Origin of the sequence: Corynebacterium sp. MSK047 (assembly GCF_030232285.1) — a bacterium.
Lineage (GTDB): Bacteria > Actinomycetota > Actinomycetes > Mycobacteriales > Mycobacteriaceae > Corynebacterium > Corynebacterium jeikeium_D.
On record NZ_JASPJI010000021.1, the window covers coordinates 1 to 50,664 of the forward strand.

General features: G+C 59.2%; 39 protein-coding genes and 1 tRNA gene. 29 read left to right on the top strand and 11 right to left on the bottom strand.

What is annotated here, in order from left to right:
• Positions 1 to 153: 153 nt before the first annotated feature.
• From QP981_RS09035 to QP981_RS09045, 3 genes are all read right to left on the bottom strand, one after another.
• Positions 154 to 227: transfer RNA gene (locus tag QP981_RS09035), tRNA-Leu, on the bottom strand.
• Positions 228 to 277: 50 nt separating this feature from the next.
• Entirely contained in the window at positions 278 to 1,255 is a 978-nt protein-coding gene (locus tag QP981_RS09040) for a DUF368 domain-containing protein (protein ID WP_284857880.1), read from the bottom strand.
• Between the two features lie 211 nt (positions 1,256 to 1,466).
• Complete coding sequence (locus tag QP981_RS09045) at positions 1,467 to 2,057, bottom strand: TetR/AcrR family transcriptional regulator (protein ID WP_284857881.1); 591 nt, start codon at positions 2,055 to 2,057, stop codon at positions 1,467 to 1,469.
• Between the two features lie 459 nt (positions 2,058 to 2,516).
• On the opposite strand from QP981_RS09045, the gene polA reads away from it, so the two are divergent.
• The 4 genes from polA to coaE all read left to right on the top strand — a co-directional run bounded on the left by polA (position 2,517) and on the right by coaE (position 9,056).
• Positions 2,517 to 5,147 (top strand): DNA polymerase I, encoded by a 2,631-nt coding sequence (gene polA, locus QP981_RS09050; RefSeq protein ID WP_284857900.1) that lies wholly within the window; start codon positions 2,517 to 2,519, stop codon positions 5,145 to 5,147.
• Positions 5,148 to 5,429: 282 nt separating this feature from the next.
• Entirely contained in the window at positions 5,430 to 6,893 is a 1,464-nt protein-coding gene (rpsA, locus tag QP981_RS09055; RefSeq protein ID WP_005510285.1) for a 30S ribosomal protein S1, read from the top strand.
• Positions 6,894 to 7,271: 378 nt separating this feature from the next.
• Complete coding sequence (locus QP981_RS09060) at positions 7,272 to 8,381, top strand: glutathione S-transferase family protein (protein WP_502869567.1); 1,110 nt, start codon at positions 7,272 to 7,274, stop codon at positions 8,379 to 8,381.
• Between the two features lie 33 nt (positions 8,382 to 8,414).
• The gene (gene coaE / locus QP981_RS09065; RefSeq protein ID WP_284857882.1) at positions 8,415 to 9,056 is read left to right on the top strand and encodes a dephospho-CoA kinase; all 642 of its coding nucleotides are present in this window, start codon (positions 8,415 to 8,417) and stop codon (positions 9,054 to 9,056) included.
• Here coaE and QP981_RS09070 read toward each other — a convergent pair.
• From QP981_RS09070 to QP981_RS09080, 3 genes are all read right to left on the bottom strand, one after another.
• Positions 8,989 to 10,203 carry an aminotransferase class I/II-fold pyridoxal phosphate-dependent enzyme gene (locus QP981_RS09070; RefSeq protein ID WP_284857883.1) on the bottom strand — a complete coding sequence of 405 codons (1,215 nt, stop codon included), beginning with the start codon at positions 10,201 to 10,203 and terminating at the stop codon, positions 8,989 to 8,991. The two genes, coaE and QP981_RS09070, sit on opposite strands and share 68 nt — an antisense overlap.
• Positions 10,204 to 10,308: 105 nt before the next feature.
• The gene (locus tag QP981_RS09075) at positions 10,309 to 10,998 is read right to left on the bottom strand and encodes a hypothetical protein (RefSeq protein ID WP_284857884.1); all 690 of its coding nucleotides are present in this window, start codon (positions 10,996 to 10,998) and stop codon (positions 10,309 to 10,311) included.
• A gap of 94 nt (positions 10,999 to 11,092) precedes the next feature.
• Positions 11,093 to 11,977 (bottom strand): type IV toxin-antitoxin system AbiEi family antitoxin domain-containing protein, encoded by an 885-nt coding sequence (locus QP981_RS09080; protein WP_284857885.1) that lies wholly within the window; start codon positions 11,975 to 11,977, stop codon positions 11,093 to 11,095.
• A 384-nt stretch (positions 11,978 to 12,361) separates the two neighbouring features.
• Between QP981_RS09080 and uvrB the strand changes: the two genes are divergently transcribed.
• Positions 12,362 to 14,494: an excinuclease ABC subunit UvrB gene (gene uvrB / locus QP981_RS09085; RefSeq protein ID WP_016422912.1), complete on the top strand. Its 2,133-nt coding sequence runs from the start codon at positions 12,362 to 12,364 to the stop codon at positions 14,492 to 14,494.
• 133 nt (positions 14,495 to 14,627) lie between these two features.
• Positions 14,628 to 15,068, top strand: coding sequence for a universal stress protein (locus QP981_RS09090; protein WP_005511992.1), 441 nt, complete (start codon positions 14,628 to 14,630; stop codon positions 15,066 to 15,068).
• 421 nt (positions 15,069 to 15,489) lie between these two features.
• Here QP981_RS09090 and QP981_RS09095 read toward each other — a convergent pair whose 3' ends face one another.
• The 4 genes from QP981_RS09095 to QP981_RS09110 form a co-directional block, all read right to left on the bottom strand.
• Positions 15,490 to 16,698 (bottom strand): Rv1352/Rv1906c domain-containing protein, encoded by a 1,209-nt coding sequence (locus tag QP981_RS09095; RefSeq protein ID WP_187401592.1) that lies wholly within the window; start codon positions 16,696 to 16,698, stop codon positions 15,490 to 15,492.
• 908 nt (positions 16,699 to 17,606) lie between these two features.
• Positions 17,607 to 20,174 (bottom strand): HelD family protein, encoded by a 2,568-nt coding sequence (locus QP981_RS09100; RefSeq protein ID WP_284857886.1) that lies wholly within the window; start codon positions 20,172 to 20,174, stop codon positions 17,607 to 17,609.
• Between the two features lie 133 nt (positions 20,175 to 20,307).
• Positions 20,308 to 21,177 (bottom strand): DoxX family protein, encoded by an 870-nt coding sequence (locus QP981_RS09105; protein ID WP_284857887.1) that lies wholly within the window; start codon positions 21,175 to 21,177, stop codon positions 20,308 to 20,310.
• A gap of 189 nt (positions 21,178 to 21,366) precedes the next feature.
• Positions 21,367 to 22,074 (bottom strand): MBL fold metallo-hydrolase, encoded by a 708-nt coding sequence (locus tag QP981_RS09110; RefSeq protein ID WP_284857888.1) that lies wholly within the window; start codon positions 22,072 to 22,074, stop codon positions 21,367 to 21,369.
• A 139-nt stretch (positions 22,075 to 22,213) separates the two neighbouring features.
• Between QP981_RS09110 and uvrA the strand changes: the two genes are divergently transcribed.
• The gene (gene uvrA, locus QP981_RS09115) at positions 22,214 to 25,066 is read left to right on the top strand and encodes an excinuclease ABC subunit UvrA (protein ID WP_284857889.1); all 2,853 of its coding nucleotides are present in this window, start codon (positions 22,214 to 22,216) and stop codon (positions 25,064 to 25,066) included.
• Position 25,067: 1 nt separating this feature from the next.
• On the opposite strand, the gene QP981_RS09120 is transcribed toward uvrA, so the two are convergent.
• A complete protein-coding gene (locus tag QP981_RS09120) occupies positions 25,068 to 27,488 on the bottom strand; it encodes a DUF2339 domain-containing protein (protein WP_284857890.1) in 2,421 nt (806 codons plus the stop codon).
• Between the two features lie 411 nt (positions 27,489 to 27,899).
• Between QP981_RS09120 and infC the strand changes: the two genes are divergently transcribed.
• From infC to QP981_RS09230, 22 genes are all read left to right on the top strand, one after another.
• Positions 27,900 to 28,451 (top strand): translation initiation factor IF-3, encoded by a 552-nt coding sequence (gene infC / locus QP981_RS09125; protein ID WP_172954614.1) that lies wholly within the window; start codon positions 27,900 to 27,902, stop codon positions 28,449 to 28,451.
• 76 nt (positions 28,452 to 28,527) lie between these two features.
• A complete protein-coding gene (gene rpmI / locus QP981_RS09130; RefSeq protein WP_005511726.1) occupies positions 28,528 to 28,722 on the top strand; it encodes a 50S ribosomal protein L35 in 195 nt (64 codons plus the stop codon).
• 77 nt (positions 28,723 to 28,799) lie between these two features.
• Complete coding sequence (rplT, locus tag QP981_RS09135; protein ID WP_016422904.1) at positions 28,800 to 29,183, top strand: 50S ribosomal protein L20; 384 nt, start codon at positions 28,800 to 28,802, stop codon at positions 29,181 to 29,183.
• A gap of 184 nt (positions 29,184 to 29,367) precedes the next feature.
• On the top strand, positions 29,368 to 30,198 hold the full coding sequence (locus tag QP981_RS09140; protein ID WP_070858864.1) for a TrmH family RNA methyltransferase: 831 nt from the start codon (positions 29,368 to 29,370) through the stop codon (positions 30,196 to 30,198).
• Between the two features lie 98 nt (positions 30,199 to 30,296).
• Entirely contained in the window at positions 30,297 to 31,346 is a 1,050-nt protein-coding gene (gene pheS, locus QP981_RS09145) for a phenylalanine--tRNA ligase subunit alpha (protein WP_256886835.1), read from the top strand.
• 32 nt (positions 31,347 to 31,378) lie between these two features.
• A complete protein-coding gene (gene pheT / locus QP981_RS09150) occupies positions 31,379 to 33,871 on the top strand; it encodes a phenylalanine--tRNA ligase subunit beta (RefSeq protein ID WP_284857891.1) in 2,493 nt (830 codons plus the stop codon).
• A 27-nt stretch (positions 33,872 to 33,898) separates the two neighbouring features.
• Positions 33,899 to 34,738 carry a trypsin-like serine protease gene (locus QP981_RS09155; RefSeq protein ID WP_284857892.1) on the top strand — a complete coding sequence of 280 codons (840 nt, stop codon included), beginning with the start codon at positions 33,899 to 33,901 and terminating at the stop codon, positions 34,736 to 34,738.
• Between the two features lie 165 nt (positions 34,739 to 34,903).
• Positions 34,904 to 35,944 (top strand): N-acetyl-gamma-glutamyl-phosphate reductase, encoded by a 1,041-nt coding sequence (gene argC / locus QP981_RS09160; protein ID WP_284857893.1) that lies wholly within the window; start codon positions 34,904 to 34,906, stop codon positions 35,942 to 35,944.
• Positions 35,941 to 37,149 carry a bifunctional glutamate N-acetyltransferase/amino-acid acetyltransferase ArgJ gene (gene argJ / locus QP981_RS09165; RefSeq protein WP_284857894.1) on the top strand — a complete coding sequence of 403 codons (1,209 nt, stop codon included), beginning with the start codon at positions 35,941 to 35,943 and terminating at the stop codon, positions 37,147 to 37,149. The genes argC and argJ overlap by 4 nt, the downstream gene beginning before the upstream one ends.
• 21 nt (positions 37,150 to 37,170) lie before the next feature.
• On the top strand, positions 37,171 to 38,064 hold the full coding sequence (argB, locus tag QP981_RS09170; RefSeq protein ID WP_016422897.1) for an acetylglutamate kinase: 894 nt from the start codon (positions 37,171 to 37,173) through the stop codon (positions 38,062 to 38,064).
• A gap of 56 nt (positions 38,065 to 38,120) precedes the next feature.
• Entirely contained in the window at positions 38,121 to 39,326 is a 1,206-nt protein-coding gene (locus QP981_RS09175) for an acetylornithine transaminase (RefSeq protein WP_187404676.1), read from the top strand.
• 6 nt (positions 39,327 to 39,332) lie between these two features.
• Positions 39,333 to 40,274 carry an ornithine carbamoyltransferase gene (gene argF, locus QP981_RS09180; RefSeq protein WP_016422895.1) on the top strand — a complete coding sequence of 314 codons (942 nt, stop codon included), beginning with the start codon at positions 39,333 to 39,335 and terminating at the stop codon, positions 40,272 to 40,274.
• A gap of 4 nt (positions 40,275 to 40,278) precedes the next feature.
• Positions 40,279 to 40,761, top strand: coding sequence for an arginine repressor (locus QP981_RS09185; RefSeq protein ID WP_005511719.1), 483 nt, complete (start codon positions 40,279 to 40,281; stop codon positions 40,759 to 40,761).
• Positions 40,762 to 40,810: 49 nt separating this feature from the next.
• Positions 40,811 to 42,010 (top strand): argininosuccinate synthase, encoded by a 1,200-nt coding sequence (locus QP981_RS09190; protein ID WP_016422894.1) that lies wholly within the window; start codon positions 40,811 to 40,813, stop codon positions 42,008 to 42,010.
• Positions 42,011 to 42,055: 45 nt separating this feature from the next.
• A complete protein-coding gene (gene argH, locus QP981_RS09195; protein ID WP_016422893.1) occupies positions 42,056 to 43,495 on the top strand; it encodes an argininosuccinate lyase in 1,440 nt (479 codons plus the stop codon).
• Between the two features lie 508 nt (positions 43,496 to 44,003).
• Positions 44,004 to 45,155 carry a hypothetical protein gene (locus tag QP981_RS09200; RefSeq protein ID WP_284857895.1) on the top strand — a complete coding sequence of 384 codons (1,152 nt, stop codon included), beginning with the start codon at positions 44,004 to 44,006 and terminating at the stop codon, positions 45,153 to 45,155.
• Positions 45,156 to 45,161: 6 nt separating this feature from the next.
• A complete protein-coding gene (locus tag QP981_RS09205) occupies positions 45,162 to 46,808 on the top strand; it encodes a VWA domain-containing protein (protein ID WP_284857896.1) in 1,647 nt (548 codons plus the stop codon).
• Entirely contained in the window at positions 46,795 to 47,442 is a 648-nt protein-coding gene (locus QP981_RS09210; protein WP_284857897.1) for a hypothetical protein, read from the top strand. Before QP981_RS09205 ends, QP981_RS09210 begins: the two co-directional genes overlap by 14 nt.
• Positions 47,432 to 47,605, top strand: a complete 174-nt coding sequence (locus QP981_RS09215; protein ID WP_005511714.1) for a Trm112 family protein — start codon at positions 47,432 to 47,434, stop codon at positions 47,603 to 47,605. Before QP981_RS09210 ends, QP981_RS09215 begins: the two co-directional genes overlap by 11 nt.
• A complete protein-coding gene (locus QP981_RS09220) occupies positions 47,606 to 48,256 on the top strand; it encodes a DNA-3-methyladenine glycosylase (protein ID WP_284857898.1) in 651 nt (216 codons plus the stop codon).
• 48 nt (positions 48,257 to 48,304) lie between these two features.
• Positions 48,305 to 49,573, top strand: a complete 1,269-nt coding sequence (gene tyrS, locus QP981_RS09225) for a tyrosine--tRNA ligase (protein WP_284857899.1) — start codon at positions 48,305 to 48,307, stop codon at positions 49,571 to 49,573.
• A 244-nt stretch (positions 49,574 to 49,817) separates the two neighbouring features.
• Positions 49,818 to 50,192, top strand: coding sequence for a hypothetical protein (locus QP981_RS09230; RefSeq protein WP_126108062.1), 375 nt, complete (start codon positions 49,818 to 49,820; stop codon positions 50,190 to 50,192).
• The last annotated feature ends 472 nt before the right edge of the window (positions 50,193 to 50,664 follow it).

The following is a 50,664-nucleotide window of genomic DNA, read 5'->3' on the forward strand; positions in this document are numbered from 1 at the left end:
CTCAATCGGCATTCAAAAAGGCCAAATCTAACCCCCGCGACACGCCGAGCCAGACACACATTTTGACCCTTAACCCAAGATAGTGAATACTCAGACAACCAAAAACCCGCCCCCACCAGGCTAAAAGCCAGGTGAAAGCGGGTTTTCAAATCGTGCCCCCGGTGAGACTCGAACTCACACTGGACGGGTTTTGAATCCGTTGCCTCTGCCAATTGGGCTACAGGGGCGCAAAGCCGTCGATAAGCGAAAACGCTCTATCGAAGCGACTTTGACTAGTTTAGTCCATCGACCCCGAATTAGAAAAACGGCGCTGCGCATAAGCGACGATGCCGACAATTGCGGCGCCGAGAATGAACAGTCCGAGGGCGAGTCCCCAGTCGGAGCCAATGCCCTGGAGCTCGTTGTTTTCGGTCTGCCACGGCCAGAGAGCGCGCAGCGAACCGAGCATCAGGCCGGACATGGCGACCAGCGTGAGCGCCTGGTGCGTACTCAGCAGCCATTCGAGGAGGCGGATGAACAGGACGATGCCGATCAACGCGCCGACGAAGAAGGTGCCGATGTAGGCGAAGTCGCGGTCGTGAATTGCGCCCATGGTCGGTGCGTAGAGGCCAATGACCAGCAGAAAGAAGGAACCGGAAACGCCCGGCAGAACCAGCGCGCACACCGCAATCGAAGCGGCGATGAGTACGAGCCACAGAGGCGGCTGCGTCGGCGCGGCCTGTGGCAGGGAAGTCAGCGCGAACAGGGCGATGCTGAAGAACAGGAAGACGGCGATGGCCTTGCCGCGCATGCCCGGCTGACGCAGAGCGCCTGGCGGTAGCTCGTTCAGCGGCATGGTAATCGAGGCGGCGATCATGCCCATAAACAGTGCTCGGGAAGCGACTGGCTGGTTGGTGACGAAGCTCTCCATGACGCCTGCCATGGAGAAGACCACGGCCACCATGCCGATAGCCGCCGAAATGAGCAGCCACCAGTCAATCCTGCGTAGGTCCTCCTTGAAGGTGCCCTTCGAGATCGCCCGCGGCAGATCGGTGATGCGCTTGGCCGATTCAATCAGGCGTCCGTAGATGCCCGTGATCAGCGCAAGAGTGCCGCCGGAGACCCCCGGAATCGTCTCGGCGAGACCAATGAGTCCACCGCGAACTGCGTTGGCGATGACGCCCAACGGGGTCGGCTTCGGGATTTCAGAGTAGGGGCTCGTGGTCGGCAGCGTGGTCGACTCTGCGCCAGGAGCGCTCGTATTTTCAGTAGACATCGCAGGCCATTGTATGTCTTCTACCTGAGAAGAAGCGTATTTCCGTGTGTGTATTAGTAGCTCCGGGGTGCGATTAAGGACACAAAATAAAAAAGCAGCGCCTGGGGCGGCGCTGCTGATTCAGTGAGTTACGCAGGAGTAGTCGGTGGCAGTGGGGGGGGGGGCAGTAGGCGGTGGGCAGTGGAGCTGCTTTCTTAGCCGTGCTCGGTTCTTAGCCGTGTTCGATGATTTGCTGCAGGCAGCTGCCCAGGGCCTCAACCGAAATCCTCGGCGCGTTGGCCTCATCGATCAGACCAGTATCAGAAAGAACTAGGTATCCGACGCAGAGGGAAATAGCCATCTGGCTGCGGTGCACAGCAGTGTCGTGGCTAACGTCTTCCGGTCCGTCCGCTTCGACGCGGCGAATTAGGTCATCTGCAACAGCTTCATTGAACCGCTCGGCAATGACTTTTGCGGTTTCCTCGGAGTCGAGGGATCCGACAATCAGTGGAATCATGGACTGTCCGGCCATTCCTTGACCAGTCAAAATAGCGCTGGCCATCCGCTGGCCAAGTTCATTGAAGGGAGCTCGGCTGAGTGTGCCTTTGAACTGGCTGAAGTCAATCAGTTCGGCCATGAGACCTTCTTTGGAGCCGAAGTACTTGATGATGAGCGGCGCGCTAACGCCCGCATCGCTGGCAATTTCCTTCAGCGGCACGCTTCGCAAAGGCTTGCGCGCGAAGTGCCGAGCTGCAGCCGCGATGATGCGCTCGCGGGTGGACTGGGCGCTCCGTTGGAAATCGGTCGAATCGAACTCACTCATGCTGAAGAGTCTAAAGCCATGAAAGCGTAACTACGCCAATTGATTTCAGAGGCATGCGCAGGACGTGGTGATATGTTTTCGCGGCCACCTCAAAGAGGGGGTAATTTCTAGGTGCCTCATTTGGGGCAGGTTCCGTGCATGCTGTTGAACAATCGCTGGAAAATATAGAAAAACTCCAGGAAAATAAGGCGAATATTAAAGTTGGATTACAGCATTTCGGAAACTGAAACCAGGTGCCAAGCGACGCTCGAGAGGCTCACTCTTGCGAATCACTGTTCAGGTGGACTAAAGGGCTGCTGAATCCGTTTCAAAATGCAGCCTGATTACCGTAATTATTGTTCACTGAAGCTGACCGGCCAACAGCTCATCCTCCGCAGCTCGCGATTCCTCAGCGCGCATCTCAGTTTTCCTACGCTGTTCAATATTTTCCTACACTGGGATGTCATGAAGAAGACCCTCATGCTTATCGACGGTCATTCCATGGCCTTCCGCGCGTTCTTTGCCCTTCCGGTGGATAATTTCTCAACCACCGGTGGTCAGACAACGAACGCGGTGTACGGCTTCCTTTCTATGCTGTCCAATATCCTCAGCGAGGAAAAGCCCACGCACGTGGCGGTCGCCTTCGATGTCGCCCGCGAGACCTTCCGCAACGAGATCTTCCCGGAGTATAAGGCTCAGCGTGAGAAGACTCCTGAGGAATTCCGTGGTCAGGTGCCGCTTATTCAGCAGGTGCTGAAAGAGATGGGCATCGTCACGCTGGAAAAGGACAACTACGAGGCCGACGACATTATCGCGACGTTGGCTACCCAAGCCAAGCCTGAGGGCTTCGAAACGCTCATCGTCACTGGTGACCGTGACTCGTTCCAGTTGGTCAACGACACCACGACGGTGCTTTATCCAATGCGCGGCGTCACCACGCTGCATCGCTTCACGCCTGCTGCTATCGAGAAGAAGTACGGTCTGACGCCGACTCAGTACCCGGATTTCGCGGCTCTCCGCGGCGACCCCTCCGACAATCTCCCGGGCATTCCGGGGGTCGGCGAGAAGACCGCGACGAAGTGGATCGTTCAGTTCGGCACGCTGGCAAACCTCATCGACCACGCTGACGAAATCCGCGGTAAAGTCGGCGATAACTTCCGCGAGCGCGTCGCAAACGTCCAGCTGAACCGCGACATCACCGAAATGGTCAAGGATCTGCCCTTGCCGTACGGTCCGAACGAGCTCGAGCTCCGTCCCGCCGACGCCCAGGGCATCATCGACTTCTTCGACCGCCTTGAATTCGGCGACAACCTTCGCGAACGCGTCTTCCGCACCCTTTCCATCGAAGGCGCGGGCGTCACCGCCTCCACCAGCGACAGTGCGACAAAGCTCGAGGCTGTTTCGCTTGACGACGGCGCCCTGGCTGCCTGGCTCGATAATCTGCACGAGCCGGCCGCGTTGCAGGTCGGGGAGCACACCCTGATGATTGGCTCCGCAGATGAGAAGGGCAAGACCTCCGGCCAGGCTGTTTCTCTCGACTTGGGTGATCTTTCCGCCGAAGATGCCGACGCACTGCGCGAGTGGCTCGCTGGCGACCATCCGAAGCTGGTGCATGACTCCAAATCGGCCATGCATGCACTCTGGAACTACGACTTCGAGCTGGCAGGGGTCATCCACGACACCTTCTTGGCCGCGTATCTGCTGCGCCCAAGCCAGCGCAGCTACAGCTTGGACAATGTCGTCCAGCGTCACCTGGGCCAGACTCTTTCGCAAGCCGATGGCCAGATGACCCTGCTCGATGGCCCGGCCGAAGACGCTTCCCATGTCGCCGCCGTCATCGACCTGGCTGAGCGATTGGCTGTCGAACTCGACGAGGCCGGGCTCTACAGCGTGTACGCCGACCTGGAAGTCCCGCTCGCCCCAGTGCTGGGTCGGATGGAACGTGCCGGTATCGCTGTCGATGTTGATGCGCTCGAGGAGCTCCGCAAGCAGGCGCAGGCGGCTACCGATGAGGCGGAGAGTGAGGCCCGCAACCTCGTCGATAAGCCTGAGCTGAATCTCGGATCGCCGAAGCAGTTGCAAGAGGTTCTGTTTGACCAGCTGGGAATGCCCAAGACAAAGAAGACGAAGACGGGCTATTCCACGGCGGCGAAGGAAATTGAGGGGCTGGCGAAGGTCAACCCGCATCCGTTCCTGGATTACCTGCTGAAGTTTCGCGAGTCGCAGAAGATGAAGTCGACCGTGGAGGGGCTGATCAAGGCTGTTGCTGATGATGGCCGTATTCATACGACTTTTAATCAGACGGTCGCGGCGACGGGGCGTCTGTCGTCGACGGAGCCGAATCTGCAGAACATCCCGGTGCGCACGGAGTTCGGGCGACGGATTCGTGAGGCGTTCGTGGTCGGCGATGGCTATGAGCAGCTGATCACCGCGGACTACTCGCAGATTGAGATGCGCGTGATGGCGCACCTGTCGCAGGATCCGGGGTTGATTGAGGCCTACCGCCAGGGCGAGGACCTGCACAATTACGTCGGCTCGAAGGTCTTCGGCGTCGGCATTGATGAGGTCACGCCCGAGCTGCGTCGTCGTGTGAAGGCGATGAGCTACGGACTGGCTTATGGTCTGAGTGCTTTTGGTCTGGCGCAGCAGCTCGACATTCCGCAGCGCGAGGCGAAGAAGCTCATGGAGGACTACTTCGAGCGCTTCGGCGGCGTGCGCGATTATCTGCACAAGGTTGTTGAGCAGGCGCGTAAGGACGGCTTTACGGCCACGATGTTCGATCGTCGTCGCTACCTGCCGGAACTCAACGCCGACAACCGCATCGCTCGCGATAACGCGGAACGTGCGGCTTTGAACTCGCCGATCCAGGGCTCGGCGGCAGACATTATTAAGATTGCAATGCTCCGGGTCGACGATGCTTTACGACGGGGCGGGTTGCGCTCGCGTGTCCTCCTGCAGGTTCATGACGAACTGGTTGTGGAAGTTGCAGATGGGGAAGAGGGAGCCATCAAGGAGCTGTTGCATCGCGAGATGGACTCGGCGGCTGAATTGCTGGTGCCGTTGGATGTTTCCATCGGTGCTGGTGTGAACTGGGATACTGCTGCGCATTAGTGGTGCGAAGGTCGGGCCGTAGTGCTGGTAGGTGGACTTGTCGCGGGCTTGCCGTGGATGTGTTGCGGACTTGAATGTCGCAGCTCAAATCGGTATTGTTCGCTAGGTATGCATTAGCGTGCCGACTTTGCAGCCTCGAGCTTCATGGACATCGGGTTAACTAATTGCCAATGGTGAGATTCGCCGAAAGCGGATTTGGCCCGGTTGTCCAGGGGTTTCTTTGAGGGGCAAGGCCGAAATTGTCCGTTTTTCGATTTCTATCCGCTTCGGAGCACATCTTATATGTCCACTTCTAACGTCCCTCAGGTTGCCATCAACGACATTGGCACCGCTGAGGATTTCCTGGCCGCTGTCGACTCGACGATGAAGTACTTCAACGATGGTGACATCGTTGAAGGCACCGTCGTTAAGGTTGACCGCGACGAGGTTCTTCTCGACATCGGCTACAAGACTGAAGGTGTCATTCCTTCCCGCGAACTGTCCATCAAGCACGATGTCGACCCTGACGAAGTGGTCGAAGTTGGCGATGAGATCGACGCGCTGGTCCTGACCAAGGAAGACAAGGAAGGCCGCCTCATCCTGTCCAAGAAGCGCGCTCAGTACGAGCGTGCTTGGGGCACCATCGAGCAGCTCAAGGAGAACGACGAGCCGGTTACCGGTACCGTCATCGAGGTCGTCAAGGGCGGCCTGATCCTCGACATCGGCCTGCGCGGCTTCCTGCCGGCTTCCCTCGTCGAGATGCGTCGTGTCCGCGATCTCCAGCCGTACATCGGCCAGGAGATCGAGGCCAAGATCATCGAGCTCGACAAGAACCGCAACAACGTCGTTCTGTCCCGCCGTGCATGGCTCGAGCAGACCCAGTCTGAGGTCCGCTCTGAGTTCCTGCACCAGCTGCAGAAGGGCCAGGTCCGCAAGGGTGTCGTTTCCTCCATCGTCAACTTCGGCGCATTCGTCGATCTCGGCGGTGTTGACGGCCTGGTTCACGTTTCCGAGCTGTCCTGGAAGCACATCGACCACCCGTCCGAGGTTGTCCAGGTTGGCGATGAGGTCACCGTCGAGGTTCTCGAGGTCGACCTGAACCGCGAGCGCGTTTCCCTGTCCCTGAAGGCTACTCAGGAAGATCCGTGGCGCGTCTTCGCCCGCACTCACGCAATCGGCCAGATTGTTCCGGGCAAGGTCACCAAGCTGGTTCCGTTCGGCGCGTTCGTCCGCGTCGAGGAGGGCATCGAGGGCCTGGTTCACATCTCCGAGCTGGCTTCCCGCCACATCGATGTTCCAGACCAGATCGTCTCCGTCGACGAGCAGGTCATGGTCAAGGTCATCGACATCGACCTCGAGCGTCGTCGTATCTCCCTGTCCCTCAAGCAGGCTGACGAGGACTTCACCGAAGAGTTCGACCCGACCAAGTACGGCATGGGCGACTCCTACGACGAGCAGGGCAACTACATCTTCCCGGAGGGCTTCGACCCGGAGACCAACGAGTGGATGGAGGGCTTCGAGACCCAGCGCGCAGAGTGGGAGGCTCGCTACGCAGAGGCAGAGCGTCACCACCAGCTGCACGCTGCCCAGATCGAGCGTCACCGCGCTGCAGCTGCCGAGGCTGCAGAGACCGCTTCGAACTACTCCTCCGAGTCCGGCGAGGCAGCCCCGGCTGCTCCGGCCGCACCGGCTGCAGACAACGCAGGCGGCACCCTGGCTTCCGACGAGCAGCTCGCTGCTCTGCGCGAGAAGCTGGCTGGCAACTAAGCTAGGCCGCTAAGGGCTTACACGTCCCTTTGAGAAATCGCCCCGGCGAGGTTTTCCTCGCTGGGGCTTTTTCGTGCCTTCTTTGCTTTACGACGGGCACCTGCTCGGCCTTGTTCTTATAGCGGCGGCTTGGGGGCTTGCTGCATCTTTGGTCCTGGTGTTGGGGCTTTGGGCCATAAAGGTGGCGCCGCTGTTGCCTAAAGCGGGCTTGCGCTTCACCAGAAGTGGCTTGCTGCACAGTAACGGGCTGCTGGCGAAGCGCAAGCCGTCCTATTGGCCCTAAGGGCCCTAATGTCCTGGTGGCCTTGTCGATTTTGGTGGCTCTGGCTGCCCTTACTGCCGTTGACAGCCCGTCTCTCTACCCATATGATTGGTGACATGACAACAAAGGACGAAGCCAAACAGGTAGATAACGCTAATCACGTAGAGGATTCCGCACACTCCGCCGGTGGGGTGTACTCCCAGAAGGGCAAGGACTTTAACCGCGACACCCGCTATATCAATGACCGGGTTGTTAAGGACGGTCGCGAAGTAGGCGAGGGGATTAAGACGTGGCCCGTTGAAGCCGGTCGCTACCGCCTTGTTGCAGCTCGCGCCTGCCCGTGGGCGCATCGCACGCTTATCGTTCGCAGGCTGCTCGGCCTGGAAGATGCAATTTCAGTCGGAATTCCAGGGCCAGTTCACGATGCCCGCTCCTGGGCATTCGACAAAGGCCCAGGTGGCCGCGATGAAGTACTCGGCTACGAGCGCCTCCAGGAGGCATTCCTCAAGCGTGTCCCGGACTATCAGCGCGGCATTACTGTTCCGGCCATCGTCGAGATCGAGTCGGGCGAGGTTGTGACCAATGACTTCCCCTGGATTACCTTGGACTTCATTACCGAGTGGACCGAGTTCCACCGCGAAGGCGCCCCGGATCTTTACCCGGTGGAGATGCGCGAGGAAATGGATGAGCTTATGCAGTTCATCTACACCGAGATCAACAACGGCGTCTACCGCTGTGGTTTCGCAGGCTCGCAGGAGTCCTACGACAAGGCTTACGACCGGCTGTTCAATGCCCTAGACCAGGTTTCTGAGCGCTTAGAGACCCGCCGTTACCTCATGGGCGACCACATCACTGAGGCCGATATTCGCCTTTATACAACCCTCATCCGCTTCGATGCCGTCTACCACGGCCACTTCAAGTGCAACCGGAGTAAGATTTCCGAGATGCCGGTTCTATACAACTACCTGCGTGATCTCTTTCAGACTCCGGGCTTCGGCGACACCACTGACTTCGTCGATATCAAGCGCCACTACTACGAAGTCCATCGCGACCTCAATCCTTTAGGGATTGTCCCGAAGGGGCCGGAGCTCTCTGACCTGCTCCAGCCGCACGGCCGTGAAGCCCTTGGTGGCAGCCCATTCGGTAACGGCACCGCCCCGGCCCCAGTCAACCCAGATCCCGTTGAAGAGGGCCACCGCATCGAGGATCTCGTCGTAAAGCACTAACGTGCGGGGGCGTGTCCACGTACCCTTAGAGACATGCTCAAAGTAGGACTAACCGGTGGCATGGGCAGTGGAAAATCTACGGTCGCCCGTAGGTTTGCCGATCTCGGTGCCGTCATTATCGACGCTGATCAGATTGCTCGCGATGTCGTCGAACCCGGCGAGCCGGCGCTCACCGAACTCGCCGAAGCTTTCGGCGAGGGTATTTTGCTTGACGACGGCTCCCTCAATCGCGGCGAACTTGCGAAGCGGGCCTTCGTATCCGCGGAGAAGACGGAGCTGCTGAACTCCATCACCCATCCGCGTATTGAGCAGCGCACCGAAGAGCAGTTCAACGCGGCAGGTGGCGCCATCATTGTTTTTGACTCTCCGCTGTTGATTGAAATGGGGCAGTCAGAAGCACAGGACCTCGTCGTAGTTGTGCATACCCCGGTGGAGGTCCGTCTCGACCGTCTGGTGGAAAGTCGCGGTGTAGGCCGAGAGGATGCGAAGCGGCGCATCGCTAAGCAAATCAGCGATGATAAGCGCCTGCAGTTCGCCGACGTGGTTCTGGAAAACTCAGGCACCGAGGAGGACCTCGTGCGCCAGGTCGACCGGATTTGGGAGCGGATTATTCAGCCGCTGAATCAGATCCGCCAGCTGCAGGCCGGGCAGCAAGATAATCCCGCAGCCGGATGATAGCCTCCTCAATCACCTCGGCGCGCTTGCAGAAAGCGAACCGCACCAGGTAGCGGTACTTTTCTGACTCCGGGTCGTCCACAAAAGCGGTGACGGGGATGGCTGCGACGCGGCATTCCTTGACCAGCCGGGTGCAGGTCTCCAGGGCGTCGCCAAGCCCCCAGCTCGAGACATCGGCGACGACAAAATACCCTGCCTGCGGCGTGAAGACGTCAGCGCCCAGGCCCTCCAACCCATCGGCGAGGAGCCGCATGTTGCCCTCGAGCTGACCTGCCAGCTCGTCCACCCATGGGGCACATTCCTGCAGGCCACGGGCGACTGCGGGCTGAAGGGGAGTGGCGCCGACATAGCTCAAGAACTGCTTGGCCTTGACGACGCCATCGAGTAGCTCAGTCGGGGCGAGCGCCCAGCCAATCTTCCAGCCAGTGACGTTGAAGGTTTTTGCGGCGCTGGACACGACAATGGTTCGCTCGCGCATGCCGGGCAGAGCGCTGATGGAAGAGTGTGACAATCCGTTGAAGTACAGGCGTTCGTAGACTTCGTCGGCAAGCACGAGCAGATCGTTTGTGATGGCGACATCGGCGATGGCCTGCAATTCCTCGTCCGTGAGGACGGTGCCGGTGGGGTTGTGCGGCGAATTGATGATGATCATGGCCGTTTTAGCGGTGACGGCATCGGCAAGTGCGCTGCGGTCGAGCGACCAGGAGCGCGCCGTACTGGAAGCTGCGGGGATGAGCGGCACCGCGGTATATGTGCAGTTAGCCAGTGCGATGGCGGCTTTGTACGAGTCGTAGTACGGCTCGATGACGATGACGTGGCTGCCGGGTTCGAGATGCCCCAAGGCGGTGGCGGCAATCGACTCCGTGGCGCCGACCGTGACGAGGCATTCGGCGTCGGCGTCGTAGACCTGCCCCGTGCGGCGGGCGCGATCGGCGACGATAGCCTCGCGGAGCACCTTCATGCCGCGGCCGGGGCCGTACTGGTTGTTTCCTCCAGCTATCTGATGTCGCGCCTCCGCGAGCACCTCCGCCGGCCCATCCCAGTCGGGGAAGCCCTGTCCAAGATTGATTGCCTCGTGCTCGGTAGCGAGGCGGGACATGGTGGCGAAGATGGTCTCGCCGAAGGGGCGCAAGCGGGAAACGGTCATGGTTTCACTGTAGGCGGGAGTTTTGCGGGCTTGTTGCGATTCCCCATCGGCGAATCGCGGCTGGCGGCCAGCAGTTGCACCGACTGCCGACCGCCACCTGGTGCGCTAGTACATGTAAATCTTCGCGTTGTTGCCGCCGGTGCACACGACAACGTCGTCTTGTGTGCTGCAGCTGAGGTCGTAGGTCTTCCCGGTCGCGGGACTCTTGGCCTTGATGTTTGGCTGCAGGTGGTCGCGGATATTGTCCTCCGAGGCGTTAAGCCCCTCGGTCTGCTGGTTGAAAACGGCCTTCGCAAAGTCGCAGCTGGTATTCGGGCCCGCCGCGATGAGGTTGAGGCCGTACCCATCGCCGTAGATGCAGGTGGTTGCCTGTTCGCCGGCCGCCATGAAGGTAGATCCCGGCGAGGGGTTGTTGTAGATTTCAGCGGTCATGTCCTGACGAAGCCGGCTCCCGTCGCCGTTGTCGCCTCTTTCGCTTGACGACGTCGACGCGCCACCAGTCTCCGCCGTCGATGTATCGCCTCCCTGGTCCGGTGCAGAACCGGTTGGGTTTGGTGTGTTGCCCGAACTCTTGTCAGACACGCCATCCTCGGTCTGAGTAACGGTAGTGGTTTCAACAGGAGGAGCAGATTCGGGCGCTGCATCAGTTTCCTGCGTTGAGCAGGCGGTGAAGGCCAATGCGGTGGTAGCGAGGATGCCGGCCACAAGGGCTCGGTGTGAGGTTGCCTTCCGAGTGGTGGAACCGGGGCGAGTCGTAGCGGGCGTGTGGACTGGTGTGCGGCGCGAGGTGTTCATAGGCGCCAGGCTAGTTGCTGTTCGGTCAGTTTTCATTACAAAATAAATAACAATTTGGCAAGTGGATGGCTGTTTATCTCGCGATATCGGCTGTTTATCTCTGCTTATTGGCGTAGCCAACCGTTGGATTCCATTCCCAAACTTTCTGACAGGCAGGCCATCCTGGTTTATAGTCCACGCGGGGACGGCGCTTTTGCACCCATCGAATTGCCTGCTCGATTTCGTCGAGGACACTGTCGAGATTCCAATTGATGCATGAGTCCGTGAACCGCAGGACTATCCAGCCGTGCAGCGTGCCGGAGTTGGTCTTCCAGCGATCTGTGATGAACGAGTCCTCGTTGGCGTGGTACTTCTCGGAGTCGACTTCGATGGCTATTTTCCACTGGTCAAGTAGGATATCGAAGCAGTAGGGGCCGATGAAGTGGTTCATTCGGATCCGGTACCCGCGCTTAATCAATGGGCGAGCCAGCTTGCGCTCGAGTTCGCTGCATGCGCCGATCGGCGTGGTGGCGATGGTTTCACGCAGCCAGGCGGGGACTTTCCGCATCCGGCTGAGGTCGTGGTTGAGTCGCTTCTCGCCGTCCCGGCCGGCGTAGTGTGTTTCCAGGATTCTGCGTGCATAGTCTTTTGAAGCTCGTGCTGCCCAGAGTGCTTCGACAACTGGTATGCCATCGATTCTGGTGCAGGCCGGCAGGCGGCTGTGCCTAATGGAGAAGGTCTCGGCCTGAACTGATCCCGCGCCTTCCGTCTGGATAGGAAATGTCAGGGGAAGTCTCAAGTGGATTTGAGCTGCGCTTTTACCGCTTAGAGCAATCTTTTTGTAATGCCCTGTGATTGCTCGGGCGACTGAGGCGGGAGAGTGGTCGTCAATGTAGAGGCCACGTACTAATCTAGTTAGTCTGCCTTGTTGTAGGAGGGCTCTGGTCTTTTTCTCTCCGATGCCGAGTGCACGTAACTCGGCCGTGGTGAAACTTCCCATGGTCGGGACTCTAAGCTTTTGCGGCCCAGGGGATTTTCTGTGAGAGAGGCTCCGCGTCCAATCTGTGGACAACTTTCAGGGTGTGGATAACCCAGGCCTCCCGCAGCCTCGCAGCCTCGCAGCCGCGGACCATCGATAAGACGGCTTGCGCTTCACCAGGAGTCAGTCCATGCGCACTAAGGGCCAGCTGGTGAAGCGGAACCCGCCTTTGCTGGCCTGGCAGCGACTTTATGCCAGCCTTGTCCAAATCTGTGCCGATTTTAATGTTGGTCCGGAACTCGACAGCCGCTCCTAAGCCCCTGGGCCCCAGCCCTGGACAGCCCAAAGCCCCAGGAAGTAACGTAACCAGCCGCTTTCAAGACAGCCTTCGCTACGCTGGGAACTATGGCATTTGCAGCAGAGCAACCCGTCCTCGCGCACTCGGAGTTCCGGCCCGTCGGTGAAGTCGAGCGCGCTGAGGGAAACTTCGAGGTCATCAGCGAGTTCGAGCCCTCGGGCGACCAGCCGCAGGCAATCGCGGAACTGTCGGAGCGCCTAGATAGAGGCGAGCGCGAGGTAGTCCTGATGGGTGCCACGGGTACCGGCAAGTCAGCCACCGCAGCGTGGCTGATCGAAAAGGTGCAGCGGCCAACCCTCGTCATGGCACCGAACAAGACGCTGGCGGCCCAGCTGGCCAATGAGCTCCGCAGCCTGCTGCCAAACAACGCGGTCGAGTACTTCGTTTCGTACTACGACTACTACCAACCCGAGGCCTACATCGCGCAGACCGATACATATATTGAAAAGGATTCCTCCATCAACGAGGACGTGGAGCGCCTGCGCCACTCGGCTACTTCAGCGCTGCTGTCGCGTCGCGACGTAGTCGTCGTCAGCTCTGTTTCTTGCATCTATGGCCTGGGTACCCCGCAGTCATACCTCGACCGTTCGGTGTGGCTGAAGGAGGGCGAGGAAGTCGACCGCGACCAGTTCCTGCGCCTTTTGGTGGACATTCAGTACGCCCGCAATGACATCGCCTTTACCCGCGGCACCTTCCGAGTAAAAGGTGACGTGGTCGACATCATCCCGGCCTACGAAGAAAAGGCCGTGCGGGTGGAGTTCTTCGGCGACGAGATTGATTCGCTGTACTACCTCAATCCAGTCACGGGCGACGTCATCGACCAAGTCCCTGAGCTGCGCATCTTCCCAGCTACGCACTATGTCGCAGGCCCGGAGCGGATGGAACGGGCCGTCGCGGACATCAAGGCCGAACTCGCCGAACGCCTGGCGGATCTGGAAAACCGGGGCAAGTTGCTGGAAGCACAGCGTCTGCGCATGCGCACGGAGTACGACCTCGAAATGATTGAACAGGTCGGCTTCTGCTCCGGCATTGAGAACTACTCGCGCCACATCGATGGTCGCGCGCCGGGCTCGGCCCCCGCGACGCTCATCGACTATTTCCCGGAGGACTTCCTCACCATCATCGATGAGTCGCACGTCACCGTGCCACAGATTGGCGGCATGTTCGAGGGCGATGCCTCCCGTAAGCGCAACCTCGTCGACTTCGGTTTCCGCCTGCCATCGGCGTTGGATAACCGCCCGCTGACGTTCGACGAATTCGATGCCCGAGTGGGCCAGGTCGTGTTCATGTCCGCAACGCCGGGTGACTATGAGCTCGAAAAGACCGGTGGCGAGTATGTGGAGCAGGTTATTCGTCCGACTGGGCTGGTGGACCCCAAGATCGTCGTTAAGCCTACTGAGGGGCAGATTGATGATTTGATCGGCGAGATCCGAAAGCGCACCGAGCGTGACGAACGCGTTCTCGTCACCACCCTGACGAAGAAGATGGCGGAGGATCTGACCGACTACCTGCTCGAAAATGGTGTGCAGGTGCGGTACATGCACTCGGATGTTGATACGCTCAAGCGCGTTGAGTTGCTGCGGCAGTTGCGTCTCGGCGAGTACGACGTGCTGGTCGGTATTAACCTGCTGCGCGAGGGGCTGGACTTGCCCGAGGTTTCGCTGGTGGCAATCCTCGACGCCGACAAGGAGGGGTTCCTGCGTTCGGAGCGCTCGTTGATTCAGACGATTGGTCGTGCCGCGCGAAACGTCTCCGGCGAGGTGCACATGTACGCCGACAAGATCACCGATTCCATGCGGTTCGCCATCGACGAGACGGAGCGCCGCCGCGAAAAGCAGATTGCTTACAACACTGAGCATGGCATCGATCCGCAGCCGCTGCGCAAAAAGATCGCGGACATCTTGGATCAGGTCTACGACAACGCTGACACCGATTACGAAGGCAAGACCGGTGCGGCCGCTGATGCGCTGCTCTCGCGTGCCGACGGCTCGGGCGCGGCCGATGGCGCTAGCGGTAAGCAGATGCCGAGGGCGGAGCTCGAGGCGCTTATCGCGGATTTGTCGGAGCAGATGGCCGCGGCTGCGCGAGAGTTGAAGTTCGAGCTCGCGGGGCGCTTGCGCGATGAGATTTTCGACCTCAAGAAGGAACTTAAGGGGATGATTGAGGCCGGTGTCGAGTAGTTTTTTGCTACTGTTGTGGGAAGTAAAACAGTGTATTCGCGAAAGTGGCTCTGGCCAGTGGGTTCGGGGGCAACGACGGCGTTACGCACGATGAACTGTTTTAATGCAACTTCCACAGTGAGGGATAGTTTTCATGAGTGATTACAAGACCATTGTTGTCGGCACGGATGGTTCTAAGTCGTCGCTGCTCGCAGTAGAGCGCGCTGCCTCGATTGCTGCTGCTTTCGATGCCACCCTGGTTATCGGCTGCGCTTACTACGAGACTGCAGAGGATGCGTCCAAGACCCTGCGCCAGGATTCAGTTCAGGTCCTCGGTGATGATCCGGCTCAGAAGAACCTGGCTGCTGCTAAGGAGGCCGCAGAGGCCGTCGGCGCTACCAAGGTTGAGACCGAGGTTCGTTCCGGCTCCCCGGTTGAGGCTCTGATGTCTCTGGTCACTGACCGTCGCGCTGACCTGCTGGTGGTCGGTAACCGCGGCATTAACTCGCTGACTGGTCGTCTGCTGGGCTCCGTGCCGGCTGATGTTGCTCGTCAGTCGGACTGTGACGTCATGATCGTTCACACTGTGAGCTAATAAAACGGTGAGCTAGTAAGACCGTCAGCTAACAATTTAGCCTTCGCTTTAAACCGGCACATCTGGGTTGGGGTGCCGGTTTTCCTATTGTCGGCCAGGACGCGGGTGGAGTCTCGGGGCGGTGAGGAGCTGAGAGGCTAGGCCCAATCCAGCTCGGGCAGATACTTCATAGGGGGGGGGAAAGCAGAGTGGGCGAAGGTCGGGAGCCCAGGGGATTACGTTGAGACTCACTTGGGCAAGAAGATGAGCGCGAAATGGAAACACGCGGCACCGATGTTTGTCGTGAAAACCTGTCGATTACTATCCATGCGCGGAGCTGACCTGTCGCCTCGCACGTGAGGGGATTTCTGTATGCAGGAACACGCCACATATTTGGTCGGTGCCGCGCCAACTACGGCGTCTCAGCATGCCCCGCGCCGGGCTAATTCACTCGCTGCCAGCCGCCACACGACTTACTAATGAAAGCCCCGTCGGACGGTAGTATCTCAACGGTAATCGTTTGACCAAAGTTGACGAAATTGTTGTCGATGATGTTGCCGGCTCCATCGTTACGCTCGTAGTAGCAATCAGAAACAGTCGCTCCCTTTGTTTCCCATAGACCCGGCTGAACGACACGGATTCCCTTTTCAGGCTGCTGCTTAACGATGTAGTTTCCGTCAATTAAATCTGTTTGTTTTGCGTCACCCGACAAAGCTTCATCGACGAGGTGTTGCTGATCCGGGCAAAGAATTGGAACCATCAGCTGAACACGTCGAGCGTTTTCATCATCTGGAGTCGAAAGTCTTTCAAGGTCGGCTAAATCCCAAGCCGTTTTCTCTCCACTGCGCATTGCCTCGCACATCTTGACATCAACGTCGTACGTGTCTGTGCTTCCGCTGCGTACTTCGATACCAGCATTAGTCATGGTCTTCAGATACTTGTCCTGCTTCGGATTCCCCGTTGAGGTGGGAGCAGCTGGACTTGCTTCCTTCTCCTCTCTCGCGACCGGGTAAACCGTTTTTCCCTCGGCTGGCTCACAGCGAGCCAGGAGCTGGTCGTTGATAGTCAGCTCGACTGATTTCAGGGAGTCACTCTCGGTGATAATCCCCTTCGGAAGGGGCAACGACAATAGCCCGCGAGAGCCACCAATACGGTAAGGAATCGAGTCGGTTACGTCTTCCTTCGTTCCTCCTTTAGAGAGCGTAACTTTTACGTCCTGTTCATCGTCGCCCGAATCCTCATGCTCATAGTCCAATACAACTCCGTTTTGAGTCTCGACGGTCATCACAGCATGAGGATCGAAGGAATCCACACCATGCGAATCATTGGGGGCCATATGGAATTCGAACTCATCGCCATCCTGGCCAGAATCCAGGAGTTCAGCGCCGATGAGAGCCATATCGAACTCCTTAGTCGAGACAATGGTGTTGTTGCTGAAATCGTGTTGAACACCGGTGATGATATTTGTCCTGCACGAAAGTCCAGTTACTTCCGGAGCATACGATTGCTGGCTCTCATTCCAGTCCTCAGGCTGGGTTGGAAGATTCGGGTCAGTTGAGTCGTACTCGAATTTATCGAAAGGAGAACAGCCTGCCAAAAAGGCTAGCGCAAGGAGAGAAGCAGCCAACGCAGCATGGGGTTTAGGTGTCATAAGGTTAATGCTATCAAGCGCTTCACTTAGTAGTGTTTCAGCCAAAACAAATTAGGAGGAATCAGTTCTTAAGGCGCGACGAGTTTTGAGCGATAAACTCTGAAGTGTTACGTAATCCACTCACAGGCATTGCAGTTGTGCCCCCCGTAAGCTCTAGTAATCAGCGGCGCGGTGAGCACGAGCTTTATTCCTTTGTGAATTCCTTGTTATCACGGAAGCGATTCTTTCTGTTCAGGGTTCGCGGATGATTGATTGCCCGCTCGAACTTCAAAAAGCTTCCGAGAATGCTCAGGAGCTGATTCGTGTTCGAATTATTGCTGACACTGGATGCCATTCTTTTTCCGCTACGACGAGAGCAATACTAGCGCACAACTAGGTCAGCAAATATCCAGGTCTGAGGGCTCAAACGGGGCAGTTCCTCCATAGGAAGCCAATTGATTACTGGGAAAGCAAGATCCTTCACCGATAGATAGCAGGACTCTCGTGCTGCGGTCTTGACGCAAATCCAAGATCGTGGAGACGGGGAAATCTTCCACTAAATTATCGTCCTGGTAAGCGATAGCATTGCGTTGGGATTTCAGTGCTTCGATGTTGGTTGCCAGTTCTTTTTAGATGGCGATAGCCGATGTGGCAACCATGCTGGCTAGCTACGGCATCGGGTGGTGCACCGATGGAGGTAGTGGGCTGCTGGTAAACGACGTGAATATGCCAGTTGCAGATGTTTCTGCATTTGTGGCGCACGCCCACGATACAAGAACACCTGGAGATTCTTACGGTGTTTCTATTAGCTGTAATCGAATGGTCTGGTGCCGGACGCCACTCCTGATTACTGAAATATACAGGGCGATTAAGTTCTACCTCGCCCGGTGGTCATCCCCCATAACTGGAGTTAACCGCAACTTGATGGCCTAGGCCCAATCCAGCTCGGGTAGATGCTCAGGACGCTGCTTATCGACGACCACGAGTCCCTGGGTCGCACGAGTCAGTGCAACATACAGGTCCTGTAGCCCCTGCGGAGATTGCGCCACAATCTGGTCGGGTGCGACGACGATGACCTCGTCGAATTCCAGACCTTTTGAGGTCGTAATGTCGTAGACCGCGCAGCTGGTGAGCTTGCTGGCGCGAGTGGCAGGTGTGGCATCGGCGCTAGTCGCGTCGCCAGCACCAGTGGCATCATTTTCGACATCTCCACCAGCGCCGCCGTCTCCGCGAGCGTCGCCAGAGTCGCCAGCATCACCAGCTCCGCCAGCATCACCAGCTCCGCCACCAAGAAACTCCTGCACCTCCGCGCGAGTGTCGTCGAGGAGCTCTGCGGGAGCAATCACAGCGACCAGGCGGTCCGGCTGCGCAACCTGCTCCACATGCGTCAGAGCTTCCGTCACAGTGTGGGCCTGAACAGGCTTGCGGCCGGTGGCGCGGATCGACTGCGGCGCCTCCAGCTCCGGATCAATCTCAGCCAGGACGCTGGCGGCAACCTCCATCACCTCAGCTGGGGTGCGGTAGTTGACGGTCAGCTCGTGGAGATGCCACCTCGAGCCGATGATTGGTTCCAGCACATCGTCCCAGGTCGCGGCACCTGCGGGGGAGCCCGTCTGGGCCACGTCGCCGACGAGGGTCATCCAGCCGTTGGGGCTGCGGCGGCGCAGCATTCGCCAGGCCATCGCGGAGAGTTCCTGAGCCTCGTCGACGATGACATGGCCGTAGGCCCACAGGCGATCCGCCGCCGCCCGCTCGGCGGTGGATCGCAGGTCGCGCTCACGGTGGCGTTCGGCCAGTGCCTCGGCATCGATGACGTCATACGCTGACAAGATCTCGGCCTCGAAGCCGTCGTCAAGATCCTGGGACGCAGAACTGGACAGGGTATCCAACGCGCCCTGCGCTTCCTCGACGCGGGCCTGCCAATCCTCTTCATCGGCCTCCGCGTCACCAACTGGGCCGAGGAGTTCCGCCAGCTCGTCGAGAAGCGGGGCGTCGGAAGGCATCCAGTCGGTGCCTTCCGGCCGGTAGAGAGCCTCGCGCGTCAGCTCGTCGTAATCGGTGGCGGCGTAGTCGATGGCCTCGCGAGAGCTCAGCAGTTCCGACAGCACCCGCTCGGGCGTAAGCGCAGGCCACAGCTCATCGAGGATGTCGGCAACTGCTCCGGATTCGTCGATTTCGTCGCGTAGATCGGCAATGTCGGTCACGGACAGGAGGTTTTCGCCGCCCAGCGGATCGGCACCGATGACCTCGGCCATCTGTGCGGCCAGCAGTTCCACCACGTGATCGCGGAAAATCGGGCGAGCCAGATTGTGGGGTTTACGAGTCCTCCGCGCACGCGTCCGCGCGGCTTTCACCATCTCCGGCGTGATGGTCAGAGTGATGTTGTCGTTCCGGACCTCAAGAGGTTCCGCGGGCAGCTCCTGGTAGGCCCGCACGGCCTCACGCAGGATCGTGAGCATCTCAATCGAGCCCTTAACTTCCTGCGCAACCAAGGGTTCGGGGTTGTGTCCGTCGATAAGCGCGTCGGAACCGCGCACGCCGGGGTAGAGATCGGCGATGGTGGTCAGCACCACGCCCGTTTCGCCGAGGCTCGGCAGCACGCGGGAGATGTAGTCGAGGAAGGTTGTGTTCGGGCCGATGATGAGGACACCGGTTTTCGCCAGCTGATCGCGGTAGGTGTAGAGAAGCCATGCGACGCGATGCAGCGCCACCGCCGTCTTGCCCGTGCCGGGGCCGCCCTGGACGACCAGAGTGCCGCGGGTGGAGTCGCGGATGATGAGGTCCTGCTCGCGCTGAATGGTCTCCACAATGCCGCGCATATGGCCGGTGCGCGCTTGATTCATGACCTCCCGCAGCACCGATTCGCCACCGACGCCCGCTTCAACTTCGGTCTCGTGTGCGCTGTCGGCTTCCTCGCCGGAGAGCCATTCGTCGTCAATGCTGCGGACCTTCCGGCCGTGCGTGCGCAGGTGTCGGCGCAGGCTGACTCCCTCGGGATGCGCGGTCGTGGCCAGGTAAAACGGGCGCGCGCCGTCGGCACGCCAATCCATGATGACCGTGCGGTAGTCGTCGTTTTCATCGGACAGGCCGATTCGCCCGATGTATCGCTTATCGACGGTCGCCCCCGGCCCTTCCTCTGCCAAAGGATTGTCGGGATCTGTGTCATCGATATCGATTCGACCAAAGACCAGGCCGATCTCGGCTGAGCGGTAGCGGTCCAGATTAGCCTGTAGTCGGTGGTATTCCACCTCGCGTTCAACGCGGGCTTGCGGGTCTGGGTCGTCGATGAGCATGACCTGGCGCAGGTACTCTTGGTCGCGCTCGCGTGCCCGGTCGAGGAAGCTGAACGCACGGTCGACGTAGGCCTGTTCGGCAGCAAGGATGCTTTCTTCTTCTCGCTGTGGTGCTGAACTTGCCTGGTCCGGCAGACCTGCCTGGCCAGTGTGGCCAATGCGGCCTGTCTGGTCCTGCCCGGGCTCGGATGCGCGCGACGCCAACCTGGTCTCCTCAACGAATCGCAAAATTAGTGCTAACTGATGTGCTGAATGAATATAAAAATATGAAAACGCTCCCGCACGCGTAGTGGCGTGGGGAGCGTTTAAGTATACCGCTTTAACTGCGGCAGCAAACTTACTGCAGGCGCTTCTGCGCCTTCTTTGCGGACTTCTTGGCCTCCTTGGAAGCCTTGGCTGCGCGCTTGCGCAGTTCCTTGCGCTGCTTGCGAGTGTCCTTCTTGAGATCCTTGCCCAGGTCCTCGGCATAGTCGCGCGCGTCCTCAGCGAGCTCGGTGGCCTTGGCAATCCAGTCGTCCTTGTTGTCCTCGACGTAGCTCTTAGCGGTGTCGAAGGCGTCGGTGAGCTGCTCGCGCCAGTCGTCCTTGTTGTCCTCGACGTATTCACGAGCGCCATCGGTGGCCTCAGAAGCGCGGTCACGGAGCAGGCCAGCCTTTTCGCGGACGTTCTCGCCGGCGGAAGCGAAGGCTGCGCTGATTTCCTCAGTGCGCTGCTCGGTTTCAGACTTGGTCGGCAGGGCAGCCTGAACCTTCTTGTTCAGCTGCTTGCCTGCCTTCTCAGCGCGCCAAGCGACACCCGGCTTGCCGTCGGTGTCAGCGGTAGCCAGGAAGAGGCCACCCAGCAGACCGATGTCGGTCAGGAAACCAGTGCGGCGAGCTGCCTTCTCCTTCGAATCCTGGGTCTCCCAGAATGCGTGGCGAGCCAGCATCGTCGGAACCTGTGCAGCGACCAGAGCGGTGGCGGACAGGCGTGGAGCCTTACCCAGAGCGTAGAGGGAACCCGCAGCAACCTTGGTACCAGCGACGACCTGGACAACCAGCTTCTCACTATTTGGCACGTACTTGTTGTACTGGTTCGGGGTTACGGAGCGGACGCGGGCAATTAGGTCGCGTGCGCCCTCTTCATGATCCTTTTGGTTCATCAGCGTGTCGACACCGTCGGCAACGAAAACCGAGGCCAGCATTGGTCGGGCAAACTTGCGAATCATCTAAATTCCATCTCCTTTGTCGTCCAGGTGAAACCGTGTTTTTGGCCATCTGGTCGCTGTAATTCACTATTAATCCTACGCAGCCCGGCCTATTTATGTCGCGGGAATGACGAGTTTTTCAGAAGCTCCGGCTGCATCCAGCGCTGCCAACCACACTCATCCAGCGCTGCCAACCACACTCATCCAGCGCTACCAACCACGCTGGCGCCAGTTCTCGACCTCGGGGCTCTCGACACCAACTGTGGTGTCTTTGCCGTGGCCGGGGTGAATCACCGAGTCGGCGGGGTAGACGCGGAAGACACGGCTCTCGACATCGTCGATAAGCTGCGTGAAATCCTCGGGGGAGTACGTCTTGCCGACACCGCCTGGGAAGATGCTGTCACCGACGAAGAGGTGGTGTGACGGGATGTCGTCGGAAAGCGCGCCGGCTTCCTTGGCGGACAGGTCGAGGCAGAGACCGCCCTTGGTGTGTCCGCGCAGGATGAACGTGGGCAGCGTGATGCCCTGGCCGAACGTGATGGTCTCGCTGCCGTCGAGCTGCTGGTCGGCGGGCTCGGGAATGTCGGCAGCGTCGAGGCTGGACGTGATGTGGCGGGCCGGGAATGCCTGTAGAAGTTCGCCGAGCGCCTGGACGTGATCGCCGTGGGAGTGCGTGGTGACAATCGTGCGGACCTGCGCGCCGACGTGCTCAACCAGGCGGATTAGATGGTCGGCGTCGGTGGCGGCGTCGATAAGTAGGGAATTGTCGGGCTCGCGGGAGTCGACCAAAAGGTAGACGTTGTTGTCCATCGATCCGACGGAGGTCTTATAAATAGTGACATTGCCGTAGTCAATGCGCTCAACGCCGCGCGTTCTCGGCGAGTTGGAGTAAGGGCTGATTGTAATGTCGTCGTTCATGCGCCCCAGGGTAATGAGGTGTCTGTCGGCGCGCTAGGAGCGCAACGTAACCACGAGTCTCTGAACACATGTGCGAAAAATTGGTTATGGACTGTAGACTAGTCGGCAGTGAATCGTCGACGAATTGAGGTTTCCCACTGTGGCTGAACGTCTAGTGGTCAGAGGCGCCCGCGAGCATAACCTGCAGGGTGTTGACATCGATTTGCCCAGAGACAAGATGGTGGTTTTCACAGGTCTGTCGGGGTCGGGTAAATCGTCACTGGCATTTGACACAATTTTCGCCGAGGGCCAGCGCCGTTACGTGGAGTCGCTGAGCTCCTATGCGCGCATGTTCCTGGGGCAGATGGAAAAGCCCGATGTAGAGATGATTGAGGGGCTCTCGCCGGCGGTGTCGATCGACCAGAAGTCGACGAACCGCAACCCGCGCTCGACCGTCGGAACCATCACTGAAGTGTATGACTACCTGCGTCTTCTCTACGCGCGCACCGGTACTCCGCACTGTCCGACCTGTGGGGAAGTAATCTCCTCACAGACTCCACAGCAGATCGTCGATCAGGTCATGGAAATGCCGGAGGGCACCAAATTCCAGGTCCTCGCACCCGTCGTGCGCACGCGCAAGGGTGAATTCGTCGACCTGTTTGAACGCCTCGCATCCGAGGGCTACGCGCGTGTCATCGTCGATGGTGAAATGCACCGTCTGACGGATCCGCCGAAGCTGAAGAAGCAGGTCAAGCATGACATTGACGTGGTCATTGACCGTCTCCAGGTGAAGGAGTCGCAGCAGCGCAGGCTCACCGATTCCGTCGAAACGGCGCTTCTGCTTGCCGACGGCGTCGTGGTCATCGACGCCGTTGGGCTAGAGGCGGACGACCCGCGTCGAACCCAGCGGTTCTCGGAGAAGATGGCCTGCCCGAATGGGCACCGTATTGCTATCGATGAGTTGGAGCCACGGTCATTTTCCTTTAACTCGCCGTATGGTGCGTGCCCGGAGTGTGACGGTATCGGTACCAAGCTGGAAGTGGACACGGACCTGGTGATTCCAGATCCGTCGCTGCCGACGATTGAGGCGATTGCGCCGTGGCGGCAGACGCTGAACAAGAAGTACTTTGAAAAACTGGTCGAGGGGCTCGCCACCGAGATGAGCTTCGACCCGACCACGCCTTTTGAGGAACTTACAGCGCCGCAGCGCAAGGCCCTGCTGCATGGTTCCAGCCACAAGGTCACGGTGCGTTACCGCAATCGGTATGGCCGCACTCGCCAGTACACCGCACCTTTCGAAGGCGTGATGCCGTACCTACACCGCAAGCTGTCACAGGCGGAGAGCGACTCTCAGAAGGAGCGTTTCCAGGGGTACATGCGTGAGGTGCCGTGCCCGGCATGTAGCGGTACTCGTTTGCGTCCGGAGATTCTTTCGGTGACGTTGGATTCGGCGGAGTTCGGGCAGAAGAATATTGCCGAGCTGACAGAGCTATCGGTTCACGATGGCTCGGCATTCCTGAATTCGCTGACTCTGGGCAAGCGCGAGGAAATGATTGCCGGGCGTGTTCTGCGTGAGGTGCAGGCTCGTCTGAAGTTCCTGCTTGACGTTGGCCTGGATTATCTGTCCCTGTCTCGTTCGGCAGGCACGCTGTCCGGTGGTGAAGCGCAGCGAATTCGTCTGGCCACTCAGATCGGCTCGGGGCTCGCAGGCGTGCTCTACGTCTTGGATGAGCCCTCGATTGGTCTTCACCAGCGTGATAACAACCGTCTAATCAAGACTCTGAAAAACCTGCGCGACCTGGGCAATACCTTGATTGTGGTCGAGCATGATGAGGACACGATTCGCGAGGCTGATTGGCTGGTCGACATTGGGCCAAAGGCCGGTGAATACGGTGGACAAATCGTTTACCAGGGTGAACCGTCTGGCATCGTTGACTGCGAGGAATCACTGACAGGTGCGTATCTCTCGGGTCGTCGGGTGTTGGCGGTGCCGGAGAACCGTCGTGCGATTGATAAGTCGCGCATGGTGGCGGTCAAGGGCGCTCGCGAGAACAACCTGAAGAAGATTGACGTTAAGTTCCCTCTCGGTGTGCTGACCTGTGTCACGGGTGTTTCCGGTTCAGGCAAGTCGACCTTGGTTAACGAAATCCTGGCCAAGGTGATGAGCAACGAGCTCAACGGTGCTCGCCAGGTACCGGGCCGACACAGCCGCGTGGAGGGGCTGGATCAGCTGGACAAGCTGGTGCAGGTTGATCAGTCGCCGATTGGTCGCACCCCGCGTTCCAACCCAGCGACGTACACCGGTGTGTTCGACAAGATCCGCAACCTCTTCGCAGAGACGCAAGAGGCTAAGGTCCGTGGCTACAAGCCGGGGCGTTTCAGCTTTAACGTTAAGGGCGGTCGCTGTGAGGCATGTAAGGGCGACGGCACCATCAAGATTGAGATGAACTTCCTGCCGGATGTCTACGTGCCCTGCGAGGTGTGTCATGGCGCGCGCTACAACCGCGAAACACTTGAGGTTCGCTACAAGGGCAAGACCATCGCTGAGGTTCTGGACATGCCCATCTCCGAGGCAGCGGAGTTCTTCGAGCCGATTCAGTCGATTGCGCGTTATCTCAATACGCTTGTCGACGTCGGCCTGGGCTATGTCCGTCTCGGGCAGGCGGCAACCACGCTCTCGGGTGGTGAGGCTCAGCGCGTGAAGCTGGCCAGTGAGCTGCAGAAGCGCTCCAATGGCCGGACGGTTTACATCTTGGATGAGCCGACCACGGGTCTGCACTTTGAGGACATCCGCAAGCTCATGTTGGTGTTGCAGGGGCTGGTAGACAAGGGCAACACCGTCATTGTCATTGAGCACAATTTGGATGTCATCAAGTCTGCGGACTGGATTATCGACATGGGGCCGGAAGGCGGCTCCGGCGGTGGCACCGTGGTTGTAGAGGGCACGCCGGAGGATGTCGCGAGCTGTTCCGGCTCCCACACCGGGCAGTACCTGAAGCCGCTGCTTAAGTAGCTTAGGTAGTCGGGTCGTTTCCGTCGGAGATCTCAGGACCGTCGGTGCGGGTGATGCCTTCCATTCTGTCAGCAGCGGGGTCGGCATCGGCAGCGGCGGCAGCGTCAGTATCGCTGGCGGTGCCGTCACGGTCCGGTGCCGCCGGCTCCTCGGCACTCTTCTGCTTCGCCCCGGAGACCGCCATGGCCAGCAGAATCAGGCCACAGCCGAGGAACGCCAAGGCGCGGATAACGCCATCGAGCGTTGCCATGTCGTAGAAGATCAGCTTGACGATAGACAGCGCCGCAATCGTTAAACCCGCTGCCAGTCGCGCCGGAATGTGGTGGAACCTCTTCGATAGCACCAGCATGCCGGCAATCGTGGCCCAGAAAATACTCAACAACATGTGTGCAGCGTTGAAGCTCACGCCAATAGTCGTGAGCAGCATGATAAATGGCATACCCAGTGCAGCCAGGCCAATCAGTGCAAAAGCTGGCGGTAGCTGCGACCTCGCTGCCGTCACGGCCAGGCCGACGTCGGCGCACAGCAGGAACAACAGCGAAAGCATTTCTGCCCACGTTGCCGAGTAGTCGTCCGCAGCACCGGCATTCAATGCTGCGGGCAGGATGTAGAGGTGTACTACCGTTGCGCCGAGCAGCCAGGTCAGTGCCGCAATCTTTGTATATGGTGCGACGGCATCCCGGGTTGGTTCAGGAGCCTGTAGTCGTGCGCCAATCGCGCCGTGCTTCGGTGCTGTGGCCAGCGCCCAGACAAAGAGCGCGGCACCGATGGAGATTGGGATGAGACCCCAAGTGTGGGGTCCAGTATCGGCTCCTGAGCTCCTTTCCGGGCCCGCCACCGCGAGCGCTAGCCAGGGCAGAATTGCCGTGGCCAAGGCCAATGGTGCGAGATAGCGGAAGATGGCACGGTTCCAAAGGAATACTGCAGCAATTGCGATGAACAGCACGAATCCGCCGTAGAACAGCAACCAGAGGCTGGAGGTGGACTGTGTGGCGTTGACCGTTGGGACTGCAGCTACAACCGGAGTCGAGAAGGCAACTACTGACGTGATGGTGACCAGATCGTCTTCCCAGGTGCTGGTTTCCGAAGGCTCGTCGTCAAGCTCGGGAGTGAGTTGGCGAGCCATCGCCAGCGGGCCGAACTGGGCAAACGCGAAAAGGGCAATGGTGAGTGCGGCGATTGCGGGTATCACCAGTGCATTGTTGGTCGTGATTACGCCGATGAGAACGTTTGCGCCGAGCAGGAATGCGACTACGTACTTCCGGAAGGGGACGTTCAGGAGGCAGGCGATAGCGGCGATGACCATCAGTTGAAGGGTGATTTGCGCGAGCGAGGAGCTCAGCGGGCGGGCGTGGAAGTTGAGGCCGATCGTCGCCCACAGCATTAATCCGGTGTTGATTGTGATTGTCCACGCCGCGGTTGCACTCGACTTCGTCCACCGCGCGCCGTATAGACCGACTGCGGCGAGAGGCAACATGATGACCAGCGTCGCTGCCACCGGAATCCAGTCGAGGAGGTAGGACATCGACATCGTTGTCAGGTGCGCAGCGGCAAGTGATGTCGCAATCAACGCCGTCACACCAGCAGGCGGTGCTTGACGACGGTGCGCTCGCACAGCCGCGACCGCGAGCACGGCGGCCAACAAGTAGGCCAGGACCACACGACCGGCCGGTCCAATCAGGCCGGATTGGATTGCGACCGCGACGAAAAATGCGATACCGGCAGCGGTGATGAGACCACCGAAGATGGCGATGATTCTGATGATTGCCTTCTCGTTGCGCCACCAGGGCTCGCGAGGTTCGCGCGGTGCCTCTGGCAGCTTCGGTGGCGGGGTGGAGGCTGTGGGAGAAGACTGTGGCGAGGGAGAAGACTGTGGAGACTTTGAATCCCGCCGCCATTGGTGGGCAGAGGGGAAGCCGAACATCGGCTGCGCAGTTGCGTCGCTCTGTGGCAGGGGTGCTGGTTGGTTCCGCCAGTCAGCTTGCGTTGGCGGTGGTGGCACCTGCATCTGCTGAGGCTGCTGGGGATACTGCGGTGTGGTCAGTGCCTGCTCAGCCTGCGGTTCCCAACGGGGAGGAGGCGCCTGCTCTAGTGGTGGACTGTGTGCTGGCGGTGGTTGCGGATTGCGTTGAGGCGCCCCTTGGGGTGCAGCATGGGGCGGCGCTTGAAACGCACCTTGAGGCGCGTGCGGTACGGCCGGCGCGTGCTCGCTTGCCTGGGAAAGGCGTACCTGCCAAGTACGGGTGAGCTGAGCCAGCCGAAGCGAGCTAGCCTCGAGATCTGCCAGAGCATGGGAAAGCTCTGAGACGGAGTCGCCGGTCAGGACAAAATCGCCGGTCGGTGGCTTGCCGTATCGGGCGGAATGCTGATTAGGATTGGTGTTCTCGGCTTTAGGGCCAAAGCCGTTGGAGCCAGTATTCATGGTGACGACTTTAATCGTGTTTGGCCTAAAAACTATGGAGAGAATCTACCAATCTGATTACAATTCGGATTGCACTTTTTTGACGCTTGGTATCGCGTCGGGTACCGATGGTGAATAACCCGGAGTGAGAGCCGGTTTTGGTATGCGAGAACAGCTGTGTTAACATCTCGTCTACGACCGCCAGAATGCGATGCTTGCTGCCTTCGGGGAGTATTTAGTTGCATTCGGCAGCGAAGAGGATTTAAGTCCCACCCTAGGTGCGCCAAAGAATTACGGTAGCGCCGGGGTCCACCCTAATCGGTGATGTCACATCGCACGATTGGAAGGCGTCCTTATACAGTGTGTAGTAATCCGCTGTAGACGCGTGGCTTTTCTTCCTTTCCCGCTTGCTATCGCGGTTTGAAACGAAGATTGTTCAGGTTCAACCTAGGAGGCCACATCAGCGCTGAAGCTCGTATTAACGAGGATATTCGAGTACCGGAAGTCCGCCTTGTAGGACCGAATGGTGAGCAGGTGGGCGTTGTCCGCACCGGTGACGCACTCAAGCTCGCTTACGAAGCAGACCTTGACCTGGTTGAGGTTGCTCCGCGAGCAAAGCCGCCGGTCGCCAAGATTATGGACTACGGCAAGTTCAAGTACGAACAAGCCCAGAAGGCACGCGAGGCTCGAAAGAACCAGCAGCAGACTGTGGTCAAGGAGCAGAAGTTCCGTCCGAAGATTGATGACCACGACTACGAAACCAAGAAGAACAACGTTGTTCGTTTCTTGGAGAAGGGTTCGAAGGTCAAGGTCACGATTATGTTCCGTGGCCGTGAACAGTCTCGTCCAGAACTGGGATTCCGCCTGTTGGAGCGTCTGGCCGCCGATGTCGAAGAGTACGGCATTGTCGAGTCTCGCCCGAAGCAGGACGGTCGCAACATGACTATGGTCCTGGGGCCGGTTCGGAATAAGGGTAAGAAGTAACCGACCTGACCAGAAATGGTTGTAAACGAGATTTTTGCGCCACGAGCGTCAAAGATCGGTAGGGGAGAGTTTTAACATGAAGCAGAAGACCCACAAGGGCACCGCAAAGCGCATCAAGGTTACCGGTTCCGGCAAGCTGCGCCGCGAGCAGGCTAACCGCCGCCACCTCCTGGAGGGCAAGCCGTCCACTCGTACCCGTCGCCTGAAGGGCACCACGGACGTTGCTAAGTCGGACGTCAAGCGCGTCAAGCGTCTGCTGGGCAAGGCTTAATTTTTCAAGCCTCGTCCCAGGGCAATCGCCCTCTTAATTTCACTAGTTCTTAAAGACAACGAAAAGGAAGTATCACCGTGGCACGTGTGAAGCGGTCTGTTAACGCTAAGAAGAAGCGTCGCGAAGTTCTCGATTCCGCAAAGGGCTACCGTGGTCAGCGCTCCCGCCTGTACCGCAAGGCCAAGGAGCAGATGCTCCACTCCAAGACCTACGAGTTCCGCGATCGCCGCCACCGTAAGGGTCAGTTCCGTCGTCTGTGGATTCAGCGCATCAACGCTGCTGCCCGCGCTAACGACATCACCTACAACCGCTTCGTCCAGGGCCTAAACCTGGCTGGCGTTGAGGTTGACCGTAAGAACCTGGCTGAGATGGCTGTCAACGACCCGCAGGCATTCGCTGCTCTGGTCAAGGTCGCTAAGGACGCTCTGCCGGAGGACGTCAACGCTCCTGCTGCTAAGTAAAGCAGCTACGAGGTAACTCGTACGTAGCGTCGGCAAGCGTCTGCTTACTGGCAGTGCGCCTGCCAACATCTTTGAAAAACCACCGTCGATTGGGTTAACGAATAACCTCGGCGGTGGTTTTTCGTATCCGTACTGGCTTGCTGGCGGTTATGAATCCCGAGCCGCATCACTAGGATTAATCACTATGAACTCTGCGCTGTACTTCAACGACGAGCCGTTTACTCCTCGCACTCCGCGAGTCTCGGCGGCTATTCAGCTCCACCGTGCGGCCAAGCGGAAGAAGGCCGGTCGCTTCCTCATTGAGGGCTTCAATTCCGTCGATGCAGCTATCCGCGCAGAGGCTGTCGTGGAAATCTTCGTCACCGCTGCCGCCGCCGAGCAGTTCCGAGAGCTGCTCACGGGGTATCTCGAATCTGGGACGCAGCGTAAGTCTGTTTCGCTTATCGACGACTCCGCCGCCCGCTCTTTGAGCGAAACTGTCACCACCACCGGACTCTTCGCCGTCTGCGACACCAATGCGGTGTCCACTTCGTTGGAAGAGGCCATTGAGGTTGGAAAGCAGTCCGGCTGTTTGGTGATTCCGGTGGAGTGCAATGACCCGGGTAATGTCGGCACGATTGTGCGTATGACTGATGCTCTCGGAGCTGGTGCGGTTATCCTTGCTGGCGATTCGGTTGACCCGTTGAATTCTAAGGCCGTGCGTTCCTCGGCAGGTTCTGTTTTTCATACCCCTGTCGCACGCGAGCGCGATATTGACGTCGTTATGGAGAAAGTTAGGGAAGCGGGCTTTACCACCCTCGCCACGGCGATGGATGGCGCTCTCACGCTCGGCGTTGATGCGCTTCCCGACGGTCCCGTCGCCTGGCTTTTCGGCAACGAAGCCCATGGCCTGTCGGAGGAGATTACGGCCTCGGCGGGGGCAAGTGTGTCCATCCCGATTAAGGGCGAGGCAGAGTCGTTGAACCTCGCCACCGCAGCGGCCATGTGCCTGTGGGAGACGGTCCGGGGTAAGTAGGAAACCTCGATGGTGAGGTGCGTGCACGTGTGCAGTTATCCTCGACTATGATTGTTCCATCACAAGAACTGATAGTCCTATATAGAAGTGGTTGACACGTGAGCGATTCGCCAAATCCTATCGATCTTTCCGAGGACGCCCTCCAGGCGGCTGCGCAGAAGGCCACGGATGCCTTTGATGCTGCCGGCAACCTGGATGAGCTTTCTGCCGCCCGCCGTGAGCACTTGGGGGATGAAGGCTACATTCCGCAGGCTCGTCGCGCGCTGGGCTCCATTCCGAAGGCTGAGCGCAAGGATGCTGGTCGTCGCGTAAATGTTGTTCGCGGAGCCGTCGAGAAGCACTATGCAGAGCGTCTTGCAGTGCTGGAGGAAGAGGAAAACGCGCGTCGCCTGGTCGCGGAGCGTATCGACGTGTCGGTGGACACCACGCAGAGTCAGCGTGGCGGTATGCACCCAATTACCATCCTGTCCGAGCAGATTGGTGACATCTTCGTGGGCATGGGCTGGGAAGTTGCCGAGGGCCCAGAGGTCGAAGCCGAGTACTTCAACTTTGACGCGCTGAACTTCTTGCCGGATCACCCGGCTCGTACGCTGCAGGATACTTTCCACATTGCGCCGGAAGGATCCAAGCAGGTGCTGCGTACGCACACCTCGCCGGTCCAGGTTCGCACTCTGCAGTCACGTGACCTGCCGATTTACGTTATCTGCCCGGGCCGTACCTTCCGCACCGATGAGCTCGACGCCACCCACACCCCGGTCTTCCACCAGGTGGAGGGACTCGCTGTGGACAAGGGGCTGACCATGGGGCACCTGCGCGGCACGCTGGATCACATGGCAAAGGCACTGTTCGGTCCGGAGACCAAGACCCGCATGCGCACCAACTACTTCCCGTTCACTGAACCGTCCGCTGAGGTTGACGTCTGGTTCCCGAATAAGAAGGGTGGCGCTGGCTGGATCGAGTGGGGCGGCTGCGGCATGGTCAACCCGAACGTGCTGCGGGCTTCCGGCATTGACCCGGAGGTGTACTCGGGCTTCGCGTTCGGGATGGGCTTGGAGCGCACCCTGCAGTTCCGCAATGGCCTGACCGACATGCGCGACATGGTCGAAGGCGACGTCCGTTTCACGCAGCCGTTCGGTATCCGCGGCTAATTCACTGACCTACAGATAGGAGTTTTACTTACATGTTCATTCCACAGTCGTGGGTCACTGAAATCGTTCGCGGCCCAGAGAACACCATCAACCCGGACTGGTCCGTCACCCCGGACGAGCTGGATGAGGGCTTTGTCCGCGTTGGTTTTGAAACCGAGGGGCACGAGCCGCTGGAGAAGGTCGAGGGGCCGCTGGTTTTCGGCCGCGTCGACCACATTGAGGAGCTCGAGGGCTTCAAGAAGCCAATTCGCTTCTGTCAGGTCAATGTCGGTGATGCCAATGGCACCGGCGAGCTACAGGAGATTATCTGTGGTGCCCGCAACTTCGAAGAGGGCTCCATTGTTATCGTCGCGCTGCCGGGTTGCGTGCTGCCGGGTGGGTTCGAGATTTCCGCACGGAAGACTTACGGCAAGGTTTCCAACGGCATGCTGTGCTCCGAAGCTGAGCTGGGTATGACCGATTCCTCCGCCGGTATTCTGACGCTGCCGTCGGTCCCAGCTGAGCTGGGTTCGTGCGCCAAGGAATTCATCGGTCTCGATGACGAGAAGTTCGAGGTCAACATCACCCCGGACCGCGGTTACGCGCTGTCGGCCCGCGGTCTGGGCCGCGAGATCTGCTCCGCCTTCAACCTCGACTTCGCCGATCCAGCCAAGGTCAACGAGCTGCCGGTCGAAGGTGAGGTCCTGAACGTCACTATCGACGAGGACACCGACACCCGCCGCTTTGGTCTGCGCCGAGTCACCGGCATCGACCCGAACGCCGAGACCCCGTGGTGGATGCGTCGCCGCCTGCTGCTGGCTGGTCAGCGTCCGGTCAACGTGGCCACGGACGTCACCAACTATGTGATGCTACTGCTCGGTCAGCCGATGCACGCTTTCGACGGTTCCAAGATCGCTGGTGGCCTGCACATCCGCAACGCTAAGGCCGGCGAGACTCTGACCACCCTCGACCACGTGGACCGCAAGCTCGACCCGGCAGACGTTGTCATCTGCGACGACAATGGTATTCAGTCGCTGGCCGGCATCATGGGTGGTCTCACCTCCGAGATCGCCGACGACACCACCGATGTGGTCTTCGAGGCCGCCAACTGGTCGCCGCTGCATGTCTTCCGCAGTGGTCGCCGCCACAAGCTGAGCTCCGAGGCTTCACGACGTTTCGAGCGCGGCGTGGACACCGCTCTGGTCGAGCCGGCTCTGGATCTGGCCTGCCAGCTGCTCGCTGACATCGCCGGCGGCACTATCGACACTGGTCGCACCCTGCTCGGTGAGGTTGCCACCATGCCGACTATTGACTTTGCTGTCAACCGCGCCAGCGAAGTTGCGGGCGTTGATTACCCGCGTGAGACCGTCATTGGACGCCTGCGCGAGGTCGGTTGCGAGGTCGTCGACAACGGTGACCGCCTGGCTGTCACTCCGCCGACCTGGCGCTCCGACCTGACCATGTCCGCTGACCTGGTTGAGGAAATCCTGCGTCTGGAAGGTCTGGAAGACATTCCGGTTATCCTCCCAATCGCCCCGGCCGGTCGCGGTCTGACTGAGCGTCAGCTGCGCCGCCGCTTCGTCGGTCACGCGCTGGCCCACAATGGCTACCTGGAGATTCTGCCGACACCGTTCATTGCCAACGATGTCTTCGACGTCTGGGGCCTGGACGCTGATGACCCGCGTCGTAACACCGTCAAGGTCATCAACCCGTTGGAGTCCGACCATGCTCAGCTGGGCACGACTCTGCTGCCGTCCATGCTTGAATCGCTGAAGCGCAATGTTGCTCGCGGCCAGGTCGACCTGTCGCTCTACGGTGTGGAGCAGGTATCCATCGAGCGCGGTAACGGTGTCTCGCCGATGCCGTCTACCGCGGGTCTGCCGAGCGAGGCCGAGCGCGCCGAGCTGCTGGAGTCGCTGCCGGAGCAGCCGCTGCACGTCGCCACTGTCGCCTGCGGTCGTATCCGCCTGGATAGCCCGTGGGGTGACGAGGCCGCGTACACCGTCGCCGACGCCATCGAAGCCGCGCGCATTGTTGCCCGCGCTGCCAACGTCGAGCTGGAGATCCGTAACGCTGAGGTGCTGCCGTGGCACCCGGGCCGCTGCGCTGAGCTGCTTGTCGACGGCGAGGTCGTCGGCCACGCCGGTGAGCTGCACCCGAAGGTGTGCAAGGACGCTGGTCTGCCGGAGCGCACCTGCGCGATGGAGATTAATCTCGATGCACTGCCAGTGACGGAGCACCTGCCGGCGCCGGTACTCAGCCCGTTCCCGGCTGTCCACCAGGACGTCGCGCTTGTTGTCAGCGATGAGGTCTCCGCCGCAGAGGTGGAGAAGACTCTGGTGGAGGGTGCTGGTGAGCTCCTCGAATCCATTCGTATCTTCGATGTTTACCGTTCCGAGCAGATGGGCGAAGGCGTTCGTTCACTGGCGTACTCCCTGCGTTTCCGCGCACCGGACCGTACGCTGAAGGAAGAGGAAGCTTCCGCGGCTCGCGAGGCGGCCATTGAGCTGGCCACTACCCGTCACGGCGCTCAGCTGCGTGGCTAAAAGGGGAGACCACAGGGAGAGATACCCATGATTGGCATCTTGCGGCACCGCGGCAACAGGCTGAATAGCGCAGAGGCACGAGAGCAGCGCGTTGGAGTGCGCGCGGTGAGCAGCGCGAAGCCTGCGGCGACTGTGGCTGCAGCTGCTGTCACGGCAGGTCTGTTGCTCACCGGCGCGCCGAGTGCGGCTGCGCTGGTTGGCGGGGAGGCTGCTGCGCCTAGTGTGGCGGCGGACTCCGTGGTGTCAATCATGGTCCAGACCAGTCCCCATACCGGAAACTTTTGCACGGGAACTGCAATCGCCCCGCAGTGGGTAATGACCGCAGCCCACTGCGTGCGTGATGTCCCGCAGCAGGTTGGGGAAGTCGAGGTCGGATTCGGCTCGGATGCCCGGCGTGTACCGATTGATCGCTGGGAGATTGCGCCCACCGGTGACGTAGCGCTTGTTCACCTTGCGGGCGACGCAGCTCTTCCGGGGTATCCCGCAATGGAACGTCGTCAAGCGTTTTCGGAGCAAGAAACGGCAGGCACGGTCTATGGACGCTCGCTGCTCGGCGATGTTGCGGACGGCACGCTGCCGTCGGCGACCGTCACCGCTTCGATGTGTCCGGTGAAGTATCAACAGTGCGTGCGGGAAGACTCGGTGTTGGCGCGCATGGAGCGCCCCGCGGCGTTGCAGGTAGGCGATTCGGGCGGACCGCTTTTTATCGACGGCCAGCTAGCGGCGGTGTTCTCGGGTGCGGTGGCTTTTGATGGCAGCGTCGCACCGGAGGAGTCAGGTTACTATCTCTACACCACGACGTCATCGGCGGCGCAGTGGGCAGATGGCGTGATGAGGCAGGAGCCAAGCGTCGCGTTCGTTGAGTAATCTGCCGTGCTGATTGAATGGCCGGCTCGGCGAACGAGATGTATGTACCGACGACGGCGTTATATTCATCATTCACTCACGTCACATCGGTAGAATTCCAGCACTTTGACAACGAATTCTATGAATATCTTGCAACACAGTGAATAAAAGTGTTGAATGTTTGGCATGAGTATTTCCGTTGCCATTGCTGGTGCGACCGGTTATGCAGGAGGAGAGATCCTCCGCCTCCTGTTGTCGCACCCGGCGTATCTTTCCGGCGAACTGACCATCGGCGCACTAACGGGAGCATCCAACGCGGGTGCCCGTGTGGGCGACATTATGCCTCATGTGGCACCTTTGGCTGACCGTCGTATTGAGCCGACTAATGGTGACACACTTGCCGGGCATGACGTGGTGTTCCTCGGCCTGCCCCACGGTCATTCGGCTGCGATTGCAGAGCAGTTGGGCGATGACACGGTGATTATTGACTGCGGCGCGGATTTCCGCCTGCAGGATGCCGATGAGTGGGAGCACTACTACGGCTCGGAGCACGCCGGTACCTGGACTTACGGTATTCCGGAGCTGCCGGGCAACAGGGAAGTAGTGGCTGCTTCCAAGCGTATTGCTGTGCCGGGTTGTTTCCCCACTGGCGGTACCATTACGGTACTGCCGGCAGTTGCAAAGGGTCTGGTCAAGCCGGATCTGTCCGTTGTTTCCGTCACCGGTACCTCCGGTGCGGGCAAGAAGGCAGCTGTGCCCCTGCTCGGGGCCGAGGTTATGGGCAATCTTCGCGCCTACAACACTGCGGGCAAGCACCGCCACACCGCAGAGTTCCTACAAAACCTCAAGCCGTACGCAGAGGATCTCACCGTCAGCTTCACGCCGGTGCTCGCCCCGACGTCGCGCGGCATTCTCACCACCATCACCGCTCCGCTTGTCGACGGGGTGACGGAGGCAGCCGCACGGGAGGCCTACCTCGAGTTCTACAAGGGTGAGCCGTTTGTGCAGGTGTTGGCCGAAGGGCTGCAGCCGCAGACGCAGTCGGTAATTGGCTCTAACTTGGTTCAGATTCAGGTTGAGGTAGATGAACGCGCCAAGCGTCTGGTGCTGACCTCGGCGATCGACAATCTGACAAAGGGCACCGGTGGTGCCGCAGTTCAGTGCATGAATTTGGTTACTGGACAGAATGAAACTGCAGGACTTCCATTGGTAGGAGTTGCCCCATGATGAAGGAAGAAAAAGAAGGTCTCGTCAACGTCGCTGGTGACGAAGGCGGCGTATGTGCACCTCAGGGGTTCGTGGCCAGTGGTGTCATTGCAGGCATCAAGGTCAGCGGAAACCCGGACATGGCGCTCATCGTAAACCAGGGGCCGGAGAAGACTGCCGCGGCTGTCTTTACTACCAACCGTGTCCAGGCTGCGCCGGTGACGGTATCCAAGAAGCACATCGCTGACGGCAAGCTGTCCGCTGTGGTGCTGAACTCGGGCAATGCCAACGCCTGCAATGGTCAGCCGGGTATTTCCGACGCCCTCGAAGTCTGCCAGAAGGTCGCAGATGAGCTCGGCGTCGATGTAACCGAGATTGGTACCTGCTCCACCGGCTTGATTGGTGACCGGCTGCCGATGGACATTGTGCTGGCAGGTGTGCCGAAGCTTTGTGAGAATCTGGGCAGCGATGCCGCCGCAGGTACGGCTGCAGCAGAAGCCATCTTGACCACTGACTTGGTGGCAAAGCAGGCCGTTGCGCATGGTGACGGATTCACTGTCGGCGCTATGGGCAAGGGTGTTGGCATGATTAGCCCGTCGATGGCCACGATGCTCGGTGTGATTACGACGGATGCGTCGGTAAGCGCAGAAATGGCGCACGAGGCTATTGCCAAGGCGAGCGAGGTTACGTTTAACCGCCTAGATATTGATGGCTCCACATCCACCAATGACACCGTCATCATCTTGGCTAACGGCGCCTCTGGTGTGAAGCCCTCGCAGTTGGAGCTCGACCAGGCAGTGCTCAGTGTGTGTGATTCCATCGCACGCCAGATGCAGTCGGACGCCGAAGGTGTGACCAAGCGTGTGTCCGTGACCGTGCGTGGCACCGGTGGCGCGGAAGATGCCCTGGTAGCTGCTCGAATTATCGGCCGCGACAACCTCTTCAAGTGTGCGATGTTCGGTTCGGACCCGAACTGGGGTCGTGTGCTGGCGGCTGTCGGCACCGCGCCGGTGGATATGGATCCGGAGCACATCACGGTTTCCTTCAATGGTCACGTAGTCTGTCGCGATACCGGTGGCACGCCTGATGCTCGTGAAGTGGATCTGTCCGGCAAGGACATTGCCGTTGAGGTTGACCTCGGTACTGGTAATCCGGAAGAGGCCACGATTCGTACGACTGACCTTTCCCACGACTACGTTCACATCAACTCGGCATATTCGTCGTAAAGGTTTTGAGGAGACTCTGCAATGGTTCACCAGTTGACCGAAGGGCTGTCCTTCGAACAGCGGGCACATGTGCTGGCGGAAGCACTACCGTGGCTGCAGCACCACCGCGACAAGATTGTGGTGGTCAAGTACGGCGGTAACGCGATGACCGACCTGAAACTGAAGAAAGCCTTCGCGCAGGACATGGTTTTCCTGCGCACCGTGGGTGTCAAGCCGGTGGTTGTCCACGGTGGCGGCCCCCAGATTTCGTCGATGCTCAAGCGCCTGGGGCTGGAAGGAGAGTTCCGAGGCGGTTTCCGCGTCACGACTCCGGAGGTCATGGAAATTGTCCGCATGGTGCTCTTCGGGCAGGTCGGCCGCGAACTGGTGAACCTCATCAACGCCTACGGCCCATATGCAGTGGGTACCTCTGGTGAGGACGGTGGACTGTTCACTGGTACCCGACGCACGGTAAATGTCGGTGGCAAGGAGACAGATATCGGGCTGGTTGGCAATATCACCGAGGTGCACTCGGAAACGCTATTGGATCTGATTGATGCCGGACGTATTCCGGTGGTCTCTACGATTGCGCCGTCCGCTGATGGCAAAGAGGTCTACAACATCAACGCCGACACGGCAGCAGGTGCACTGGCATCGGCAATTAACGCGAACCGTTTGGTGATTCTGACTAATGTCGAGGGTCTCTACACGGATTGGCCGAACCGCGATTCGCTGGTGTCAAGGATTTCCACTTCTCATCTGCGAGAAATCCTTCCGACGCTGGATTCCGGAATGATTCCGAAGATGGAGTCCTGCCTGAACGCAGTGGATCAGGGAGTGCCTGCGGCCCACGTTATCGACGGCCGCCAGCCGCACTCGGTGCTGCTGGAGCTGATGACTTCCGGCGGTATCGGCACAATGGTAGAGCCCGGATAAGGCAGAAAAGACTGACAAGAATTTAGCTACACACGTTAGGCAGGTCGAAAGACGACATGAGCGACTTCAAGCAGCAGTGGCAACACACGATGATGAACAATTACGGCACGCCGCGCATTGAGCTTGTGCAGGGTAAGGGCGCTATTGTCACGGATTCCGAGGGCAAGGAATACCTGGACCTGCTCGCCGGTATTGCAGTCAACGCGTTGGGTCACGCACATCCGGCAATCGTGGAAGCTGTGTCCAAGCAGATTTCCACGATGGGGCACGTGTCCAACATCTTCGCCTCTGAGCCGCCGCTGGCACTGGGCGAGAAGCTCATTGAGCTCACTGGCTGGGACACTGATGACACCCGGATTATGTTCTGCAATTCCGGCACCGAGGCCAATGAGGCCGCGTTCAAGCTGGCGCGGTTGACGGGACGCAATCGCATTATCGCGACCCACCATGGGTTCCATGGCCGCACCATGGGCGCACTTGCCATGACCGGTCAGCCGGACAAGCGCACCCCGTTCGAACCGATGCCGGGTGGAGTCGAGTTCGTGCCGTACGGTGACATTGACTTCCTCACCAAGACCATCGAATCCGATCCGTTGGGTGTCGCTGCGGTGATTCTGGAACCAATTCAGGGTGAGACCGGTGTGGTCGCACCGCCAGAGGGATACCTCGCTGCCGTCCGCGAACTGACCAAGCGCTTCGACGTTCTCATGATTGTCGACGAAGTACAGACCGGCATCGGCCGTACCGGCCAGTGGTTTGCCCACCAGCACGATGGCATCGTGCCGGACGTTATGACCCTGGCCAAGGGCCTCGGCGGCGGCCTACCGCTCGGTGCTGTCATCGCCAACGGCCGCGCAGCGGAACTGTTTACTCCTGGTGCGCACGGCACCACCTTTGGTGGCAATCCGGTCTGTGCCGCTGCCGGCCTGGCCGTCATCGAGACGCTGGAAGAAGAAAAGCTGCTCAATCGAGTCACCGAGAAGGGCAAGGTCCTGGCTCGCAAGCTCGCGTCGTTAAGCCATGTCGATCACGTGCGTGGTCGCGGCTTCATGCTTGGACTGGTGCTGCGCGAGAACCTGGCGAAAGAAGCGGTTAACGCCGGTTATGAGCGTGGTGTCATTCTGAACGCTCCGCAGGCGAATGTGCTGCGTATTGTGCCGCCGTTGAACCTCAGCGATGAGGAAGTCAACCGTGCCGTCGAGTTGATTGATGCCTGCCTGAACGACGCCGCCGAGGCTGTCGCCAACAATGGAAGGAATTAGAAACTGATGCTCCGTCATTTTCTCGCCGATGATGACCTGACTCCACAGGAGCAGGCTGAGGTGCTGCAGTTGGCTGCAGAGCTGAAGGCAGCGCCGTACTCCCGCCGGCCGTTTGAGGGGCCACAGTCGGTTGCGGTGCTGTTCGACAAGACGTCGACTCGTACCCGTTTCTCCTTCGACGCTGGTATTGCGGCTCTGGGCGGCAACGCGATTGTGGTCGAAACCGGAAACTCGCAGATGGGCAAGGGCGAAACCTACCAGGACACCGCTGCTGTGCTCAGCCGCTTTGTCTCGGCAATCGTCTGGCGCACCTACGCGCAGTCCGGTTTGGAAGCCATGTCTGAAACCGCGACGGTGCCGATTGTCAACGCGCTTTCCGACGAGTTCCACCCGTGCCAGATTCTCGCTGACCTACAGACCATCATCGAGCACAAGTGCCCGGAGGAAGGCCAGACGGGACTGCGTGGCAAGAAGGCTGTGTACTTCGGCGATGGTGCCAACAACATGGCCAACTCCTACCTCGTGGGCTTCGCCACCGCAGGTCTGGACGTCACCATCTGTGCACCGGAGGACTTCCAGCCGGAGCAGGTCTACGTCGACCGTGCCAAGAAGGTCGCGGAGCAGACCGGTGCGGCCGTGTCCGTGACCGCGGACGTCGATGAGGCCATTGCCGGTGCTGACGTTGTCATCACCGATACCTGGGTCAGCATGGGTCAGGAGAACGACGGCCTGGATCGGCGTACTCCGTTCCTGCCGTACCAGGTCAACGCTGAGCTGATGGCCAAGGCAAATGAGGATGCCATCTTCCTGCACTGCCTGCCGGCATACCGTGGCAACGAAGTTACTGCCGAGGTCATCGATGGCCCGCAGTCGGTAGTCTTCGACGAGGCGGAAAACCGCATGCACGCTCAGAAGGCGTTGCTGACCTGGCTGGTGGAGAGGCAGTAAGGTCATGACCGCAGCACAACCAGGATCTCGCACAGCTCGGCAGACGCGCATCGCTGACCTGCTGGCGCAGCATCACGTGTCCAGTCAGGTTCAGCTCGTCGAGCTGCTTGCCGACGAAGGCATTGAGATTGCGCAGGCGACGTTGTCCAGAGACCTCGATGAGCTGGGAGCCCGAAAGATTCGCGATGGAGCCAACGGTTCGCGGTATTCCATCGTCGAAGATGCACTCGCTGTCTCCAGCGGGGCAGTGGCCAGGATGCGGCGCGTTTTAGACGAGCTGCTGGTCTCTATTGATCATTCGGGCACCATCGCGGTTGTGCGTACACCACCGGGAGCCGCACAGTATCTAGCCAGTGTGATTGACCGTGCGGGACTCAAAGAAATCGTTGGCACAATTGCGGGAGATGACACCGTAATGTGCCTGGCTAGAGAACCACTTTCCGGCGCTGACCTAGCCCAGCGTCTAGCCGCCGGAACGAACCAGTAAACTATTCCACGAAATGCTTTAAAGCACCGATTAAAGGAGCGCTTACCCTATGACCAACCGGGTTATTCTTGCTTACTCTGGTGGCCTCGACACCACCGTTGCTATTCCGTACCTCAAGGAAATGACCGACGGCGAGGTCGTCGCAGTTTCCATCGATGTCGGACAGGGCGGCGAGGACATGGAGTCCGTGCGTCAGCGCGCTCTGGACGCCGGCGCTGTCGAAGCTGTCGTTGTCGACGCTAAGGACGAGTTCGCCGAGGAGTACTGCCTGCCGACCATTAAGGCCAATGGTCTCTACATGAAGCAGTACCCGCTGGTTTCTGCACTGTCTCGCCCGCTGATTGTTAAGCACATGGCGAAGGCCGCAGAGGAGTTCGGTGGCACTCACGTCGCACACGGCTGCACCGGTAAGGGCAATGACCAGGTCCGTTTCGAGGTTGGTTTCGCCAACACCGCCCCGGATCTGAAGATCATTGCACCGGCTCGTGACTTCGCTTGGACCCGCGACAAGGCTATTGCCTTCGCTGAGGAGAAGGGTCTGCCAATTGAGCAGTCCAAGTCCTCTCCGTTCTCCATTGACCAGAACCTCTTCGGTCGCGCCATTGAGACCGGCTACCTGGAGGACCTGTGGAACGCACCGACCAAGGATGTCTACGCGTACACCGAGGATCCGACCCTGAACTTCAGCTCCCCGGACGAGGTCATCATCTCCTTCGAGGACGGTAAGCCGACTGCCATCGACGGCAAGAAGGTTTCCGTGCTTGAGGCCATCGAAGAGATGAACCGCCGCGCTGGTGCTCAGGGCATCGGTCGTCTGGACATGGTTGAAGACCGCCTGGTCGGAATTAAGTCCCGCGAGATCTACGAGGCTCCGGGCGCAATTGCCATCATGACCGCACACGCAGCGCTCGAGGACGTCACCGTTGAGCGTGAGCTGGCTCGTTACAAGCGCCAGGTCGAGGGCGAGTGGGCCAACCTGGTCTACGACGGCCTGTGGTTCTCGCCGCTGAAGCGCGCGCTGGATGCCTTCATCGAGGAGTCCCAGAAGGGCGTTTCCGGTGACATCCGCATGGTCATGCACGCAGGTCACTGCAACGTCAACGGTCGTCGTTCGAACACCTCGCTGTACGACTTCAACCTGGCTACCTACGACGAGGGCGACACCTTCGACCAGACCCTGGCTCGCGGTTTTGTCGAGCTGCACGGCCTGTCCTCGAAGATGGCCGCAAAGCGCGACTTCAAACTGTAAAGATTCTCCAGAGCGACTAGAGCGAAAGGCCTATTGGAAAAGACAATGGTCGAAAAGCACGGTACCAACGAAGGCTCCCTGTGGGGCGGCCGCTTTGCCGGTGGCCCGTCCGAGGCGATGGCCGCATTGAGCAAGTCCACCCATTTTGACTGGGTGCTCGCGCCTTACGACGTTCTTGCGTCCAAGGCCCACGCCCGAGTGCTGCATGCCCGTGGGCTGCTCAGCGATGCCGACTTTGACACCATGATCGAAGGCCTTGATCAGCTCGGTCGCGACGTTGCCTCCGGCGAATTTGGTCCGGAGCCGACGGATGAGGACGTCCACGGTGCCATGGAGCGCGGTCTGATTGATCGCGTCGGCCCGGAGGTCGGCGGTCGCCTGCGCGCTGGTCGTTCCCGCAATGACCAGGTGGCAACTCTGTTCCGCATGTGGCTGCGCGATGCCGTGCGCGGCGTTGCACTGGATGTCACTGACCTGGTTGCCGCCCTGGTGGCTCAGTCCAAGGCACATCCGGATGCCATCATGCCGGGCAAGACCCACTCCCAGGCAGCGCAGCCGGTATTGCTGGCACACCAGTTGCTGGCTCACGCGCATCCGCTGCTGCGCGATCTGGACCGCATCCGCGATCTCGACCGTCGACTGGCTGTGTCCCCGTACGGTTCTGGTGCGCTCGCAGGGTCCTCGCTGCACTTGGATCCGGAAGCCATTGCTGAAGAGCTCGGCTTCGACTCTGCCACGGACAACTCCATTGACGGCACTTCTTCGCGTGACTTCGCCTCTGAGGCGGCATTCGTCTTCGCCCAGATTGCCGTGGACATGTCTCGCCTGGCAGAGGAAATCATCTACTGGGCCACCCCGGAGTACGGTTACGTCACTCTGGCTGATGCCTGGTCGACTGGATCCTCCATCATGCCGCAGAAGAAGAACCCGGACGTGGCAGAACTGACCCGCGGTAAGACCGGTCGCCTGATCGGTAACCTCGCTGGTCTTATGGCCACGCTGAAAGCGCAGCCGCTGGCCTACAACCGTGACCTCCAGGAGGACAAGGAGCCTTTGGTGGACTCGGTTGAGCAGCTAACCTTGCTGCTGCCGGCCCTGACCGGCCTGGTGGCAACGCTGACCTTCCATGAAGACCGTCTGCGCGAGCTCGCTCCGGCGGGCTACACCCTGGCCACGGACTTGGCCGAGTGGCTGGTCCGCGAGGGCGTACCGTTCCGCGACGCTCACGAGGCATCCGGCCAGTGCGTCCGCATCGCGGAGTCCAAGGGCGGTATCGGTCTGGACGAGCTTTCCGACGAGGACCTCGCCGGTGTCCACCCGGCACTGACTCCAAAGGTCCGTGAAGTGCTTACTATCGACGGCGCTGTCGCTTCCCGCGATACTCGCGGCGGCACTGCGGGTGTCCGTGTTGCAGAGCAGCTCGCTCGCGTCGACGAGAAGAACACTGAGCTAAAGCAGTGGGCTGAAAAGCCGGTTCGCGGCTAAAACTGGCAAAGCTGGCAACCTGCTAGCTCAGCTAACGCGGCTAATTAATCGGTGTGCGGTCAATCGACCTCACGCCGATTTTTTACAGCCCGGGGAGAAAGTAGAAAAACCAGCAACCCGACAACTGATGACCCGACAACTGGCAACCCGAAAAATTGCGGGCTCCACGTGCGAATACGGGCTGCAAATGTGAAACTGTGTAAGTTTATGACACTTTCAGGCCATTTTTCGGGCCATTTCTGTCATAAACGTAGTCAGTAACTCGGATCGACCCGCCGCCGCCAGTCATAAACGTAGTCAGTAACTCGAATCGACCCGCCGCCGCCAGCAACCCCGTAATGCCAGGGTGCCCCCGAAGTGACGCAGATTACTGATTATTTCTATATCTGTTGCCAGGTTTGGCCGGGTCTCTTACCATAATTTCATGGCGGAAAGTACGCGGTCGAGCGGTGGAAATCGCAGCTCACGAGATAAAAATAAAAATCAGAGTGGTAGCAAGAAAGGGTGCATGGGCCCGGGGGCAATTCTTGCAGTCATTTTGATTGTCATCGCGGCTGTTGCAGTCTATGTCGGTCGCGGCGGTAGTATCCCAGGTTTTTCTGGTGGCAGCTCCGGAGGAAACCGTGATTTCTTCGGTGGTGAAAAGACCGTCGTCAAGGCGATCGTTGGCTCTGAGAAGAAGCCCTTCTTCGAAGACAAAGAGGTCCAGAAGGCTCTTGCCTCTCACGGCTATACGGTAGAAGTAAAGACGGCGGGTTCGCGTCGGATGGCCACGGATGTGGATCTGGATTCCTTCGACTTGGCATTTCCGTCGTCAGCACCGGCAGCGGAGAAAATTGCCGAGAAAATGAGCGGCGCTGAGCGGTACGACGTCTTCTACACACCGATGGCGATCGCTACTTTCGACAACATCTTGCAGGCATTGGCGCGGGAAAATGTTGCTCGCCAACAGGGCACTACGTGGCAGGTAGATATGGCAGCGCTGGCCACGATGCAGCACGACAATGTCCGCTGGCGTGACTTCGCGGAGAACGATTATCCGTCGCCGCGCACGGTGCAGATGTCCACGACGGACATTCGTTCGTCGAACTCGGCCGCAATGTACTTGTCGCTCATGTCTTGGATTACCAATGAAGGCCGGATTGTGTCTGACAATGGGCAGGTCAATGCGGTCTTGCCAGAGCTCACCCCGCTGTTCACCGGCCAGGGATACACGGAGTCCTCATCTGCTGGACCATTTTCGGACTACCTCTCGCAGGGTGTCGGCTCAAAGCCAATGGTGATGGTCTACGAGTCGCAGTTCCTGGGGGAGAACAGTGCCCCGAACAGCCGGTTGAAGCCGGAAATGCGCCTGGCGTATCCATCGCCGACGATTCTGAGTACTCACGTGGCGCTGGGCTTTAACGACAATGGCGCTGCGGTCGCGCGGCTCCTCGCGGAAGACCCTGAGCTTCAGAAGCTGGCGGCCAAGCACGGTTACCGATCCAGCCATCCTGAGGCGATGGAGGAATTCCAGACGCAGTTGAAGACGGGCCAGGAGGTTTCCACCGATTTTGTGGACTCCATTGATCCGCCGAGTTTCGACATCCTCGAGCAGCTTATTGAGGGTGTTTCCCGTGGATACCAGAGCCCTCCGAGACCGGAAACGGAAGAGGGGTAAAGCCGAATGAACATGGATCGAATGAACATGGATAAGGCACTAACTGCCCTCCGCAAAATGCTTCTTGGCCTCGTCGGTGTGCTCGGCATCTTCGCTGTCGTGGCCTGTTCCGACGGTGGCCTGAATCTGCCGCTGGGCTCCGACGATGACAAGACGAATAAGATTAACGTCGATTCTGACCTCAAGGGCTCGACCATGCGTATCGCCGGGGCCACGGAGCTTGCAGAGCTCCAGCCACTGATGCAAAAGGCCTCCGACGACCTCGGTTTTACTATTAACCTTGAGCTTCTCGACGGCACCGTGAAGAACAGCCACGCGCTTGTCGCAGGCGAATTCGACAACGACTTTGATGCCACTTGGTTTGCTACCAACCGGTACGTTGATCTGCTCGGTGGGGCTGACAAGCTGGGCGAAGCCAAGAAAGTCGCCACCTCGCCGGTAGCCTTTGGTATCCATTCGGCGAAGGCTCGAGAGCTCGGTTGGGATACCAAGCAGCCGACGTGGGCTGAGATCGCGGAGGCTGCGTCGTCAGGCAAATTGACCTACGGCATGACCAACCCCGCGGAATCGAACTCGGGCTTTTCCGGTGTGGTGTCGGTTGCGACCGCGTTCGCCGACACCGGATCGGCGCTGACTACGGGGGATATCAACCGCACCACGCCTGAACTGCAGAAGTTCTTCGAGGGGCAGAAGATGACCTCGGGTTCGTCGGGGTGGCTGCGTGACAAGTTCCTGGATGAGTCGGACTCCGTCGATGCGCTCATCAACTATGAAGCTGTGTTGCAGCAGATGAATAAAGAGGGCGCTGACCTGGAAGTTGTTGTTCCGAGCGACGGTGTCATCAGTGCGGATTACCCGCTGACGCCACTAGCTCAGCCTGCTAACGGCCTCGCCGCGCGGCAGACGGAGGCACTCGGACAGTGGCTGGAAGCGAACTCGCAGGTTCTCGCCGATCACTTCCTGCGCCCGGTTTCCGATGACGCCAACCTGCCGGAAAGCATGACCAACAGCGTGATCATCGAGCTGCCTTTCCCGGGTGATCGCGCAGTCACGGATCGTCTCATTGAAGCGTACGACAATGACCTGCGCGTGCCCGGAGAGTCGGTCTTCGTTCTCGACACCTCCGGTTCAATGTTCGGTGAGCGCATCGCCGATCTACAGGCGACGATGCGCGCAATCGTCGACGGCAGTGCACGCACCGAAACGGGAAGCGTGGGATTGCGAAACCGTGAGATCGCGACGATCCTGCCGTTCAGTACGACCGTCGGCGAGCCCACGACCACGACAATCGACGGTCCGGAATCGCGTGCGCAGCTCACCGCCGCCGTCGATGGTCTGTACGCAGAGGGCGAGACCGCGCTTTACGACGCCCTGATTCAAGCCTTCGACCTTCTCGGCAGCTCGGATAAGAACTCGATTCCATCCATCGTGGTTCTGACCGATGGTCAGGTGACGTCGGGCAAGAGCTTTGCGGAATTTCGTGATTTCTACCAGTCCAAGGGCGGGAATTTGCCGCCGGTATTCGTCATCCGCTATGGCGAGGCAGATCCGGGAGAAATGCAGGAACTTGCGAATCTGACCGGTGGTAAGGTCTTTGAATCCCGTGAGACCGAGCTTGCTGATGTGTTCAAGGAGATTCGTGGCTACCAGTAAATCCTCCGGCACTTCCTCTGGCGGTGGCTTCCTCAACAGTCCCGCCAACATTATCGGGCTCATCCTTGCCATCGCCGTCGTGCTGCTGCACCTGACCGTGGGGCTTGGTTTCCTGTGGCCGGTTGTTGCGATTGCCGCCTGGGGCGCGTCGGTTGCTTTGTTGCCGAGGCAGAGCAAAGGGGCTCAGAAGTCCGTTAGCTCGGCGCCGAAGCATGAGGTCCCACAGCGTCGCCCGCTCAATCCATCTGAGCTGCGTAGGAATCTCCACCGGACATTGGGCCGGCTTTTCGATGCACAGCCTGGCGAAGATCTTGGCAACGCCGCAAATGACCTGGGTGCGACGCTGGAATCCGTCCTGAGCGAGTGGAAGTACCTCAAAGATTATCCCGAGCAGAAGGTGGTCATCGGCGGCATTATCCAGGAGTACTTGCCGCAGACAGTCAACTCCTACCTCGCGGTCCCGGAACGTCTGCGTCACAAGGCCGAGAATCCGGCGCGGGAGTCCATCGACCTGTTGCATTCCGCGGTTCAGAAGATCCAGGATGCAATCGGTCAGGACAACCTGATTGCTTTGGAAGGTCAGCGTGACACCCTGGCAATTCAGTTCGGTAAGGTAGTGGACTATGAGCCTTGATCCGAAACTCCTTGATATCCTCGCTTGCCCGCGTGACAAGGGGCCGCTTGAATACCTCGAAGATGAGCAGGTGCTGGTCAATCCTCGCCTGAAGATTGCCTACCGCATCGACGAAGGCATTCCGGTTATGCTTTCCGACGAAGCAATCGCCTGGGACAAGTAATTGCCTTTCCCGCTTCCCGACGGCTACAGCGCCCTCGACCGCACTGTGCTGTCGGGAGCTCCGATTGAGGCTGCGAAGACGCTGCTCGGCTGCGTAATTGTCATCCCCGCTGAGCATGTTATCGCCACCATCACGGAGGTCGAGGCCTATGGTGGCCCAGTTGACCAGCGCTATCCCGACCCGGCCGCGCATTGTTTCATGGGGCCAACCGCACGCAATCGCGCCATGTTTGGCCCGGCGGGACATTGGTATATCTACCGCTCCTACGGCATCCACTTTTGTGCCAATATCACCAGCGCTACGGACGGCACGGGTGGGGGAGTATTAGTCCGCTCCGTACGCATTGAGCAGGGCCTGGATGCGGTGCGCCGTCGCCGCGGTGAAAAGCCAGCAGTTACGGGTCTCGGACGTGGTCCAGGCAATGTTGGTCAGGCGCTTGGCCTTGACTTAAATGACTATGGGGCAGATGCGCTGGATCCGTCGTCACGCGTGTTCGTAGCGCAGCCAGAGAGCATCAACCCGGATAAAGACATCCACGCAGGCCCGCGTGTGGGCGTTCGGCGAGCGGCGAATCGGCCTTGGCGGCTGTGGCTTCCGGACGATTCCGTCTCAGCCTATCGGCGCCACAGGAAGGCGGTTGAGGAGTTCTAGGTCACCCTCGCGGTGAACGTCGGCAAGCGAAACGTTACGATAGTGGACGTGACTGAACAGAACATTATCGACGAACTACAGTGGCGTGGCCTGATTAATCAGTCCACCGATGTTGACGCGCTGCGCGAGGCGTGCGAAAACCCCATTACTCTGTATTGCGGTTTTGACCCAACGGGCGATTCGCTGCACGCGGGCCACCTGGTTCCGATGATTATGTTGCGTCGTTTCCAGCTGGCCGGTCACCACCCAATTGCACTGGCAGGCGGTGCTACGGGCTTCATTGGCGATCCGCGCGATGTCGGTGAGCGCTCGATGCTCAGCCAAGACGCCATTGAGCACAACCTGGAGGCCATCAAGGGCCAGCTGCGTCGTTTTATTGACTTTGAGGGCGATGCCCCGGCGACAATGGTCAATAATGCGGACTGGACTATGAACATGTCCGTCATTGACTTCCTTCGCGATGTCGGCAAGAACTTCTCCCTCAACACCATGCTCGATCGCGACACTGTGAAGCGTCGCCTCGAGTCTGACGGCATTTCCTACACCGAGTTTTCCTACATGCTGCTGCAGGCCAACGACTACGTGCAGCTGCGCCGCAACTACGATTGCGTGCTGCAGATTGGCGGCGGCGACCAGTGGGGCAACATTGTCTCTGGTGTCGATTTGAACAGGCGTATCGACGGCGCCAAGGTGCACGGCCTGACCGTGCCGCTGGTGACCGATGCGCAGGGGCAGAAGTTCGGTAAGTCCACCGGTGGCGGCAAGCTGTGGCTGGATGCTGAGAAGACCTCGCCGTACTCCTGGTACCAGTACTTCCTCAATGCTGGTGACTCGGTTGTTATTGACTACCTGCGTTGGTTCACCTTCCTGTCTCAGGAAGAGATCGCGGAGTACGAGGTCGCTGTTGCGGAGCGCCCGTTCAAGCGTGAAGCGCAGCGTCGCCTGGCACAGGAAATGACCAACCTGGTTCACGGCGAAGAGGCCACCAAGGCTGTTGAGCTGGCAGCGCAGGCCCTGTTTGGACGCGCTGAGCTGGCCGAGCTGGATGAGGCCACCCTGGCGGGTGCCGTCTCTGAGACTGAGGTTGCGGAGATCGCCGAGGGCGAGCCGCGTACTGTGGTTGACCTGCTCGTTGCTGCGGGTCTTGCCAAGTCGAAGGGCGAGGCACGCCGCACCATTAAGGAAGGTGGCGCGTACGCCAATAACCAGCGCATCGAGGACGAAGCGTGGGAGCCGGCTGCCGAGGACCTGCTGCACGGCAAGTGGATTGTGCTGCGCCGCGGTAAGAAGAACTTTGCTGGTGTGAAGTTCGTGTAGGTGCTGGTTGGTCTTTGTGTAGGCGCGCTGCTGATCTCTCGATCAATTGGTGTTTATGCAGCTTGATTCTTTTTAGGTAGCTGGGCTAAGGCTCCGGGCAGGCTAGGGGATTGATGATTTCAGAATCATCTGCTCCTGGTCAGCTTGGAGCCTTAGTTGTTTTAAAGGGAGCGTAGAAGCCGAAGCAAAGGTGGTAGCGATGAGTCCAAGACATGAAAACCGTGCTGGACGGGGAGGCTCGTTGATGGGTCGGATTATCGCGCGTTTCTCGAAGAAGTCTCAGCGTGCGTCAGAAACGGGCTCCGAACAAGCCCACGATTTTCAGGGTGAGGTTGCTTCTCGGCGGGTGAGCCCGCAGAGCACGCCAGGCCGATTGACGGTTGAAAACCCAAATGTGTTCTACACCGTTGAAGATAGGCAAAACGAAATCGTTATCCGTGAATATGATGCCTTCATCGGTGGCCTTTCCGACATGGTCGGACTGGAGGATGAATTCCAGCGGAATTTTTACGACCGTGAAGTCATTGTCAGGAAAACCACGGACAGTCAGCGAAAGGAGCGAATACATTCTTCCAGAGAAGCCTTCGAGGATTATCACCGAAGACTTCGTGGACAGTAGCTGTAGCTCTTCTTGGGTTTCATCAAAGGAGAGGACTGGCAGCTTCTGGCAAGTCGCTCTACTGCACAGGAAAACCCTAGATCAGATCTATCTACCTGGGGTTTTGTGTCTTTGGGTCGGGTGTGTGTAATGTATTCGGAGGTCAGCGTGGCCAGGCAGTTTATGTGTTTGGCTGGCTGATGTGGGGGAAATGTTTTCGTGCGGTTAGCCGCTGGGAGTCGTTGGTTTGACTTTCTGGTTAATTGTTTGTTAATGTTTTCTCTCGCTGCTCACGTGGTGGTTGCCCTGGTTTGCGGTGGTTGTCTTCGTGGGTGTGTGTTGTGTGAGAACTCAATAGTGTGCCGATGTACTAACTAATACTTTTTTGGGAAAGTGCTTGTTTGGTTGTCGTTTGCGCGTGTGTGTTGCTGGTGGGTGCCGGGGGCCTTTGTTTGTTTTGGGTCCTTTTGTGCTTGCGGGTGATGGATTGCGT

Coding starts and splice junctions, on each gene's coding strand:
- QP981_RS09040 (WP_284857880.1), bottom strand. CDS start 1,255: ATGTCTACTGAAAATACGAGCGCTCCTGGCGCAGAGTCGACCACGCTG.
- QP981_RS09045 (WP_284857881.1), bottom strand. CDS start 2,057: ATGAGTGAGTTCGATTCGACCGATTTCCAACGGAGCGCCCAGTCCACC.
- polA (WP_284857900.1), top strand. CDS start 2,517: ATGCTTATCGACGGTCATTCCATGGCCTTCCGCGCGTTCTTTGCCCTT.
- rpsA (WP_005510285.1), top strand. CDS start 5,430: ATGTCCACTTCTAACGTCCCTCAGGTTGCCATCAACGACATTGGCACC.
- QP981_RS09060 (WP_502869567.1), top strand. CDS start 7,272: ATGACAACAAAGGACGAAGCCAAACAGGTAGATAACGCTAATCACGTA.
- coaE (WP_284857882.1), top strand. CDS start 8,415: ATGCTCAAAGTAGGACTAACCGGTGGCATGGGCAGTGGAAAATCTACG.
- QP981_RS09070 (WP_284857883.1), bottom strand. CDS start 10,203: ATGACCGTTTCCCGCTTGCGCCCCTTCGGCGAGACCATCTTCGCCACC.
- QP981_RS09075 (WP_284857884.1), bottom strand. CDS start 10,998: ATGAACACCTCGCGCCGCACACCAGTCCACACGCCCGCTACGACTCGC.
- QP981_RS09080 (WP_284857885.1), bottom strand. CDS start 11,977: ATGGGAAGTTTCACCACGGCCGAGTTACGTGCACTCGGCATCGGAGAG.
- uvrB (WP_016422912.1), top strand. CDS start 12,362: ATGGCATTTGCAGCAGAGCAACCCGTCCTCGCGCACTCGGAGTTCCGG.
- QP981_RS09090 (WP_005511992.1), top strand. CDS start 14,628: ATGAGTGATTACAAGACCATTGTTGTCGGCACGGATGGTTCTAAGTCG.
- QP981_RS09095 (WP_187401592.1), bottom strand. CDS start 16,698: ATGACACCTAAACCCCATGCTGCGTTGGCTGCTTCTCTCCTTGCGCTA.
- QP981_RS09105 (WP_284857887.1), bottom strand. CDS start 21,177: ATGATTCGCAAGTTTGCCCGACCAATGCTGGCCTCGGTTTTCGTTGCC.
- QP981_RS09110 (WP_284857888.1), bottom strand. CDS start 22,074: ATGAACGACGACATTACAATCAGCCCTTACTCCAACTCGCCGAGAACG.
- QP981_RS09120 (WP_284857890.1), bottom strand. CDS start 27,488: ATGAATACTGGCTCCAACGGCTTTGGCCCTAAAGCCGAGAACACCAAT.
- rpmI (WP_005511726.1), top strand. CDS start 28,528: ATGAAGCAGAAGACCCACAAGGGCACCGCAAAGCGCATCAAGGTTACC.
- QP981_RS09140 (WP_070858864.1), top strand. CDS start 29,368: ATGAACTCTGCGCTGTACTTCAACGACGAGCCGTTTACTCCTCGCACT.
- pheT (WP_284857891.1), top strand. CDS start 31,379: ATGTTCATTCCACAGTCGTGGGTCACTGAAATCGTTCGCGGCCCAGAG.
- QP981_RS09155 (WP_284857892.1), top strand. CDS start 33,899: ATGATTGGCATCTTGCGGCACCGCGGCAACAGGCTGAATAGCGCAGAG.
- argC (WP_284857893.1), top strand. CDS start 34,904: ATGAGTATTTCCGTTGCCATTGCTGGTGCGACCGGTTATGCAGGAGGA.
- argJ (WP_284857894.1), top strand. CDS start 35,941: ATGATGAAGGAAGAAAAAGAAGGTCTCGTCAACGTCGCTGGTGACGAA.
- argB (WP_016422897.1), top strand. CDS start 37,171: ATGGTTCACCAGTTGACCGAAGGGCTGTCCTTCGAACAGCGGGCACAT.
- QP981_RS09175 (WP_187404676.1), top strand. CDS start 38,121: ATGAGCGACTTCAAGCAGCAGTGGCAACACACGATGATGAACAATTAC.
- argF (WP_016422895.1), top strand. CDS start 39,333: ATGCTCCGTCATTTTCTCGCCGATGATGACCTGACTCCACAGGAGCAG.
- QP981_RS09185 (WP_005511719.1), top strand. CDS start 40,279: ATGACCGCAGCACAACCAGGATCTCGCACAGCTCGGCAGACGCGCATC.
- QP981_RS09190 (WP_016422894.1), top strand. CDS start 40,811: ATGACCAACCGGGTTATTCTTGCTTACTCTGGTGGCCTCGACACCACC.
- argH (WP_016422893.1), top strand. CDS start 42,056: ATGGTCGAAAAGCACGGTACCAACGAAGGCTCCCTGTGGGGCGGCCGC.
- QP981_RS09200 (WP_284857895.1), top strand. CDS start 44,004: ATGGGCCCGGGGGCAATTCTTGCAGTCATTTTGATTGTCATCGCGGCT.
- QP981_RS09205 (WP_284857896.1), top strand. CDS start 45,162: ATGAACATGGATCGAATGAACATGGATAAGGCACTAACTGCCCTCCGC.
- QP981_RS09215 (WP_005511714.1), top strand. CDS start 47,432: ATGAGCCTTGATCCGAAACTCCTTGATATCCTCGCTTGCCCGCGTGAC.
- QP981_RS09230 (WP_126108062.1), top strand. CDS start 49,818: ATGGGTCGGATTATCGCGCGTTTCTCGAAGAAGTCTCAGCGTGCGTCA.